Raw genomic sequence first — 43,308 nt, 5'->3', positions numbered from 1 at the left:
GAACCTGACGGTTCCGGGGGCTTTTTTTGGGCTTTCGAACGCTTCGCGGCGCCAAGCATCAGGCAATGCGCCGCGTCACTGGACGACCAATTCCACGCGGCGATTCCTGGCGCGGCCCGCTTCGGCGTCATTGGCCGCCACCGGCGCCAGCGAGGCCACGCCGCGCGGCGACAGGCGCGCGGCGGCAATCTTGTAGTCGGTTTCGAGCGCCTTGACCACGGCATCGGCGCGCTTTTGCGACAGCTCCAGGTTGCGCGCCAGGGTGCCCTGATTGTCGGTATGGCCCACCACGTAGACCTTCAGGTTGGCGTTGGCCTTGAGCAGCTTGCCCATCTCGTCCAGCGCCGCCCTGGATTCGGGCTTGACCTCGGCCTTGTCGGTATCGAAGTACACGCCGTAGACGGCCACGCGGCCCGATTCCGCCAGCGATTTCTGCATGGCGGCCATGTCCAGCACCTGGACCTGCCCGGTCTGCATGGGCTGGGTCTCGAGCACCTGCACGTAGACCGGCGTGATCTGGTTGGACGCGTCTTCCATCACGTCCAGGAACACATAGATGTCACCCGAGGGCGCTTCCTTTTTGGCCAGCACCACGTAGTACTTGCCGCCGAACGCGGCATCGCCCTGCCCGGTGGGGCGGACCTTGCCGCCGTTGTTGACGAACGCCTGGAAGTCGCGGCCGCACTGATCGTCGCCCTTGCATTCGAACACGGTCTTGAAGCCGCCCGACTGCAAGGCGCCCTGGTAGTTGCGATACACCTCGAGCGCCGACTTGTCGCCGCCGATGCGATACGAAATGCGGGTGACCTTGCCTTCGAGTTCCAGGACCTTGGCCGTCGCTTCCTCGGCAATCGGCTGGTTGGGCATGAAGGCTTCGTCGTAGTCCTTGCGTTCGTAGGCGCGGATCTCGGCACCCTTGAAACGCGTCAGCGCGGGATGGTCGCTCGACCCCGGCACGTCTTCGGCCCAGGCGGGCTGCGCGGCACCCAGGCACAGGGCGGCGATGGCCAGACTTGCGGATGCCACGATAGGCGCTTTCACGATCTTTATCTCCCCCGCCGGCAGCGCCGGCATGCGTCCAACACAAGGAAACGCCCGCGAAGGCGGGCGGCAGCCATTATGCATAGCCGCTCTGCCGTTTCCAACCCGCGGGGCGTAACAAGGCGTAGAGGCGCCGAGCCGCTGCGCCACTCGGCGGCTGGGCGCACGCCAGGCCCTAGTCGAACGCGTAGGCGTCCATCGCCAGCGCGCCATACGAAATTTCGTCGGTCAGCCGCGTGGCCTGGTCACCGCCCGCCCCCAATGCAACGTACAGCGGCATCAGGTGATCGTCGTGCGGATGCGCCTGTGCCGCGCCCGGCGCCTGCGCCTGCCAATCCAGCAGCGCCGGCACGTCATGGGCAGCCAGGTGGCGCGCGTACCAATCCTGGAATGCCGGTACATAAGGCACGGGCGGCGCGTCCTGCGGCATGCGCACGTCGCGCAGGTTGTGCGTCAGCGAGCCCGACCCGATGATCAGGATGTCCTCGTCGCGCAGCGGCGCCAGGGCGCGGCCCAGTTCGAACTGGGCCGCCGCGTCGCGGCCCATGTCCAGCGACAGCTGCACCACCGGCACGTCCACGTCGGGGTACAGGTAGCGCAGCGGCACCCAGGCGCCGTGGTCCAGCGGCCGGCGCGGATCGCGATCGGCGGCAATGCCCGATTCGGCCAGCAGACGCTGGACCCGCGCGGCCAGTTCGGGCGAACCGGGCGCGGCGTACTGCAGCGTATAGAGCTCGGGCGGAAAGCCGCCGAAGTCGTGCCACGCCACCTGCTGGTCGCGGGTGGACAGGGCCAGGCCATGGCCCATCCAGTGGGGCGAAACCACCAGGATGCCGCGGGGCTTGCGCCCCTGGGCCTGGCTCCAGGCGGCCAGCGCGGGGCCGGTCAAGCCGGGCTCCACGGCAAGCATGGGAGAACCATGGGAAACGAACAGCGTAGGCCAACGCATGGCGGTGACTCCAGAAAATCATGTCGATGCAAACATTGTCGGTCGATTGAGTTCGGCAATAAACCCCCGCCAAAGGGATAATCTGTTGCCCGATCAGCATCAATGCGGCTGGGAGATGCCCGCCTGCGGCGGCGGGACGCGCATCGCCACCGCGCCCGCCTCGCCCGCTGCCGGCCTTGCCACGCGTTGCGGCTGCCCGCGACCGTGGCGGGCGTTAAACTACGTCGTTACACACTTACTGGACGCCCCCGAAGTTATGGCCCGATCCCGCAGCCAATCCACTCCCCGCATGAACCGCGATGCCACCCGCCTGGTCACCCTTGCCCAGTCGCTCAACCGTTCGGGCAGCCGCGTTGAAGACGTGTTCTGGGAGAACCAGCTTGGCGAAGCGATTCCGAAGCTGCTCAAGGCAGGCCAGGACGCCCCGTTGGAGGCCGCCCTGGACCACCTCGCCCAAAGCGACGTGGGCGCCTACGAAGTCCTGATCGAACAGGCCGAAACCCTGTCCGAATCGATGAAGCTCGAAAAAAACGGCGTGCGCTACGACGTCCTGCTGATCGTCGCCCCCATCGTGGCCTGGACCCGCTACGCCATTCCCACCGGCGCCGTGTCCGCCAGCGCCCAGCAGGCGCTGCTGGCCCAGTTGCACGGCCACGTGCTGTCCAGCCAGGCCCGCACGGCGCTGATGCCCTGGCTGGTCAGCGTCGACCAGATGCCGCGCACCTTCTCCGAGACCTGGCAGTGGCTGCAACGCCTGGGCGCGCAGGCGCTGGGCGCGGAAACCACCAAACCCACGCTGAACACCGAAGTCGAAACCGCCAACATGCTGGCCGACACGCGCTACATCGTGGCCGCGGTGGCCGTGCCGGAATTCGCGCCCGTCTTCCGTTGGCAGGAACAGATCGGCGAGGCCGACGCCAGCCGCGACGCCTGCCAGGAACAATGGGCCGCCCAGGCCCAGCCCACGCTGGCCAGCCTGTTGCCCGGCTGCGGCTTCGAATCGCTGCTGCCCGACGCCTACTACGTCAGCAACCGCGAAGCCGACCGCCGCGTGCGGCCGCTGTCGTTGCGTGCCGCCATCAGCTGGCTCGAAGGCGCCGTCAGCCTCGAAGCCTCGCAACTGCGTGCGGTGGTGGCCGGCTGCGGCGAAAGCCGCATCGACGAATACCGCATCAGCTTCACGGCGCGCAACAGCAATGACGTCTACTACGGCTGCGTCTGGCCCCTGTACGGCCGCGAAGAAGACCTGCCCGGCGACGAAGGCCAGCCCGACGTGGTCGACGACATCGCGGCACTGCTCAAGGAATACGGCGTGAACGACGTACGCCGCATTCCCGGCGTGCTGCCGCCGGAATACTGCGAGGACTGCGGCGCGCCCTACTTCCCCAATCCCCTGGGCGAACTGGTGCACGCCGAACTGCCCGAGGACGCCGAGGCCGCCCCCGCCAAGTTCCACTGAGGGGCGCCGATGCAAGCAGACATCTTCTGCCGGGTCGTCGACAACTACGGCGACATCGGCGTCTGCTGGCGCCTGGCGCGCCGCCTGGCGCACGGTTGCGGCTGGGATGTCCGCCTGTGGGTCGACGACCTGGCCAGCTTTGCCCGCATCCAACCCGGCATCGCCGCGGGCCTGGCGCGCCAGGCCTGCCAGGGCATCGACATCGTGCAATGGTCCGACACACCCGACCCGGCGCTGGCGGCCCGCGACGTCGTGATCGAGGCCTTTGCCTGCGATCCCCCGGCCGGGTTCCTGGACAGCATGCGGCGCACCCACCCGGTCTGGATCAACCTGGAATACCTCAGCGCCGAAGCCTGGGTCGAAAGCTGCCATGGCCTGCCGTCGCAGCGCCCCGACGGGCTGGTGAAGCATTTCTTCTTTCCCGGATTCACGCCGGCCACCGGCGGTCTGCTGCGCGAGCCCGCCCTGTCGGCCGAACGCAACGCTTTCCAGGCCGATCCCGGCGCGCAGGACGCCTTTCTGCGCGGCTTGGGCGTACCGGAAACACTGCTCTCGCAACGGCGCATGGGCGCGCGCACGGTGTCCCTGTTTTGCTACCCCAGCGCCCCCATCGACGGCCTGGTCCAGGCCCTGGCCGACGACCCGCAAGCCACCGTGCTGCTGGCGCCCCAAGGCGTGGCACCAGGCCTGGAAGCCGCCTGCGCGCGGCCCGGCGGCCCGGCCGTGGCGCGGCTGCCCTTCGTGGCCCAGCCCGACTACGACCGCGTGCTCTGGTGCGCCGACCTGAATTTCGTGCGCGGCGAAGACTCGTTCGTGCGCGCCGCCTGGGCCGCCCGCCCGCTGGTCTGGCAGATCTATCCCCAGGAAGAGAACATCCACCTGGAAAAGCTCGAGGCCTGGCTGGCCCGCTATCCGGCCCCGGATACCGCCGCGGCCCTGATCCGCGCCTGGAACCAGCCCGGCGACGCGGCCTGCGCCGCCCACGCCCTGGCCGGCGCCCTGGCTCCCGCCGCCTGGCAGGCCTGGATGCAACGTGCCCGCGACTGGGACGCCGCACAGGCCCTGCAGCCGGATCTGGCGGAAATTCTGGCTGGATTTTGCGCAGAGTTGGCCAAGAAACGTTAGAATAGAGAGTTTTCTGAGTCGCCCAGGAATTACCGGGCCTCAACTATGTCGCCTCCCGGGGTGTGCATGAAGCCGAGAACGCTGGCCTATTTGTGCGGCTGTCGCCGTCGACACGTCAACCAACGTGATGGACACGCGGGCCCTGCAAAGGGGCGTTGCGGCTTTTTGCTAGCACGGCGAGTGCACCCATCCCCCCGGAGTTTTATCGATGAAAACCGCTCAGGAATTGCGAGTCGGCAACGTGGTCATGGTCGGCAAGGACCCCCTCGTGGTCCAGAAGGCCGAATACAACAAGTCCGGCCGTAACGCCGCCGTCGTGAAGCTGAAGTTCAAGAACCTCTTGACCGCCTCGGCCAGCGAATCGGTCTACAAGGCCGACGAAAAGTTCGAAGTCGTCCAACTGGATCGCAAGGAGTGCACCTACTCCTACTTCGGCGACCCGATGTACGTCTTCATGGACGAAGAGTACAACCAGTACGAAATCGAAGCCGAAAGCATGGGCGATGCCCTGAACTACCTGGAAGAAGCGATGCCCGTGGAAGTGGTCTTCTACGACGGCCGCGCCATCTCGGTGGAACTGCCCACGACCATCGTCCGCGAAATCACCTACACCGAACCGGCCGTCCGCGGCGACACGTCGGGCAAGGTGACCAAGCCGGCCAAGATCAACACCGGCTACGAACTGAACGTGCCGCTGTTCTGCGCCATCGGCGACAAGATCGAAATCGACACCCGCACGAACGAATACCGCAGCCGCGTCAACAACTAAGCCGACAGCAGGTGCAAAAAAGCGCCAGCCCTAACGGGTCTGGCGCTTTTTTATGCCCGGCCGCCCGAAGGCCGGGCAGGCCCCACGGGGGGCAGCAAGCGCGCAGCGCGCGGCGTGGGGGCCCACATTTATTGCAGTCGATCGTCGTCCAGGAAATCCGGCACGGCCATGACGTCGATGCCGTCTTGGGCCAGCGCCTCGCGCTCTTCGGGCGTGGCGGTGCCGCGGATGGGGCGCTCGTCGGCATCGCCCTCGTGGATGCGGCGGGCTTCCTCGGCAAAGCGCGGACCGACGTTTTCGGTGTTGCGCAGCAACGCCCTGACCTGCCGCATGACCACCGCCTGCAAGGCCGACATCTTTTCGGCTTCCGATGCGCCCGCCGACGGCGCCGGCGGCGTGGCCGGCGCATGCAGGTGCGCCACGTTCAGTCGCGGCGCGGACAGGCGCTTGGTAATGTTGGCGGATGCACAGACGGGGCACGACACCAGGCCTCGCGCCTGCTGCGCGTCATAGTCTTCGTGCGAACCGAACCAGCCTTCGAAAATGTGGCCGTGCTCGCACTGGAGGTCGAAAACTTTGAGAGCCATGACTGGAATATGGGGGTTAGCCGCCAGAATACAAGAAAGCCCTGGCGCCGGCCTCACGGCCATGCCGCCGACGGGGTTTTGGCCGATTCAAAGAAAAAGCGGGCCCGCGGGCCCGCTTTCGCCTGCGCCAAGGCGCTGACCTGTCCTGGCCTACTTGCCGCGCCTGGGGGCCGCGGCGGGTTGGCCGATCTGCGCCTGCTGGGCTTGCAGGGCGTCGATCTGGCGTTGCAGGTCACGCAGTTGCTGGCGGACGTCCTTTTGCTGGTCAGCCAAGGCCGTGGCTTCCTGGCGCGACTGTTCCTGGCGGGCGGCGACCTGTTCTTCCTGCTGCATGCGCAGCGTACGGTCGGCCTGCAGCGTGCTCAGTTCGGCGTTGCGGCTGGCCAGGAGCTTTTCAGCGTGGGTGTATTCAGCCTGCAGCTTGATGCGCTTGATGTCCACTTCGGCCAGGTCGGCCGACTGGGCGACAAAGGCCCGGTACGTGGCTTCGGCCTGCTTGTCCGACTTGGTCTTGAGCACGCGCCAGAAATCCTTCTGCTGGAACAGGGCCACGTAGTAGGTCAGATCGTCCGGCTTGAACAGCAGGCTGGCGCCGTACGTGCCGTTATAGCTCGTACGCAGCTCGGAAACCTGGCGGTTCTGGATCAACCCCTGCAGCTCGGCCACCGTCGACGACGGGCGCGCGGCAGGCGCCGGCGCGGGCGGGGTCACCGGCGTGGAAGCGGCCTGCTTGTCCTCGACCTGCTGGACCGTGGGCCGCGGGGGTTCGGATTGCGCGCTGGCGCATGCGGCCAGGCCGGACAGGGCCGTGCCCAGCAGCGCCATGCGCGCAGCGGCACGGATAAAGTGGACGTTCATGCCTTCCCCAAAAAAATCGTTGCGGAACTATAGCAATTTATTTCGCTTGCGGCAGACGCACTTACATAGCACGCCCGGATAATGTCGTGCGCTAAGGGGGATTCCCTATTGCGCGTTATAGGGCGGCCCGAAAACCGCCGTGGAAAAACCCTTGCATACTGCGCCCCATACTGTCGTCAGGACGCTTCGATAATGCCGTCGGCAGTTTCACCCTGACCGCCGCCCAAATGCAATTTGCGCATTTTTTCCCATAACACCTTGCGGCTGATGCCCAGGGTATTGGCGGTATCCTGCCGCCGCCAGCCATTCACATCCAGCGCAGCCAGGATGCGGGCGCGCTCGGCGCGCTCGGCGTCGGTGAATACCGGCGGCTCGCACTGGGTATTGGCGCCCGCGCCGCCCAGCGCGCCCGAGGCCCGCAGCGGCTCGGCCAACTGATCGAAAATACGTTCGATACGCGGCTGGTCCCAGGCCTTGAACTGGCGCCGTACGATCGCCACGCGCTCGGCGACGTTGGACAGTTCGCGCACATTGCCCGCATACCGCGTGCGCGCCACGCGCTCGATCAGCCAGGGTGGCGGCTCGCCTTCACACCCCATGCGTTCGAGCAGGCCGCGGAAAATCGCCGCTTTTTCCTCGGGGCCGCGCTGCTCCAGGTTGGGAATGCGCAACTCAATGACGGCCAGCCGGTAATACAGGTCGGCGCGGAACTCGTCCTGCCCCACCAGCACCCGCAGGTCCTTGTTGGTGGCGGCCACCAGGCGGAAATCGACCGGAATCTCCACCGTCGAACCCAGACGGGTCACGGCGCTCTGCTCCAGTACGCGCAGCAGCTTGACCTGCTGGTACAGCGGCAAGTCACCGATTTCGTCCAGGAACAGCGTGCCCCCGTTGGCCTGCTCGAAATACCCTTTGTGTGCCCCCACCGCGCCGGTGAACGCGCCCTTGGCATGGCCGAAGAAATGCGCCTCGAACAGGCCTTCGGGAATGGCGCCGCAATTGACCGCCACGAACGGCCCGTCGGACCAGGCCGCATGGTCGTGCAAGAGCCGCGCGATGCGTTCCTTGCCCACGCCGGTCTCGCCATGGATCAGGGCATTGCTGCGGCAGTCGGCAAACATGTCGGCTTCGGCCAGCAGCGCCCGCATCGGTTCGGACACCGCGATCAGCGGCTGCTCGCGCCGCGGCGCAGACCGGTTGACCTGGTCCAGGGTGCCCAGCAGTTCGAACAGCAGCTTGCGCAGGTCGGTGGTGGTGAAGGCCAGCGGCAACGTGTAAGAGTATTCGGGCGGGTAATAGCGGGGATCGCGGCCGCGGGCCTCGGACGCCACCCAGATGACCGGCATCGCCTGCACCGACAGCCAGTCGTAGCCGCTGAAGCGGTTATCGCCCATGACCGACACCGACACCAGCGCAACAGCCGGCCGGGTCGGATCCCGCGGCGGCGGAAAGGCCGTGCCGGCGTCCGCACGCACCAGCGACACGTCCATGCCCGCCAGGCAGCGCTCGGCGCGGCTGGCGATATCGGACGTGCCCTCCCAGACATACACGTCGAATTCTTCGCGCGAGAATTTCTGGGTCATGGCGACCACCGCGCCGGCCAGGGTTGGGCAGGGTTCAAGAGCTTCATCATCAATACACCAGACGGGGCTTGCCGCAGTCCACGGACAGCAGCGATACATCGGTTTGGCCGACGCTCAGGCCAAGCATGTCAAGCAATTGCTGCAGCAGGGTCGACAGCATGCCCAGCAGCGGCTGCAGCAACGCCACCACGATCGACAGCACGCCGCCGACCTGGTTGCCGCCGCTGAGCGCCAGCGACGACACCGCGTTGACGCGGCATTGGCGGATGGCGTCGGGCACGATCGCCAGCGAGCAGGTCAGGTCGCTCAAGGGCGCCAGCAGCAGCGAATTCAGGATATTGCCCACCAGTTGCAAGGTCCCGCCCAGCACACCGGTCAGGCCGCCGGTGGACAGGCGCTGTCCCAGCTGGTTCAGGGCGGTGGTCGACCATTGCATGTCGTTGACCACCTGCGAGATCGATTTGCCGGGGTTGTTGCCGCCGCCGCCCACCAGATCGGTGGCCAGGCCCGTGCGCTGCTCGGGCGTCAACGGCGTGCCGGTGCCCACCAGGTCGCCCAGGATGCCGCCGATCAGGGCATCGGACAGGTTCGACGCCAGCGCGCCCAGGTTGATGGACGTGGCGTTGACGGTGGCGGTGGAATTGGGCGAAGGCGGCTGGGTCAGCGTCACCGACACCGGCGCGGTCGAATTGAAGACCGGCAACGTCACCTTGGCGGTCAGCGGCAAAATGCCCAGCACGTTGAGCACCTGGTAGCGCTGGATGGCGGCGAAGGAACTGGGTTGGCAGCTGTTGGTGATGGACAGGAAATTGGCCTGCACGTTGTCGACGGCGGACGACATGCCCGGGAACTTGCCCAGGCAGATGTTGGCCACCGACGAGGTGACATCGATGGTGGCCTGCTGCTGCGTCAGCGGGGCCTGGCACAGCTTGGACACGGTGCCGGTCGATTGCGCCACGTCGATGATGACGGGCAGGTCGACCTTGGTGCCCAGCGTATTGGCCAATAGCGGCCCCAACAGGGGGATGTTGCTGGTGTTGGCGCGCAGGTACACGCGGATGCCGGCGCTGGTGGCCTGCGTGCCCACCCCGCCCACGCCGATGGTCGGCGGCTCGACGATGCGCACTTGCGACTGCACGCCCAGCAACGGCACGTTCAGGCCGAGGTTGACCAGGTTCTGGCCGTTGGCGATGACCAGCGCGGTCTCCAGCACGTTGAGCGCGTTGATGTTGGCCTGCAAGGCCGAGTTGATGTCGCCGCCCACCACGTTCAGGTCCAGCACGCCGCCGTCGCCGAACAGCTTGACGGGCAGGTTCACCGGCATCACGTTCAGCACCACGTTGATGGCGTTGCTCAGCAGGCCCAGGCTGGCGCCGGCGGTGTTGCCGGCCTTGTTCATGACGGTCAGCGTCGCCTGCAGCAACTGGCCCAGCGTCAGGTTGTTCAGGGCCGCCAGCTGTGCGGGCGTGCCCACGCCGGTGGCCACCGACACCGGCAGGCCCAGCGCTTCCAGCAGGCCGGACGGGGTGATGTTGACGGTGGCAAGACCCGCCGCATCCAGGATGTCCAGCTGCGCAGGCGAAGCCCCCACGGTCGACAGCAGTTGCGACAGCAGGCCGCCCTTCTGCAACCGCAAAAGGCGCGAGCCCACGGTGAAGACCGCCACCGGCTGCGTGCTGGCCGCCACCGACACCACCTGCACCGCCGTGCCGCCCGACGTGCTGCCGGAAAAGCCGGGAATGAGGCTGGTCAGGGTCTTGCTGATGGTGATGCGCAGCGCGTTGGGCACCTGCCCGCTGGCCGGATCGAACACATACATGCCGGTGGGATCGGCGCGGGTGTTGTCCCACACCTTGCATTCCACCGTCACGTCGCCCGCGGCAAACGTGTCCAGGATATTCGGTACGTTGGCCAGCACGGCGGTGCGCCCGGCCGCCTGCGCCCGCGTGCAATCGGCGGGCGCGCCCATGCCCAGCACCTGCACCGCCGACAAGGCGGCCAGGTCCGAGGCCTTCTGCATTTCCCGCTTCATGTAATAGGCATAGCCCAGCTGGGCGACGCCCAGCAGCACCAGGCCGACGATGACCGCGAACACGATGGCCACCGTCATGCTGCCACGCTGCCGCAGGGGAGACGCAGGACACGAAGAAGGGGCTGGCATGATCGCGACTCCGGGACGGAAGAACGCTAGTTGGTGTTGTTGGTCTGCACGCGCTTGGTGAACCACTCGGGGATCGGCCGGGTGAAGCTGTCCACGTAGCGGTTCCAGGCGGCGGTCGACACCGGGCCCAGCACGGGCAATGCCGCACCCGCGCGGCGGCCGTCGGCCTGGGCGGCCAGCAGGCCGCGCGTGATGTCGCCGAAGGCTTCCGGCGCCTCGGCGGCTTGCGGGGCGGCCTGGGGCGCGGGCTGCGGCATCGGCGTCTGCACCTGCTGCACCACCGGGCGCGACGGCATCTGGCCGGCAGGCGCAGCGGCCGCCGGGGCCGCGGGCACCGGCGTGGCCTGGGCCGCGCCGCCCCCGGTCATGCTGCCGGTCAGGGGCGCGTTCGACTGCGCATGGCCGGCCGCGGGCGCAAGCGCCGTCAGGACCAGCGCCAGCGAAAACGGAGCAAAAGCTAGGGTTCGAGACATGGCTAGGGTTCCTGGAGTCGGTTAACGCATGATGGGCCCGTTGCCCAGTCTGTCCATCAAGGGGCTCATGACCGGCAGCACGATGCCTTCGCCACGGGACACCCGGGTCGCCTGCGTATCGGCGCCCGCCGCCGCCCCGGCCGTGGGCGCGGCGGCCAGCGGCGCCGCCGTCTGGCTGCGGATCTCGGAAGCCAGGCGCAGCACCTGGCTGCGCGCCTCGTCACTGAGCTGGGCGCGGTCCATCACGTTCCTGGCGCGCACCGGTTCGCCTTCCACCAGCAGCAGCAAGGCCAGGTTGGCCAGCACTTTGCTGCTCTCGGGCGCCAGTTCGGCCGCCTGCCCCAAGGGCACGCGGGCGCCGGCGGGATCCCCGGCGCGCAGACGCGCAAAGCCCAGGTCGCCCAGGATGCGCGGGTCCATCGGCGACAGCTTGGCGGCGCGCGCGAAATCGTCGGCCGCCTGTTCGAACTGGCCGCGCGAACCGGCGATCAGCCCCAGGCCATGCCAGCCGTCGGCGGCCTGGGCGGTGCCCAGCAATGCGCGGTAGGCCTGTTCGCTGGACGCCGTCTGCCCGGTCTGTCGCAACGCTTCGGCCCGCATGACCGCCACGCGCGGATCGTTGCCGAACTTCTGCTGGAACGCCTCGATATAGGCCAGCGAGGCGAAATAGCGTTCCTGGCGCTGCGACTCGGCGATCATCGACAGCATCATCTCCGGCTCGGCGGGCTTGCGCCGGTTCTCGGCCTCGTCCTCGCGCTGGCGCATCAGGGCCTGTTCCTGCTGCTGTTGCTGGATCAGTTGCCAGGCGGTTTCCGCGTTGTTGCTCTGGCATCCGGCCAGGCTTCCTGCGCCCACGACGACGGCCGCCGCCAGGGTCCAACGCCATGCGCGTCCCGCGCTTTCCATACCGCCTGCCATCACATGCCCCCCATGCGCGACAAACCGCGCAATACCGCAACAAACCCCGCCCCGCCCGTCACGATCAACAGCGCCGGCAACAAGGTCACGATCATGACCGCCGTCATCTTGACGGTGGTCTTGCCCACTTTTTCCTTCAATTCCAGCCGCCGCTTCTCGCGCAGCCGTTCACCGAAACGATTCAGCGGCTCCTGCACCGCGCCGCCGTGCTGGTCCACCTGGGCGATCAGGCGGCAGATGGCCGACAGGTCGTCGTTGTCAAAGCCGCCCGCCAGCCGCGCCAGCGATTGCTCGCGGGTACGTCCGCGCACATACAGTTCGGACGCCAGCCGCAGTTCGTAGGCCAGCACCGGCATCACCTGGTCGAACTCCTTGATCAGCACTTGCAGGCTCTGGTCGATCGACAGTCCCACCCCTTGCAACAGCCGCAACAGGTCGATCAAGAGCGGCAGCTCATTGGCCGCCTGCTTGCGACGCCGCGACAGGCGCCGGCGCACGAACCACTTGGGCAGCATGTAGCCGATGGCAAAGCCGAAGAAGGCCGCCACGAACAGGCCCAGCGACGAATCGCTGATCTTGCGGCCCAGGTCCAGCGCCACCGCTGCCGCCGGCAACAGCAGCGCCAGCGTGAAGCGCGCCACGATGAAACGCAGTCGGGCCGTGGCCGGGTTCTCGTAACCCGCCATGTCCACCAGCTTGCGGTCCTCGCCGGCCAGCAGGGCTTCGGCGAAGCGGCCTTCGCTCAGGCGCTTGCCGAACGAGTCGGCCGCACGCGTGGCCGCGGCCAGCCTGCCCTGCCCGCCCTCGGGCGCCATGGCGGCGGCCTTGGCGCGGCCCTCGCGCGTGGCCAGCGCCTGGTCCACCACCTGCCGGCTGCGGTCCTGCCCGCGCAGGCGGCGCGTCATGCTCAGGCCCAGGATCAGCATGGCGGCAGCCACCAGCATCAGCGCCACCGCCAGCACGGTCGAGACATTCCAGGATTGAAGGGCTTGCATCCTCGGCGTCCTCAAATGGCCTTGGCCATGCGATACAGGATGTACGAGCCGGCCAATTGCAGGCCCACCGCGGTCATCAGCATCTTGAAGCCCAGGGGATCGACCCACAGGCCCATGAACAGGTCGTTGTTGGCCACCATGATGAAGCCGGCGATGCCCAAGGGCAGCAACGCCAGGATCCAGGCCGACAGGCGGATTTCGGCCGAACTGGCCGTCAATTCGGCGCGGGCCTGGCCGATGTCGCGCATGAACGCGGCCATGCGTTCCAGCACCTGGTCGCTGCGGCCGCCAAAGCGCAGCGCGACCGACACCACCGCCGCCACCATGTACAGTTCTTTCATGTCGTACTGGCGCGATACCTGCACCAGCGCCGCGTCCAGCTCCTTGGCCGAACGGCTCAGCGCCGCCGCGGTCTCGACCACTTCGCGCAGCGGCTCGTCGGTGGTGGCGGCCGCCGTCTGGAAGGCCGACGCCATGCTGTTGCCGATGGTGACCAGGCGCACGATGTTGTCCAGGAAGGCGGGCAGTTGCGACACCCGGCGCCGCTGCCGCCGGTCCGCACGCAGCCACAGCAGGAAGTACGCGAACACCGACAGCAGCACCAGCGCCACCACGCCCGACAGCCATCCCAGAAACAACCACGCCAAGAGCGCCCCCACCAAGATGGGCAGGATCAGCTTGGCGTAAAAGGCCGGGCTCTGGCGCACGCCGCCTTGCAACAGCAGCATGTCCCAGCGCGAAAAACCGCTGCGCAGGGCGCGCGCGCCTTGCGCGAACGGCAACTTGCCCGTGACCGGCGCGCCGCGGCTGCGCCGCAGTTGATCTTCCAGGAAGGCCGAGCTGGCCGCGCGGCGCGCGCCGCTATTGGCGTGACGCCACAGCAATACCGCCGCCACCGCGAACAGCAGCGCCAAGCCTCCGAAGACGGCCGCTTGCAGCATCAGCGCCTCCTGCTCCAGAAGCCCCCGCCCCCGCCATCCGGTTCGCCCGGCGTCGGTTCGGCGGGGCGCTGCTCATTGCGCATCTTCGCAAGCTTGGGAGTGTGCGGATGGATGCCCAGCCAATTCCAGCGGTCCTTCTCCTCGCCTTCCGGCGTGGCGAAGGTTTCGTGGCGATACAGTTCCTGGGTCGAGATCACGCTGTCGCCCATGCCGGTGACTTCGGTCACCGACAGCACCCGGCGCTTGCCGTTGGACAGGCGTCCGATCTGCACGATGAAATCCAACGCACTGGCGATCTGGCGCCGCAGGCTGTCCTCGCTGCCCTGAAAGCCCGCAAAGCCGGCCAGCATCTCGATCCGGTACAGGCATTCGCGCGGCGAGTTGGCGTGGATGGTGGCCATCGACCCTTCATGGCCAGTGTTCATGGCCTGCAGCATGTCCATGACCTCGGCGCCGCGCACTTCGCCCACCACCACGCGGTCCGGCCGCATGCGCAGGCTGTTGCGGATCAGTTCACGGATGCTGACGGCGCCACTGCCGTCAAAACCGCCCTGGCGCGATTCCAGGCGCACCACGTGCGGGTGGTTCAGCGACAGTTCCGCCGTGTCTTCCACCGTCACCACGCGTTCGGTCTCGGGGATGAAGAACGCCATCGCGTTCAGCAGCGAGGTCTTGCCCGAGCTGGTGCCGCCCGACACCAGGATGTTGCAGCGGTTCTTGACCGCCTCGTGCAGCAGGCGGTAGATCTCTTCGTCGAAGGTGCCCAGCGTCAGGAGATCGGCCGGCTTGAGGGGGTCCTGGCGGAATTTGCGGATCGAGACCATCGGCCCGTCCACGGCCAGCGGCTCGATCACCACGTTCAGGCGGCCGCCGTCGGGCAGCCGCGCATCCACCATGGGGCTGGATTCATCCAGCCGGCGGCCGATCGGCGCCAGGATGCGCCGCACGATGCGCAGCACGTGCTGGTTGTCGGTAAAGCGCAGCGTCTCGCGCGCCAGCACGCCGCGGCGGGACACGAACACGTTGTCGTAGCCGTTGATCAGGATGTCTTCGACGGCCGGATCGGCCAGCAGGTCCTCCAGCGGCCCCAGCCCGGCCAGTTCCTTGGTCAGGGCCTCGGCGATCTGCCGCATTTCGCCTTCATTGATGGGCACCCGGCGCAAGCGCACGAAGCTTGCCACCTCGATATCCACGAACTCCTGGATGGCCGAGCGCGCCCACCTGCCGAATTCCGCGCCCAGCTCTTCGATGCGGGAAAGCAGGTGCTCGTAGGCCGCCGTCTTGACTTCCTGGAAGCGGTTGGAGGACGCAAAGCCCTTGTCGCCATCGCCGCCGAACTCTATGGTCGCTGTCATGATCATGTCGGATTCCGCCGCCGTCCGTTACTCGACCACCATGCGGCGGTGCACGCCAGGCAGCCACGTGGCCAGCCAGCTTGCCCGGCCGCCCGGTGTGTTTTCTTCCGCGCTCAGCTTCTCGGCCAGCGCCTGGACCGCGCGGACGTAGACGTCGCGCTCGGCTTCCTCGTGCAGCAAATGGCCCTGGTTGGTGCACACCATCAGCGCCAGCGTGCGGTCCGGCAAGGTGCCGACCAAATCAAGCTGGAAGCGTTCGGCGATCTGCTGCGCCGTCATGCCGTAGCGCTCGTCGTAGCGGTTCACGATCAGGCCCAGGCTGCGGCGGTCCACGTGCAGTTGTTCCAGTTCCTGCAGCAGACCGGCCAGCGATACCAGCGCGCCCACGCTCTGGTCGGTGACGATCCAGTTCTGCTGCGAGGCGCGCGCCAGGCCCGCGACGAATTCAGGATTCGTAAAGCCGCCCGAGTCCGCCACCACCACGCCGAAATGCTGGCGCATGCGTTCGAACACCAACAGCGAATCGGACTGCGACACGTCGCGCATCTGGCTCAGGTCGCGCGGCAGCGCCAGCACGCTCAGGCCGTTGGTGGTGTGCGCCATGGCCGAACTGAGCAGGGTGGAATCCAGGCGGCGAAGATTGCGCGCGGCCTCGGCGAAGTCGAAATCGCTGCCGATGTTCAGGTACAGCTGGCAGTCGCCGACGGGCCAGCCCAGGTCCATCAGCGCCACCCGGCTGCTCAGCGGCAGGTGGCTGCCGGTGTCGGCCGCCGGTTTGGCGGCCTTGGCGCCGGAGGCCGACGCCCGCACGCCGTGCATGTGCTTGAGGCGATCCTGCACCATGCCGGCCAGGTGCACGGCCAAGGTGCTGGTGCCCACGCCCGGACGCGCCCCCAGCAGCAGCACGCTGCGACGCGAGCCATCCATCCGCGCCCCGCCCGCCGGCACGTCCAGCAGGCGCTGCACCACGTCCTTGACCTCTTGCGGGGCCACGGTGGGATCGACAAAATCGCTGACGCCCGCCCGCAAGGCCGCGATGGCGCCCTCGGGCTGGCTCAGCAGCCCCACGGCCACGCGCGGAATCGTCGGCGCAATGCGCGCCAGCAAACGCGCCAATTCGGCCGACTTGAACAGCTTGCCCGGCTCGTCCTCGCTCAATGTGAAATCCAGGAACACCACCTGCGGCTCGATCTCGGTCAGGCGGCGGCCCAGCTCTTCGACGCCGGGCACTTCCTGGGTCAACATGCCCATGTCGCCCAGCGCCTGCCCGAGCTGCGCGGCCACGCCGTCGCCCTTTGAACAAAACAGAAACCGGTTGCCGTTTTGCAAACCCACCCACTCCCTGGCATGTGTCTTCATATTGCTCACCGTGAAAAGCCCGGCATTTGCTGACCGCCCATGGGACCCATCAGGTAGTAGCCCCAAGCGTTGAACGCAGTGTCGGTCGCTTCCTGCCTGGCCCCGGGCAGCGGCAATGTCACGCCGCGTGCAATGGGCCGCACCAGACGCGGCGTCACCACGATGACCAGCTCGGTGTCCTCCTGGGTGTAGTCCACGCTGCGGAAGAACGACCCGATGATGGGCAGGTCGCCCAGCATCGGCACTTTAGTGACCAGCGCCCTGGTCTGGCGCGAGACCAGGCCGCTGATCACGAAGCTCTCGCCATCGCCCAGTTCGACCGTGGTGTCGGCGCGGCGGGTGCGCAGCGCCGGGATTCTCGTGCCGAAGCCGTCACCGCTTCCGTTCGGAATGATGACGGCATTGGCGTAGTCCAGCTCGCTGGCCTCGGGCGCCACCTTCAGTGCGATCCGGTCGCGCGACAGCACGGTCGGCGTCACTGTCAGGCCGATACCGAAGGGCTTGAACGTCACCGTGGTCGTGCCCAGGCCGCCGGCCTCGGGAATCGGCAGCTCGCCGCCCGCCAGGAAGCTGGCGCTTTGCCCGGTCAGCGCCACCAGCGTGGGCTCGGCCAGCACCCGCGCCATGCCGTTGTTCTGCAAGAGGCGCAGGCGGGCGCTGAAATTATTGGAGTCGTAGAACAGCGAAAACCCCGAGTCCAGCGCGGCGGTCCTGAAACCGAGCTCCCCGCCAAGCGATTGGGGCGAGGTGGAACTGATGCCGCCCCAGGGGCCGGTGCGGCCGGCAAAGCTGATGCCGGCCTGCTTCATGACCGAGCGCGACACCTCGACCACCTTGACTTCCACCTGCACCACGCCGCCGGTGCCGGCGGTGGAGACATCGACGACGTTCTTGTCGCCCACGGCGGCGCCCGCGGCGGCCACCGACGCCTGATGCGACAACGGCGACTCCGCCTGGCCCGACACCACGGCCCGGTCGCCCGCCACGTCGATATTGGCGCCGCCGGCCGCCCCGCGTCCGGCCAGCACCTGCTGCACCGTGCCGGCCACGCGCACAGTCCAGAGCTGCGGCGCGGCATTCGCGCCCGTCCAGATCTGCAACGTGGTGGTGCCTGCCTTCTTGCCGTACAACAGCAGCGACGCCTGGCGCTTGCCCGAGGCGGGCAGCACCTTCACGTCGGCCACCTCGGGGTCGCCGATGGCGATGCGGGCGGGCGCCCCATCCAGCATGAGCGTCTGCTGGCCTTTGACGGCCACCGCGATGTCGCGGGCGGGCGCATTCAGGCTGGACGCGTTGGGCACGGCGTTCTGCGCCAGGCTCATCGCGCCGTAGGTCATCGCCGCTGCGGCCGACAGGACGCAGATCAAAGGGGTGCGCTGGATTCTCTTCATTGTGCTGGATCTAGTTGACAGGTCGGGTCCAGCCACGGGCGGCATCTGGCCACGCGCAGCCGCGTTTCAATAGCGCACGCGCTCGGATTTGTCTCCTCGCAAGATTTCGACGGAACGACCGCCCCCGCCGCCGGACGCACGGACCGGCGCGGGTTTCGCGGCGGGCGACGTGCCTTCCAGCTGCGCCAGGCTTTCGCCGGCATAGGCGCGGTTCGGTCCGGTCTGCAGCAGTGCGCGCTGTTCGGGTGTCAGGTCGGTGCGCGCCGGCAATACCGCGCTGCGCTGCGCGAACAGCTGCGTGTCGGGCACGGCGTCGTCGCCCACCGGCCGCAGGGCCAGTTGCAGGCGGCCGGTGCGGCTGGCCAGCATCAATTCACTGACCTGTTCGACCGGTACGGCCAGCACCGCCGTCCTGGCCGGCTGCCCGGGTGGTCCGGGCAGCGTGGTCTTTTCTTCCGGACCGTCCACCGACGCGGCGCCGTAGGCCAGCACGCGGACCTGCGACTGCAGCAGCCGGGCCTGGCCGCCCTGGACCTCGACGCCCTTCTCCAGCATGAAGAACACGTCCACGAGATCTCCCGGCGCAATGCGATTGCCGCCCCCCACGACTTCATCCACCGCGATCGCCACGGCGCGCTCGCCCGGCTTGAGCTGGCGGCCCAGGCCTTGCGCCAGCATGCTGGGCAGCAGCGGATCGCCGGCCGCGATGTCGATGCGCGCATAGGCGCCTTCCAGCGGCGTCGGCGAGCTGTAGCTGCCCGACAAGGCCACCTGCCATTCATCCACCTTGAGCATCTTGCTGCCGTCGATGCGCGTGCCGGCCGGGATCGGCGTCGCCGCGACTACCACCGGATAGCGCTTGGCCGGCGGCGCTGACGGCGCGGGCGTCGTCGTGGCCACGGGCCCGGCGGGTGTCTGCGCAGGCGCCGACGGTTCGGAAGCCAGGCGCCAGGCCACGAACGCCAGCACCAGGCCCGCCGCCAGCAATACACCCGCGATGATTTTGCTCAGACTGCTCATGGTGTCCCTTGGGAGATTTGCACGATGGCTTTCGACGACAGCCGGGTCGGAATCCAGTTCTTGTCCGTCCCGGGCAACATCGCGATGAAGGCCTGGAAGGTCGACAGCACCGGCCAGGCCTGCACGTTGAAAGTCATGGCGACGGTGGCGCATTGCGCCGTCTGGCCACCCGAGCCGCTCCAGGTGCAGGGTGCGCTGGTGGTGGCGCACGCCACCGCCGACCCGCTGCCGAACACGCTCATGGCCGCCGTGCATGCCGAACCGGGCACATCCGCCTGGCCCGCGAAGCGCGCGTACACCGCCGCCCGTGCGCCTTCGGAAGCGGCCGAGGCCAGCTGCTGCTGCATCCAGAACAGCACGCCATAGCCCACGACGGCGCAGACGAACATCAGCAGCATCGTCACCATCAGCGAGAACTCCAGCGTGGCGATGCCTTGCTGCGCGGTCTTGCGGCCGCGCGGGACATCCGGGTCGGCGTGCGCAGCCATGTCAGGGGCTCCCGTCCAGCGAATTACCCAGGTGGACCGTGGCGCGCGCGGTCAGCACGCTGGAAGGCGGCATCAGGGCCTGCGCCAGGAACGGGAAATTCGGAATCAGGGGATTGGCGCCGTAGGGATAGCTGACGGTCACCTCGATCTGGTCGGCCGTGAGCGGCAAGCCACTGCAGCTGCCCCCGCCCGTGCTGCTGAGCGTGCCCGACGGCCCGCACACGGCGACAGCCACGGCCGCCGAGGACATCGTGGTGATCCAGCCGGACCGGTCCAGCGCAATATCGCGCCCGGCATTGGCACGGGTCGTCAGCGAGGTGGCGCCGGGCTGCCACTGCAGCACCTTGCGCGCGCCATCCTGGGCGGCCAGGGTCACGGAATGCTGCGCGGTAAAGACCAGGGCGTAGGTCAGGATCGCGTAGAACACCAGGAAAAACACCACGAATACCAGTCCGAATTCAAGGGAATAAACACCACGCTGAGCGCGGCGGCGCCGAGGTAGGTGCCGTACGGAATCTGGCGAGCCCGAAGCGGCAATGCCCAGCTTCGGGAAAAAAACAGGTACAGCAAGGCGTGCAGCCCGGCCAGCAGGCTGGCAAACACCAGCGTCAGCACCAGCGGTGCAAAGCCCGTCAACAGGCCCAGCACGGCAATGGCCTTGACGTCGCCCGCGCCCATCAGGCGCCGGGTCCATAAAGGGAAAAAGGGCAAGGCCAGGGCAAATCCGGCCAAGGCCATGGGCCAGCCGGCCCAGCGTGGCGGATAGCCCCAAGCCGGAGCCAGCCAGGCGGCCAGCAGCCACAGCGCCTGCCCCGCGAATCCCGCGACGATGAGCGTGTTGGGTACGCGGCGATAGCGCAGATCGGTGTAGATCAACACCAGATTCCAGCATGCGAACAACAGCCACCACAGCACTTCCCCTGGATACAAGGCAGGACCTTCTGACGGTTTCGGTTCGAACTACCGGGTGCCCGCCCAGTGGGACACCGTCTCCTTCAGCTCCGTATCAAACGGGGCAGCAGGCCCGGCCAGCCGGGGCCGCCTGGCCATAGCCAGGCACGCCGAGGCGGCCGGGGCCTTCGGTCTCACTTGGACGCGTTGGCGAGCTTGGCTTGCAGCGACGTGAACAGGCCGCTTAGCGCGCCCGTGAATGTCGCCAAAGCCGCCACCAGCGCCACCGCGATGGTGCCCGCGATCAGCCCGTATTCCAGGGCGGTAATGCCTTCTTCGTCGTTCCAGAACTGCGCAAGTTTCGCTTTCATGTCGAGCTCCTGAGGTCTCGCTGGATAATTGAGCCTCGCCGCAGTCGCGGCACAGGCCCCCTAAACCCGGTACTTCGGTGCGCTGGCGTGTTCGTCACCCGCGCGCCTCCGGGGACTGCTAACCGGGGCCCAATGTGGAACCCGGTGTCCTGCCCGGCTCCACCGAGGGAGCCGATTCGATGATCGAATCGATGCGCTGCGCCAGGCGCGCCCGAAAGCGTCGCGAGGCGCGCTGCAGATGCCACCGCATGGCGATCAGCATGACGGCGGACAGCACGAACGCGATATACGGCAACATCACCCCGCCGATCTGCATGCTGGAAAAATCCCGCGGCGTGGTGCAGACGACAGTGCCTGCTGCCGCGCCGGTGTAATGCATGCCGCACACGGCCACTGCCATCAAAACGGCCGCTCCGGCGCGCTGAAACTCATTCTGCGTATTGAAAGCCAGCCACAATGCGGCTGACGCGGCAATTACCGCGATGAATACCGACAAAACAACCATCGGCAGATTCCACATGAATACGGCCGGCATGCGCATGGCGCTGATGCCCACATAATGCATGGCGGCAACGCCCAGGCCCGCGGCCAGGCCGCCCACCAGACAACGCATAAATGTGAAACGGTCGCGGCCCACATACCAGAAAGCCCAACCGGAAAAACCGGCGGCCACCAGGAAACTGAGTGCGGTCAATCCGACCTGGTAACCCACGTCGAACGGCAAGTCCTGTGCCTGCATGCCGATGAAGTGCATGCTCCAGATACCCACGCCGCCCATGGCCAGCGCACCGATGAGGATGTAACCGATGCGAATTTCACCGTCCTGCATTTCGGCACGGATGCCGACGGCGGCCAGCAGCGCCACGTAGGAACCGAGCACCGCAATCAGGAACGACAGCGCGACGAGGCCGCCATTGAAAGAAAGCGGAACGATATCGCCCGGGTTCATGGATGGCCCCTGTGAATCTGCGGATCGAGGCCGTCTGCGGCGGGTCTGCTTGCGACGATTGTCTTGCGGTCATCCTGGTTCATCTACGGACTCCCGATAGCCTGTAAACCCGATGTGTTTTGAAACGTTTATATAGTCTTATCTATTAACAATTAATACACATCAGGGTTTATACCAGTATTCGCAACACTGCGACAGCTTACTTGTAACGAATACTCGGAAATTCGCAGGCGTCATTTTTTCGCATACCGGTAAACCCTGAATTTTCGCATTCCGGAATTGCCTTCTATTTCACTATGTTGTTATATCCACGTTTCCGAGCAGTCACAATGAAATAATTTGTCATTGCCCTGCCGCGCTGGCAACATACCGCCTGAACGGCACGCGACGGTCATTACTTATATAGCGTCCCCGTATATTGACGGCCTTAATCCGGGCATTTATCGAATGCTGTTTAACGGCACCTGCGGCAAATGAGAGACAACAAGGCATGAGACGTACGCTTCCCGCAAGTCCGCTTTACCTCGCCCTGATCTGCACCCTTGCCGCTGTCGGCACGGCACGGGCCGATGGCCCGCTGCGGGGCAACCCCGTCGACGCCATGCCGCAGATAGAACGCCCTCCCAGCGCGACGCAGCCGCCCCCTGTGGTGCAGACCGCCACCCCGGAGCAATTGGCGCTGCAGGCGCGGCTGGCGCAACGCATCGTGCCCCGGCACTTTGACGTGACCGGCGTGCATGAAATGCCGTTCGAAGAGGTGTCGGCCCTGCTCGAACCCCTGTCCGGCAAGGAAATCAGCCTGGGCGAGCTGGTGCAGCAGGTGGACAAGATCACCCAGCTTTACCGTGACCGCGGCTATCCGCTGTCGTTCGCGCTGGTGCAGAACCAGACCTTTGCCAACGGCCTGGTGGTGGTGACGGTGGTGGAAGGCTATATCGGCACGGTGCGCATCGAAGGCGACATCGGCAATGCGCAGGACCGCCTGGAATCCCTGGCCGAGCCGCTGAAAGCCGAAAAGCCCCTGAAACAGGCCACGCTGGAACGGGTGCTGAACCTGATGCGCACGGTGCCGGGCGTGAAATTCACGCCGGCGCTGGACCTGCCGCGGCGCGCCGACGGCGCCACGGAACTGGTGCTGACGGCTTCGCGCCAGCCGGTCAGCCTGACCGCCGGCGTGGCGGACCTGGGCACCGGCATGCAGCCCCTGGTGAATGCCGCCACCAACAGCCTGACGCCGCTGGGTGAGCAGGTCAAATTGACGGCAGCCGTCCCGTTCAACACCGACGACGTGAAGTACGTGTCGGGCGAGATCCGCGTGCCGATCGGCAACGACGGCCTGGCGGTCAAGGTGGATGGCTATCACTACGATGCCAAGCCCAAGGACGACGCGATCGAATACCTGGGCTTCCAGCGGCGCGTCAAGAACGACCGCATCGGCATCGGCGTGAGCTACCCCTTCCTGCTGAACAACACGCGCTCGCTGACGGGTACGCTGGGGGTCTATGCCGCCAACTCCAAGGACCGCTACGAGGCCAAGAACTCCGACCGCTGGCTGCAGCAGGATGCGCAGGTGCGCGCCGCCAACCTGGAAATGCGCTATATCCAGGTGTCCGAGGCCGCGACTTCCGACGTGACCCTGGCGGTGGCCAAGGGCTTCAATTCGGCCGGCGCCAAGAAAGAGATCAACACCAACTACGGCTATTCGGCCGTGCCGATCCTGGACCTGGACTTCACCCGCTACAACCTGAATGCCAAGCAGACCTTCGCCCTGCCAGCGCAGTTCGGCCTGACGCTTTCCGGCGCCGCCCAGTATTCGAGCAATATATTGCCGTCGTCCGAACAGGTGTCGTTCGGCAGCTGGCGCTTCGCAATGGGTTATCCGCAAGGCGAACAAAGCGGCGACAAGGGCGTGGGCGTATCAGCCGAAGTGAACCGCCGTTTCGGCACAGGTTGGGAATACCTGTCGAACGTGCAGCCGTACGCGCTGATCGACTTTGCCCGCACCTATTACAACAACAAGGGCCTGCAGCAACTGAATCAACGGCACCTGTCATCCGTGGCGCTGGGCCTGCGCTTCACCGATGACAAGTACTACCTGTTTGATTTCAACGTGGCCAAGCCGATAGGTTCGGCCACGGTGAACAACGACCGCGACGTGCGTTTCAACGCGAACTATTCGCTGTATTACGACGCGTTCTGATCTGGCGGCGGCAATCCATGGATTGCCGTCGGAAAACCCAGGCGCCCGTTCCGACGGGCGCTTTTTTTTGCCTGTTCCACACACCGCGTTACGTAACGTGGGCCGTAACGTAACGGGCGATTGACGGTCAGACGTAACATTCGCAGGCTCCGCGTGATCGTAAAAATGGGGGATTCCCAATATTGGTATAAACCCTTTTAACACCACTCAAGCCATTGATTTTATTGACGTTTTAGAAACCTAAAAACGCGCTGAACGTAAACTGGCACGGCATTCGAAAAATATTGGCACGGTTTATGCATGTAGAGACGTATCGGGCAGTTTCGACGCCTGACACTTCCCCCACAGGAGCTCGCCATGAATGCCAAGATTGAAACGCAGCGCGTACAACGTATTTTGACTTCCACCGTTCTGGCGGCCGCTCTGATGAGCACGCTGGCTGCCTGCGGCGGCGGAGGCGGTGGCCACAAGAGCGGTCCTTCGGCTGGTTTGCCGGGCACCGATCTTCCGACCAATCCGGGTGGCCCGAACAATCCGGGCAATCCGAATAACCCCGGCGGTCCGAATAACCCGGGCAACCCGAACGAACCGAATCCCCCGGTCAATCCGGTGACCACCGGTTTGCTGCAAACCACCCTGGGTAATACCGGTGCGGCCGTCGACAATACCCTGCCGCTGAATCTGGGCACGACCCTGGGCGGCGTCGGCAAGGCGCTGGACCCCACCGTCAAGCCGGTTGTCGATACGGTTGTCGGCCTGACTCAGCAAGTGGGCGCCACCACCGGCCTGGGCCAACCCGTTGACGGCACGGTCAAGCAAGTCGGCGGCCTGGTCGAAGGCCTGGGCACCACGGTCAAGGGCACCGGCCTGCCCGGCGGCCTGAGCGCCGGCGTCGGCGGTCTGGTCGAAGGCTTGGGCAAGACGGTCGCCAGCACCGGCGGCCTGCTCAATGCCGACCCGAAGAATCCGCAACCGCTGACTACCATTCTCGGCAACGCCACCAACGCGGTGGGCGCCCTGACCGGTGGACTGTCCGGCAATGGCGGCCTGCTGAACCCCGTGACCCAACTGGTGGGCGGCGTGACCGGCGGCGTGCTCAACGGCCCGTCCAAGCCCTTGCTGGAACCGGCACTGGGCAACGTCGGCAAGACGGTCGACAACGTGCTGCCGCTGGGCCTGCAGCCCACGCTGGGCGGCATTGGCGCGGCGCTGGATCCGACGGCCAGCCCCCTGGCGGGCACCGTGGTCGGCCTGACGCAGCAAGTCGGCGCCACCACCAAGCTGGGCGCGCCGGTGGGCGGCATCCTCAACAGCCTGGGCGGCACGGTCAGCAACCTGGGCACGCAACTGCCCGGCGGCAATGTGGCGGGCCTGAATGGCGTGCTGCAAGGCCTGGGCGGCGCGGTCAGCAGCGCCGGCGGCCTGCTCAACGCCACCCCGGGCAACCCCAACCCGCTCGGCGCCACCTTGGCCAACGCCACCGGCGCCGTCGCCTCCCTGACCGGCGGCCTGGGCCTGGGCGGTGCGACGGGCGGCAATAACGGCGGCCTGCTCAGCCCGATCACCGGCATCCTGGGCGGCGTCACCGGCGGCACCACGGGCGCCAATGGCGGCCTGCTGGCGCCGGTGACCGGTCTGCTTGCCGGCGTGACCGGCACCGTGGGCGGCGCCACGGGCGGCACCGCGGCCAACGGCGGTCTCCTGGGCGGCCTGCTCGGCGGCGTGACCGGTGCGACCGGCGGCGCTGCGGGCGGCACGGCCGGCGCCAATGGCGGCTTGCTGGGTGGCCTGCTCGGTGGCGTGACCGGCACGGCCGGCGGGACGGCGGGCGGCGCGGCAGGTGCCAATGGCGGCTTGCTCGGCGGCTTGCTCGGAGGGGTGACCGGCGGCGCGACCGTCAGCGCAGGAGCGGGAGCCGCCGGTGCGGGTGCCGGGGCCAGCGCCGGTGCCGGCGCCTCGGGCACGGCCAACAATGGCGGCCTGTTGGGCGGCTTGCTGGGTGGCGTGACGGCCGCGGTGGGCGGCGGCACCACCACCAACGGTGCCAACAACGGCGGTTTGCTGGGCGGCCTGCTCGGCGGCCTGTCGGGCCAGAAGTAAACCACCGGATCCGTGAGGGAGCGAACCATGCTGCAACAAGAAACCATCGTTCACCACGAGCATGTGACCGTGATGCCTGAATCTCGCAACAACGATCTGCGGCCCGGAATGCTTGACGATATCGCCCTGATGCTGGGTCGGCAGTTCGCCGTGTACAACGCGGCATGCCAGTCGGCCCTGGCGGAGAAACTGGGTATCCCCCTGGCGGATCTGAAAGCGCTGGAACTGGTGATGGAGTTCGATGCCCTGCCCACGGGTCAACTGGCCCAACTGATGGGCATCAGCTCCGGCGGCGCCACCGCCTTGATCAATCGCCTGGAAGCGGCCGGGTATGTGCAGCGGGGCCGCCACCCGCTGGATCGCAGGATGATCGTGATCCGGCCGGTCGAGGAAGCCTGCCAGCAACTGGCCCAGGAACGCCAGTGGGTGGCCGAAGCGGTGGTGCTGATGGCGCGCCGCTACGACGCCGCCGAGCTGGAGGTGGTGCATGCCTTCCTGGCGCAATGTGTACGCGCCCTGCGGCACGACACCCTGGTGTGGCTGGAAACGCGCAGCGCGCACGAGTGACGTCTGGCCGCGCAAGCGGCCCCCGCACCGCCCCCCGATCCGCAAGGACCGGGGGGCGGTTTTCCTTTGGGGCCCTGTCCTGGCCGCGTGGGGGCCTGTGTGCGTCCGCGCCGGGTGGCGTCAGTGCGCGGCGAACAGGTCCACCACGCTGGCCGGCGCGAGCGGGCCGAAGAAGCGCTCGTGGTTGCGAGCCGTCTGCGCGGCGGCCGAGGCGCTGCGGGCAAACAAGGCCTGTTCGTACTCGGCCAAGGCGGTCTCGATCGCGGTGGGGCGCGCGCACAGCGCGTGGGCCAACGCGGCGCCGTCGTACAGGGCGAGGTTGGCGCCTTCGCCGGCAAACGGAGACATCAGGTGCGCCGCATCCCCCAGCAAGGTCACGCCGGGCACCCGTTCCCAGCGATGCGCGACCGGCAAGGCGTGCAGCGGCCTGGCGATAGGGTCGGCCTCGCCTTCGGTCACCAGCGCGCGCAGCGCCGGCGCCCAGCCGTCGAATTCCAGGGCGAGCCGCGCCAGGGCGGCCGACCGGCAGGTGAAGTCGATGGCGCTGAACCAGGCCTGCGGCCGGTTCAAGGCGACGTACGCGTGCAGGGTGCCGTCGGCGTAACGATGGCCCAGGATGCCCTTGCCGGGCGCCACGGCCATCAGGGTGCCGCGGCCGATCAGCTGCGCGCTGGCGGGGTGGCGGCGGTCGCCATCGGACAGGCGCGTTTCGATGAAGGTGGTGCCGACGTACGCAGGCAGGGCCGCCGACAGTAGCGGCCGGATGCGGGACCAGGCGCCGTCGGCGCCGACCACCAGATCGGCGGTGAACGAGGCGCCCTGGGCGAACGCCAGGCGATGCCGGCCATCGCCCAGGGCGTCGGCAGCGGTGAGCTTGTGGCCCCATCGGATCGTGCCGTCAGGCAAGGACGCGGCCAGCAGGCGGCGCAACGCGCCCCGGTCGATTTCGGGCCGGGCGGGTTGGGCCTGGCCAGGACGATCGAACAGGATGCGGCCATGGCGGTCGACGACCCGCTTGCCGTCCTCGCCGGGCAGCGCCAGGGCCAGGAAGGCCTCGTGCAGGCCGGCGGCCCTGAGGGCGATCTGGCCGTTGTGTGCGTGGATGTCCAGCAAGCCGCCCTGGCCGCGCGCATCGGGCGAGGCGTCGGCTTCGAACACGGTGGCGGGGATGCCGTGCAGGTGCAGGACGCGTGCGAGCGTCAGGCCGCCCAGTCCGGCGCCGACGATGGCGATACGGGCACGGGACAGGGAGTTTGCTGCGGGGATAGCGAGGTTCATGGCGCGTTCCGGTGGTACGGGCAAGGCGCGCTGCGCGCGCAGTTGCTCGTGACGGTCCGACGGGATGTCGGGGGAATCGCTGGCCGACCTGACGCCAAGGCGGGGTGACGTGTGCGCGACGTTCCGGGCGGCGCGGGGCCGGCGGTATCGGAACGTCGTTTTTCGCGGATTTCGAATCGACAGTATCGCACGACACCGCCGCCCCCTCGCCCGCCGCGGCGCGAAAGGGGCGGGTTTCAGTCGGCGGACAGGGGCCCGAATTGCAGGCGTGGCACGGCGTCGAGCAGCCGCCGGGTCATGTCCTGGCGCGGCGCGTGCAGCACGGCGTCGGCCTCGCCCAGCTCGACGATGCGCCCGCCTTCCATGACGGCGATGCGGTCCGCCAGGTACTCGACCACGCCGAAATTGTGCGTGATGAAGAGATAGGCGATGCCCAGTTCTGCCTGCAATTCGCGCAGCAGGTCCAGGATCTGCGCCTGCACCGACACGTCCAGCGCCGAGGTCGGCTCGTCGCAGATCAGCACCTTGGGCTCGACCGCCAGGGCCCGCGCGATGGCGATGCGCTGGCGCTGGCCGCCCGAGAATTCATGCGGATAGCGCGCCAGCGTGTTGGCCGGCAGGCCGACCCGTTCGATCAGCCGGGCAGCATGGGCCGCGCGATCCTGCGCGCTCATGCCGCGGCGCAGGGATTCCAGGCCTTCGTCCAGGATGTCGCCCACCCGCATGCGTGGATCCAGCGAGGCATAGGGGTCCTGGAACACGATCTGGATGTCCTGGCGCAGACGCTGCAAGCGGCTGCGGTCGGCCGAGAGCAGGTCCTGCCCTTGCAGCATGGCGCGGCCGGAGATGTTCGCGCCGTCGATCAGGCGCAGCAGCGCCTTGCCGGTAGTGGTCTTGCCGCAGCCCGATTCGCCCAGCAACGCCAGCGTTTCACCGGCGCGCAGCGTGAAGGTGACGCCATCGACCGCCTTGACCCACGACACCACGCGGCGCAGCGGCCCCTTGCGCACGGGGTAATGCACCTTCAGGTCCTGCACGTCCAGCACGACACCGGGGTCGCGCACCCGGCGGCGGGCGGCGGCCGGGTCCAGCGCCTGTGCGTCGCGGCCAGGCTGGCTGAGCGGCACGCCGCGCTTTTCGAAGGTCGGAATGGCGTCGAACAGCTGGCGCGCATAAGGGTGCTTGGGCGCGCGGAAGAATTCCTCCGCGCTGGCGCTTTCGACGATTTCGCCGCCGCGCATCAGCGCCACGTGATGGGCGACGTTCTTGACCACGGCCAGGTCGTGCGTGATGAGCAGCACGGCCATGCCCATTTCCTGCTGGATGTCGGCCAGCAGATCAAGCACCTGCGCCTGCACGGTGACGTCCAGCGCGGTGGTGGGTTCGTCGGCGATCAGCAGCAGCGGTTCGGCTGCCAGGGCAATCGCGATCATGACGCGCTGCTTCTGGCCGCCGGAGAACTGGAACGGGTAGTCGTCCACGCGCCGTTCCGGCTCGGGGATGCCGACGCGCCGCAGCCAGTCGATGGCCCGCGCCCGTGCCGCAGCGCCGCGCAGCGGCGTGTGCGTCACCAGGGTTTCGATGATCTGGTCGCCCACCCGCATGACGGGGTTCAGGCTGGTGGAGGGCTCCTGGAAGATGATGCCGATGCGCCCGCCGCGCACGCCGCGCATGGCGCTTTCGGGCAGGCGGTTCAGGTCTTCACCGTCCAGTTCGATCTGGCCGCCGACGATGCGCCCGGCATCGGGCAGCAGGCGCAGCAACGCCAGCGCCGTCATGCTCTTGCCGCAGCCCGATTCGCCGACCAGGGCAAAGGTCTGGCGCTGCGAGATGGCCAGCTGCAGGCGCTTGACCGCATGCGTCATGCCGCTTTCGCCGGCGATGTCGACGTCCAGGCCCTGCACGGCCAGCAAGGGGGTGTCGTGCGTCACGGGGCGTCTCCGGGCTTGGATGAGCGGGCGTCGGCAGCCAGCACGGCGTCGGGGCGGCGGCCGAACAGGCCCAGGCCCGGCAGGCGGCTCGGCTTGTAGCGGCGGGTGCGCGGATCGAAGGCGTCGCGCACCGCATCGGCGAACAGGTTGGCCGCCAGCACCAGGGCCAGCATGAAAAGGAAAGCGGTCAGGAGATTCCACCAGATCATGGGATCGCGCGACATCTCGAGGCGCGCGCCATCGATCATGGAGCCAAAGGAATTCATGCTGGGGTCCACGCCGATGCCCAGGTAGGACAGCACGGCCTCGTACAGCACCAGCCCCGAGAATTCGAGCACCACGGTGATCAGCACGAGGTGGGCCACGTTGGGCAGCAGGTGGCGCGTCATGATGCGCCAGTGCGACACGCCGAAGGCCCGCGCCGCCTGCACGTATTCCAGCTCGCGCAGCTTGAGCGTCTCGGCGCGCAGCAGCCGGCACAAGCCGGCCCAGCCGGTCAGGCCCAGGATCATGCAGAGCAGGAACAGGCGCAGGTCGGCGCGCGCGGCCGAGGTATCGAACAGGTCGGCGTGGTTGTCGATGTAGACCTGCATCATCAGCGCGCAGGCCGCCACCAGCAGTACCCCGGGAATCGAGGTGATGGTGGTGTAGAGGTATTGGATGGCGTCGTCGACCTTGCCCTTGAAATAGCCGGCCGCGATGCCGAACACGATGGCCGGCGGCAGCATCGCCAGGGTGGTCAGGCTGCCGATGACCAGCGCGGTGCGAATGCTTTTGAGGGCCTGCCACAGCACGTCGTTGCCGATGCGGTCGGTGCCCAGCGCGTGGTAGCCGGTGGACAGCCCCGCCAGCGCGCCGCCCGCCAGGCACAGCAGCGTGAAGGTGATGGCCATGGCGCGCCAGGGCACATCCGAATCGCCGCCGAATAGCGCCTGCGCCGCGGCAGAAGCGCCCGCGCGCCGGGCCAGCCCGGCGAACAGCAGGCCTGTGCCCGCCAGCGCCACGGCCAGGCCCGCCGCCAGCCCCAGGCCCAACCGTCGGGACAGGTCGCCGGCATGATCGCGATCAGGGTCGGCCAGGTGCGTGCCCGCGGCACGCAGGCGCGGAAAATCGCGTACCGGCTTGTCGTCGACCAGCAGGGTTTCCTTGGTGAACTGGCGCACGGCCAGCGGACTGGAATAGGTTTTTTCCGGCCGCGTCAGCACCGAGCCGCTCAACAGGCCGTCCAGCGCCGACTTGACGGCGGGCGCGTAGACCGGCGGCGCGTCCGCGGCCGCGCCGGGAGCGGGCGGCAGCAAGGGGCGGTAATGCACGGAATCCAGCAAGCCGACCACCGCAAACGCCGCCAGCACCACCGCGGAACACATGGCCGGCGTGTCGCGCGCCACGCGCGCCCAGGTGGAACGCAGGTTCGGGCTGCGGCGCACCCGCCAGGCGTAGGCCAGCGCACCCAGCACCATCAGCCACAGCGCAATATCGGTCCAGAGGAATACGAATTGGGGCATGGCGGCTACTCGAATCGGACGCGGGGGTCAGCCAGCGTGTAGGAAATATCGGCCAGGATCAGCCCCACGATGTACAGCGACGCCCCCAGGAAGACCATGGCGCGCACGATGGAGAAGTCCTGCGCGTTGATGGCGTCGATGGTGTAGCTGCCCAGTCCGGGGATGCCGAAGAAGGATTCGGCGATCAGGCTGCCCATGAACAGCAGCGGCAAGGCGGCCACGGTACTGGTCAGGATGGGCAGCATGGCGTTGCGCAGCACGTGGCGGAACAGCACCACGCGTTCGGCCAGCCCCTTGGCGCGGGCGGTGCGCACGTAGTCCTTGCCGATTTCTTCCAGGAACAGGGTGCGGTAGAAGCGCGCTTCGGGACCCAGCCGCGACACGATCGCCACCAGCACCGGCAGCGCCAGGAACTTGACCATGTCCAGCCCGCCCTCGAAGCCCGAGAACGGCACCAGCCGCAGCACCTTGGCGAACAGCCACTGCCCCGCGATGATGTAGAACAGGCTGGAGATGGACAGCAGTATCACGCAGACCACCACGCCCCAGAAGTCCAGCCGGGTGGCGCGAAAATACACCAAGGTCAGCGAGAACACGATGCTGGCGAACAGCCCCAGAAAGAAGGTGGGCACCGCCAGCGCCAGGCTGGGGCCCATGCGGGTCTGGATTTCGCGGCCGATGTCGCGGCCGCCGTCGGAGCGGCCGAAGTCCATCACCAGGAGCGGCACCGAACGCTGGTAGAACACGGTGTCGGTCAATTGGGCGGAACCGCTGGCCTTTGTGTTGTAGAACAGCGGCTTGTCGTAGCCGTGCTCGACCTTCCATTTCTCGACCGCGTCCTGGCTGATGCGCTGGCCGCCGATGGCCAGGCGCGCCATGTCGTCGGGCGTGTTCACCGCGAAGAACAGGATGAAGGTGAACAGGTTCACGCCGATCAGGATCAGCACGCCATACAGCAGCCGGCGGATGATGTAGCCGATCATGATTGATGCTCCTTGCGCGGACCGTGGCCAAACGCGGTCTGTCGTTCACGCCGCTTGAGCGCGAGGTACGACGGCCAGATCGCCAGCGCGATCAGCAGCGCGAACAGGCCCACCGGCCACCAGATGGGGGAATTCCATTCGTCGATCTTGCGCTCGCGCAGGGCCGGGTCGATCTTCATGTACTGCAGCGTGTTGCGCACCATCTGGGTGGGCTTGGCGTTGCCGACCCACTGCTGGTAGGCGCCGCCCGACATCGGGAAGTAGCCGAACATCCAGGGCGCGTCGCGCTGCACGATGGCGACCATGCGGGCGATCAGGGCTTCCTTTGCGGGGCCGTCATCCAGGAACTTCATCTGCTCGAACAGGCGGTTGAATTCGGGGCTGTCGTAGTTGGCGGCGTTTTCGCCGCCATCCTTGGCCTTGGCGTTGGGGCCGTAGAGCAGGAACAGGAAGTTCTCGGCGTCGGGGTAGTCGGCGTTCCAGCCCCACAGGAAGATCTGCGCCGAACCGCGCCGCATCTTGTCCTGGAAGCGGTTGTAGTCGGTGGCGCGCACGTCCATCTGCACGCCGATCTTGGCCATCTGGCGGCGCATCCAGTCGAACGCGGGATTCGAGCCGCCCCCTTGCATCGAGTCGTAGTACAGCACCAGGGGCGCACCGGTCACGGCGTTGCGGCCATCGGGGTAGCCGGCTTCGGCCAGCAGGCGCCTGGCCACGTCGACCGACTTGCGCACCGGCTTGCCGTCGACCAGGTCGTAGACCACCGGGTTCACGCCTTCGGGCGGCTCGCGGTAGCCCAGCACGCCGGGCGGCACCGGGCCGTAGGCCACCGACGCCTGGCTGTTCTCGAACACCGCCACGTATTCTTCCCAGTCGAACGCGATGCTGATGGCCTGGCGCAGCTTGCGGTTCTTTTCGGCCTGCTCGGGCGTGTCGCCCTTGCCCACCACCGGATCGAGCCAGTTGAAGCCCATGTACCAGTTGGCGGTTTCGACCGTGGTGGGCAGGCGGATGCCGTGTTCCTGGTATTTGCGCGCCTTGTCCTGGCTGTCGCCCGCGGCCACCAGCATGGCCACGCCGTACTCGCCGCGCTCGATCTGCGGCACGTCGTAGTAGCCCTGCATGAACTTGCCGGTCAGCGGAATGGCCTCTTTTTCGACGCTGAACACGGCGCGGTCGATGAAGGGCGTGGGCTTGCCGCAGTCGGCCAGCAGGCCGGCCGCCTTGTCGCCGGGCTCGCCTTCGCAGGGATAGGGTTCGCCGTGGAAGTTGGGGTTGCGCGCCAGCACGTGGCGGCGGTTCTGCAGCGATTCGGCCAGCATGTAGGGGCCGGTGCCGACGGGCCAGGTGTTCAGCGACAGGTCGTGCTCGGCCATGCCGGGCTGGTTGTAGAAGCGGTCGGCTTCCCAGGGCACCGGCGCCGTGAAGGTCATGGCCAGCCAGTACTTGAATTGCGGGTACTTGCCGTTGACGCGGATGCGCAGCGTGTGGGGGTCCAGCGCCTGTACGCCCGTGAAGCCGTCGGGCTCGCGCAGGTCCAGCCAGGAAGCGCCCGCGCCGCCGGGCAGGTCGCGGCGCAGCGCCTGGTCGCGCTGGCGCAGGCGGTCGCCATAGTCCTTCAGGCCGCTGACGTATTCGGCCATCAGCGAATAGATGGGCGACACCACCCGTGGGCTGGCCAGGCGGCGAAAGGCGTAGACGTAGTCGTCGGCGACCAGCTCGCGCGTGCCGGTGCGGGGAAAGTCGGGAATGGCGTATTTGTCTTCGAGGTCTTCCGGCGACAGCGGGAAGTAGTCGTAGCTGCCGTCGGTCTTGCGGGCAAAGGCCGGGTGCGGCGCGAAGCGCACGCCGGGCTTGATCTTGATGTCGTAGACGCTTTCGGCGATCTGCTCGCCCGGCGCGTCGGCCGGCAGGACCTTGCCCTGCGCATCCAGGTAGACCGGCGGGTCAATGGACGCCGCGGCCCGGGGAATCAGTTCGTAGGGCCGCTTGAGGTAGTGGTACCCGTAGAGCGTCTCATAGATGCTGTAGGTATAAGGGGTTTCGTCGCCGGAATAAGAGCTGGCCGGGTCCAGGTACTTGGGCGAACGCTTGACGAAGGCGGAATACAGGGTGTTCTGGCCTTCGGCGCCGGACGGGTACGGGCTGTTGATGGGGCTGCTTTCCTGGGAGCAGCCCGCCAACGCCAGCAACAGCAGCATGGCCGCCGCCCAAAGCCGCTTCAAAGCAAGCATGGAAACCTTTCCTTCTATTCAGTGCGACAGAGAATAGCAAAGGTGCCCCTGCCCCAGTACCCAGGCATCCCCTTAGGGTTCTGCCGGGGGGTCAGCCGCACTGGCGCTGGCGCCAACAGTCGTAGCGCCACTTCCAGGGTTGCACGGGGTCCTTGCCCGCCCACAGGCCGCGGCCGGCGGCCTTGGCCTGGCGTTGCAGGCCGGGCATGGCCTGGTCGTGCAGATAGGCGCCCTGGCGGGCCGTGTAGGCCCAGGCGTAGCCGGCTTCGACCTGCAGGCGGTTGGCCGAGCGGCCATCTTCCAGGATCAGGGCGCACACTTCGCGGCCGTACTGGTCTTTTTCGTAGCACTGCGCGGTCAGGGTCTTGCCGGCCACCAGGTCGGCCAGGTTCTTGCGGGCGGCCTCGGCATAGGGCTGGCCGGGCTGGTCGGCGCCATGGCCCTCTTCGGGCGCATCGATGCTGTCCAGGCGGATGCGGCGTTGGCCGTCGGGCACGCGCAGCGTGACGGTATCGCCGTCGGCCACGTTGACGATCATGCCGGTCAAGGTATAGCTGCCGCTCGGCACGCCGCCTGCGGGGGCTGCCCCGGGTGTGCGTTGGGAGGCCGGCGCACTGGCGCCGGGCCGCTGGCCGCCCTGCCCCGACGGCTGCAGCCAGTTGACGATAGCGCCGGCCGCGGCCAGGACCAGGGCGACGATCAGGGCGGTCAGCTTGCTGGCGCCGCCAAAAGGAGATTTGCCGCGCACGGGCCGGGCTCCGGATAAAGAAACGAGAGGCAGTGTGCCACAAGCCCGGGCGGCGCAGGCAAGGCGCGGCTCACCCGGCGCCGGCGCCCTGCCGGCCTGGCAGGTCTAGAGCCAGCCCGACTTGCGGAAACGCCAGTACAGGAAGGAACAGACCGACGCGATCACCCCCAGGGTGACGGGATAGCCATACGGGGATTCCAGCTCGGGCATGAACTTGAAGTTCATGCCGTAGATGCCGGCGATGGCCGTAGGCACGGCCAGGATGGCGGCCCAGGACGCCAGCTTGCGCGTGGTGTCGTTCTGCGCGGCCTGGCCGATCATCAGGCTGGCTTCAAACGCGAAGGCCAGCGATTCGCGCAGCGCGTTGAACAGTTCATCGACGCGCGACACGCGGTCGGCCACTTCGCCGAAATACGGCCGGGCGTGTTCGTCCACGGCCGACATCTCGACGCGCGCCAGGCGGCGGCTGATCTCGACCAGCGGCGACACCACGGTGTGGATGCGCAACAGGTCGCGGCGCTGGCGATAGAGCTTGCGGATATCGGAATCTTTCGCGCCGCGGATCAGCAGCTTCTGCTCGGCGCCCTCGACCACCGATTCGATCTTGCCGGCGGCGGCCACGTAGCGGTCCACCAGCCAGTCCAGCAGTTCGGAGGCCACGTAGTCGCTGCCGCGCTTGAGCAGGTCGGGCGAGGCTTCCAGGCGTTCGCGCAAGGGGCTGTGGCCGGCGGTGGCGCCGCGCCGCACCGTGACCAGGAAGCCTTCGCCGATCAGGAATTGGGTTTCGCCGAAGATAGGGCGTTCGGCTTCGACCTCGACCGTGATGGCCACGATGAGCACCATGTTGCCGTAGTCGATGATCTTGGGCCGGCGGTGCGGCTCCAGCATTTCTTCCTGGTTCTTGTCGCAGGCGCCCAGCTCGCGGGCCACCTGGCCCAGCAGTTCGGGGCCGGGATTGCGCAGGCCCACCCACAGCATGCTGCGGTCCTGGTTGACGTACTGGCCCACTTCTTCGATGGGCACCTCGCGCTCGCGCCGGCCGTTCACATAGGCAATGGACGCCACGACCTCGCCTTTATGCGGATCGGTGGCGACGATTTCTTCGGTAGACATAGGCATCCTCCGGCTATGCGAGCCCTTGCGGAAACAGCGTATCGGTATGGGGCGATGATAGCCCAGCGCCGCTGTTCAGCCCTGGCCGAGGCCCCCCCCTGCTAGGCGAACAGGCTGCGCACCCGCTTGGCCACGTCCACCTGCGGCGCCTGCGGCTGCCGGGGTTCGCGCGGCCCGCCCGGCAGGTCGGGCAGCTTGGGCAGGTGGTCGAACAGCGGCAGCATGGCGTTGGTGATGTAGCGGGTGCGCGACCCGTACACATGGCGGTCGCCCATGCCGGTCTGCTGGTGCACATAGAAGCGCTGCGGCACGATCAGTTGCAGGCGTTCCTTGGCGCGCGTCATGGCCACGTACAGCAGGCGGCGCTCTTCTTCGATTTCCTCGGCCGTGCCGGTGCTCATGTCGGACGGTATGCAGCCATCGACCACGTTCAGCACGTACACGGCCTTCCATTCCTGGCCCTTGGCCGAATGGATGGTGGACAGGATCATGTAGTCTTCGTCGCGCGACGGGGCGCCGGATTCGTCGCTGGTGGCATCGGGCGGGTCCAGCGTCAGTTCGGTCAGGAAACGCTCGCGCGACGGATAGCCGGCGGCAATGCGCACCAGCTGGTCCAGGTCGGTCTTGCGCACCCGGGCGTCGTCGTACAGGCGTTCGAGCTGGCCGGCGTACCAGCGCAGCGCCAGGTCGACGTCGGCCGGCCAGCGCAGGCCCGGGTCGGCGAGCGCGGCATACGTATCGGCAAACGCGCCCCACTCGGCCTGGGCCGCCGCACCCGGCTTGAATTCGCGCAGCGCACGCAGCGGCTCGGCCGACTGCGCCATGGCGTCCATCAGCTTGCCGGCGGTGGCCGGCCCGATGCCGGGCAACAACTGCGCCACGCGAAAACCCGCCATGCGGCCGCGCGGGTTTTCGGCCCAGCGCAACAGCGACAGCAGGTCCTTGACGTGGGCCGCTTCCAGGAAGCGCAGCCCGCCGAATTTGACGAACGGGATATTGCGGCGGGTCAGTTCCAGTTCAAGCGCTGCACTGTGACTGGACGTGCGAAACAGCGCGGCCTGCGACTTCAGCGTGGCCCCGCCCTCGCGCTGGGCCAGCACCTGATCGGCCACCCAGCGGGCCTGCCCGCCTTCGTCGCTGACGGTGACCAGTTCGGGCAGTTGCGACGACGTGCGGTCGGTCCAGAGGTCTTTGGCGTAGCGCTCGGTCGCCAGGCCGATGACCGCGTTGGACGCGGTGAGAATGGGCTGGGTCGAGCGGTAATTGCGGTCCAGCGTGATGACCCGCGCCGGCTTGGGAAACTGCGTGGGGAAATCCAGGATATTGCGCACCGTGGCGGCGCGAAACGAATAGATGGACTGGGCGTCATCGCCCACCACCGTCAGGCCGCGGCCGTCGGGCTTCATGGCCAGCAGAATGGCCGATTGCAGGCGGTTGGTGTCCTGGTATTCGTCCACCAGCACATGGTCGAAGCGCCCGCCGACGTCGGCGGCAATGGCCGCATCGCCCATCATTTCGGCCCAGTACAACAGCAGGTCGTCGTAATCGAGCACCTGCTGGTCCTGCTTGGCCGCCACGTAGCCGCGAAACAGGCTCTTGAGCTCGTCTTCCCACTGCGCGCACCACGGGAACACGCTGTGCAGCACGTCGGCCACCGGCGTCTGGCTGTTGACCACCCGCGAATAGATCGCCAGGCAGGTGCCCTTGAGCGGAAAGCGCGACTTGGTGGACGACAGCCCAAGCTCGTGGCGAACCATGCCCATCAGGTCTTCGGCATCGCCCCGGTCATGGATGGTAAAGGCGTCGGACAGGCCGATGCGCTGGGCGCAATCGCGCAAAAGGCGCGCTCCGATGGCGTGGAACGTACCCGCCCATGGCAGCGACGGCGCCTGCTGGGTGCCGCGCAGGTTCATGACCCGTTGCAGCACCGACCCCACGCGGCGCTCCATTTCCTGGGCGGCGCGGCGCGAGAACGTCAACAGCAGCATGCGCTGCGGGTCGGCGCCGTTCAGGATCAGGTGAGCGACCCGGTGCGCCAAGGTGTTGGTCTTGCCTGACCCCGCCCCGGCGATGACCAGCAGGGGACCGTCGTCGCCCGTGCCGGCCACGCCGAATTCGGCGGCCTCGCGCTGGGCCGGATTCAGGTCGGCCAAGGGGTCGGGACGGCTGTTGGAAGGCGGAAGGGTCGGGTCGGACATGGCGCGCGGGGCTGGCAGCCAGGCGCGGAAAGGTCGGCCTGACAACTGGTTATATATCCAGGCATCATACCAGCCGCGGGCAATGTCCCGGCGGGAGTCTGGCGGGGACGGGGGAAGAAACGAGGACGGGTAGCGCGACGGTCGCTCGGCGCCCGGACGACTCAAGGTTTGGGTTGGGTCTTTTCGATGAACTGCTTCAATTCCGCCTCGGTCGCCTCGCCGGGTGGAGGCAGTCCCGGCAAAAAGCCCACAGCGCCAGGCCCAGACGCTGAAGGCTGTACACGCACTTCACCCCCAGGCAAGAAAATCGCCCAAACATAGCCGCTATAGGAAATGTCGTAAGGCAAGACCGGCGCGTCTCGTACCGTCAACGCATCCTGCCCGCGCTCGAACATGGAATCGGAGTTCCATTCGATCCGCATCGTCATGCCCGGCACCCACTCCCTTGGCAGGGAAACACAGCAAGTGCTGGATGTGTAAGCCTGCGCACGAGCGGTGCCTGCCCACGCTTGATTGATGAAAACCGGGCTCAAGCCCTCATCCAGATAATTGACGATACCCAATCGAACAGCAAGCGCCTCGGGGGTCGGCACGGGCTGTGTCGAAGCCAGACCAGCGATCAGGCTTGAAGCGCCCAGGAACATTGCCAACATAGATCGGCGAATCAGACGGGCACTGCCGTGTAGCGACTGACCGCGTGCACGTGAACGAAGAATCCGTATGCTCGGGCGCATGCCTACTGCTTGGGTTGGGTCTTTTCGATGAACTGCTTCAATTCCGCCTCGGTCGCCTCGCCGGGTGGAGGCAACCCCAACAAAAAGCCTTCCGCGCCAGGACGAGAGCGTGATGGTTGCAGCCGCACCTCTCCACCAGGCAGAAAAATGGCCCAGACATAACCATCGTGAAACGGCTCGTATGGCATGACCGGAACATCGCGAACCAATAGATCATTCTCGCCACGATAAAACATCGAATCAGAATTCCACTCCACCCTCATTGTCATTCCCGGCTTCCACTCGGTCGCAATGGCAACGCAGCAAGTGCTGGATGTGTAAGCCTGCGCACGAGCACTTCCCGCCCATGCACGATTGATGAAGACGGGACTCAAACCTTCGTCAAGGTAATTGATGATGCCTAACCGCACGCCAAGCGTTGCGGGAATAGGCATGGACTGCGTCCAACCAGCCACAGGCTGCCCTATCAACGCCATGCAAAAGGCTAAAGAGCATCCCCAACGAAGCGAGCGAAGTCGAGTGAACAGGCTGATCAGAAAATTGATTTTCTGCATACTCAGAATCGCGGAATGGCGTTGAAGTTTATTGGCATATTCTGCAGAGCACGCTGCGTATTCTCCCGGTCCTGCTGCGCCTCCCGTTGCGCCCGAACCTGAGGATTGGCGTAGACAGAGCGCCAGCGCAAATAGCCCCATTGAGAGTAAAACTCCCGTCCACCGGCCTGCAATGGCACGGCATTGGGATTTGCTCGATAGGCAACCAACTCTGCCCGCTCTTCCTTGCTGGGCATCAGTGGCCAGGCCAGGTCAGCCCGACCGGTCGATACATATTGTTCGGCCAGCTTTTCACGCTGGTCCAGTTGCTTGAGACGATCACGCTGGATGCTCATCCACACGTCGTCATCCTTGCCCAGAGGCTTGAACCAGGCCCTTGAATCGTGCACATAATTGTCCAGAAGATCAATCACCGCGGCGACGGGCCTGCCAGGAAGGTTCCAGACGGTGCGCATCTGATCCAGCCACATCTTCTCTTTGTTGCCTCGCAATGCCAACATGACACTGTCATAGAGCCGAGCGCCTTCCGCACCCGGCATCACATTCGGGGTTGAGCTGCGTTCAAGCGCATTGTTCGCAGTCAACGTTCGAACCTCCAGCAGCAACTCGTCGTTGGCTTGCACCAGATCCTCGTAGTCCTGAGGATTGTTCGCCTTGGCCCGCAGCGCACTGGGAATGCCGCCCAGCCACTCAGGCCCGCGATCAACACGAAAGCGTCGCCAGCGCACATACTGAACGTAGTGGTTGTACATGATTCGGCGGGTCGATGATTGCCCATTGGATATGTCGCGAGTGTTCTCGACGTAAGCATTGAATGCATTGCGCAGGTTGGCCGACACTTCAAACCGGGCCTTGTCGCGAGCAGGCGCCGTGTGCAACCTCAAGGGTACGCCGGCCGTCACGGCTTCCCGATACATATCGCACAGAGGAATTTGCGACAGCTTATCGTTATCCGCCATCCCTCGGCCTTGCTCTGCAGGCTTGTAGCCGCCTCCCACGTCTGAATGCACCCCCGGATAGACGATCTCTTCAAAGCCACGACCATCAATCAAGTCCAGCGGAAATGATCCTCGCACTTCGTGCGCCCCGACCATATGGACGCAGCGAGTGACCATACTTGGAACTTCCATGTCTTCCTTGCTTGCCCACGCGCCGTGGCCGTCCCACAATTCGCCAGGCGCCGACTGTGCAATGCCGGCCGAGGCCACGGTGTCGTACAAGCCCATGAAATCGATGACCACAGGAATGCCCCCAAGGCGCAAGACGCCGTCTCCGCGAGGGGTGTAAAAAGACATTCCTTCGGGAACATCGCAGGCGTCCTTGAGCCAATTGGCAAACACCCGTGCCTCGGCCGCGCCACGAGAGAAACCAAAGATAGAGACGCGAATGCGCTCGACTTTTGGATTTGTGGACAGGTAGCCGGACAGCATCTGCCGCATCTCACGGTTACGACGCGACAACACGGAATAGCGTGCCATATTGTTCGGTCTGGCTTTATGAACGCTCAGAACTCTCCAAACTGATGCAGCCAGACCTTGGGCGCGTCGAATCGCCACGTCCGCCGCGTCACCAGGCGTTGGTCCAAAAGGAAGGGTGGCGCCCTTTGCCAGCTCTTCTATCTGCAAACCAGACATCGACATATCCGTGCTCATTTCCCGAACCAGCGCTCGCGTGTCCTGCCTTAGCGCATCTGTCAAAGTGCTATTCGGTACGAAATGCGAATACAGATGGTTCTGGAATTCCAGCAGAGCCCAATTGATGCGACCTTCTCCCCCCCATCCCGCTGCGGCTCCCGCCTGCGCATGCACGCCAGTTCCCGGATCACCCACCTTATCTACGCAAGGAGTACCCACGCCTTCGACATAGGTACGAAATCGGTGTTGGCGCGCGCTGTAACTAGGGTCTTTCTTATCGTCAAATACGTTATGCAACCTCGCCACATTCGTCTGCGTGTTGTCTCGCGCTTTGTCCGACACATACATGTTGTTGCGCGTGCCATCGAAGAAGAATCCGAAGAACAACTCGATCGAGCAGTCCGTGCCGGCCTTTTCGCCCATTTTCTGGCAGGCCTTGCGTTGCTCCTGGAAATCCAGGTCCGTGGGAATCTCGCGGCATGGGCCGGCGAAGCGGAACTTGAACGTCATGATTGCGGCTCCAGGCTGGAGACAACAGGCGTGGGTGAGGAATGGGCGGGGGCCAGCAGGCCGTGGCGGCGCAGCAGCGTCAAGGCATGGCGATAGGCCAGCGCGTCGTGATCCACGCCGCGGCGAGCCAGGCGCTGCACGCCTTCGTCGATCAGGCGATGCGCCGCGGCCGGGCGGCAGGCCAGCTCGCCGAACAGGCCGGCGCGCAATTGCACGAAGCGCAGGATGGCGTCCGGCAGGGCCCATTGCTGCAGTTGGCGCTGTTGATCCGCGTCGATCTGATAAGGCGTCGGCTCGATGGCGGGCGCGGCTGGCGGGCCGCCTTCGATCGATTGCAGTTCACCCGCGCGGTCTACGTAGGACCAGCGCGCGATGCCAGCCAGCAGGCGCTGGCGTTGCGCGGGCGTCAACACGTCGAGCAGCGCGGCCAGCGCGCGCGTGTCCGCCAGACGCAGCAGATAGGCGCGGCCATCAGCGCCGACGGCCTCGATCTGCGCGCGCAGGTGGTCGGCCAGCGGCTCCAGCGTGGCCTCACTGAACAGCAGGCTGAGCATGGGTCTACCCCGCGTCAGATCCATCAGTTTGTCGCACAGCGGCTGGCGCAGCGCGGGCACCCAGGGCAGGCGCAGCAGGTAGGGCGCAACCTCGTCCAGGCCTTCGCCTTCGTAGCGTCCGGCATAGAGCGAGCAGTAGTCTTCGGGCTCCAGCCAGCGCGCCAGCCGCGCGGGCAGCCCTGGCGCAAAGGCGGCGTCGAGCAGCACGTAGCGCTCCATGGGCTGCGGCTGGTTCCACGCGGCGTCGTACAGCGCCCGGCCCACGGCGGGGCCGGCCGGATCGATCCAGGTATCGCGGTCCTCAAGCATTCTTCACCGTCATGGCCTGGCCGCCCGCCGCGGCTTCCACGGCGCAGCTGACGCAGACGCTCTCGGGCATCTGGGGAAACGGATAGGGCAATCGGTCGGGGCCGGCAAAGCGCTTGTCGCCCGTCTTGACGTCGATGCGCCCCGGCGCGGTGACGGTGATGTTGCCGCCTTCGAGCACGATGCTGGCGCCGGCCGCCGTCGCAATGCGGATGCGCTTGGGCGCGGCGTATTGCACCGCGGTCTGTGCGCTGCCGATGGTGATGTCCTGCTGCGCCTGCACCCGCAAAATGTCGTGCTGCGCCTGCACGTCGACGTTGCCCTTGGCCGAGATCAGGTCCAGCCCCGCGTCCGCCCCGCCCTGCTGCAGGCCGGCGACGATGCCCAGGCCCTGGCCGGTGTGCAGCCGCAGCGCGCCCATCACCGCCAGGTTCTGGTCCTTGCCGGCCGACCAGTGCACGGCCTCCCCGGCCGTC

Annotated in this window: 38 protein-coding genes; 6 read left to right on the top strand and 32 right to left on the bottom strand. The window is 66.7% G+C overall.

Annotated features, from left to right (window positions below; genetic code table 11):
* Positions 1-75: 75 nt before the first annotated feature.
* Positions 76-1,074: an OmpA family protein gene (locus AC6LJ2_RS22945; RefSeq protein ID WP_445657056.1), complete on the bottom strand. Its 999-nt coding sequence runs from the start codon at positions 1,072-1,074 to the stop codon at positions 76-78.
* A gap of 142 nt (positions 1,075-1,216) precedes the next feature.
* Positions 1,217-1,990, bottom strand: coding sequence for a DODA-type extradiol aromatic ring-opening family dioxygenase (locus tag AC6LJ2_RS22940; RefSeq protein ID WP_263913541.1), 774 nt, complete (start codon positions 1,988-1,990; stop codon positions 1,217-1,219).
* A 256-nt stretch (positions 1,991-2,246) separates the two neighbouring features.
* Here AC6LJ2_RS22940 and AC6LJ2_RS22935 point away from each other — a divergent pair, with 256 nt between their 5' ends.
* From AC6LJ2_RS22935 to efp, 3 genes are all read left to right on the top strand, one after another.
* Complete coding sequence (locus AC6LJ2_RS22935; RefSeq protein WP_263913540.1) at positions 2,247-3,449, top strand: DUF2863 family protein; 1,203 nt, start codon at positions 2,247-2,249, stop codon at positions 3,447-3,449.
* A gap of 9 nt (positions 3,450-3,458) precedes the next feature.
* A complete protein-coding gene (gene earP, locus AC6LJ2_RS22930) occupies positions 3,459-4,574 on the top strand; it encodes an elongation factor P maturation arginine rhamnosyltransferase EarP (RefSeq protein ID WP_263913539.1) in 1,116 nt (371 codons plus the stop codon).
* 208 nt (positions 4,575-4,782) lie between these two features.
* Positions 4,783-5,343 carry an elongation factor P gene (gene efp / locus AC6LJ2_RS22925; RefSeq protein ID WP_006220534.1) on the top strand — a complete coding sequence of 187 codons (561 nt, stop codon included), beginning with the start codon at positions 4,783-4,785 and terminating at the stop codon, positions 5,341-5,343.
* Positions 5,344-5,471: 128 nt separating this feature from the next.
* Here the strand turns inward: efp and AC6LJ2_RS22920 are convergent, their stop codons facing one another.
* The 17 genes from AC6LJ2_RS22920 to AC6LJ2_RS22840 form a co-directional block, all read right to left on the bottom strand.
* Positions 5,472-5,930, bottom strand: a complete 459-nt coding sequence (locus AC6LJ2_RS22920; RefSeq protein WP_263913538.1) for a DUF1178 family protein — start codon at positions 5,928-5,930, stop codon at positions 5,472-5,474.
* A gap of 150 nt (positions 5,931-6,080) precedes the next feature.
* Positions 6,081-6,788 (bottom strand): DUF2968 domain-containing protein, encoded by a 708-nt coding sequence (locus AC6LJ2_RS22915; RefSeq protein WP_263913537.1) that lies wholly within the window; start codon positions 6,786-6,788, stop codon positions 6,081-6,083.
* A 176-nt stretch (positions 6,789-6,964) separates the two neighbouring features.
* The gene (locus AC6LJ2_RS22910; protein ID WP_263913536.1) at positions 6,965-8,371 is read right to left on the bottom strand and encodes a sigma 54-interacting transcriptional regulator; all 1,407 of its coding nucleotides are present in this window, start codon (positions 8,369-8,371) and stop codon (positions 6,965-6,967) included.
* Between the two features lie 49 nt (positions 8,372-8,420).
* A complete protein-coding gene (locus AC6LJ2_RS22905; protein ID WP_498152251.1) occupies positions 8,421-10,532 on the bottom strand; it encodes a pilus assembly protein TadG-related protein in 2,112 nt (703 codons plus the stop codon).
* Between the two features lie 26 nt (positions 10,533-10,558).
* Positions 10,559-11,005, bottom strand: coding sequence for a DUF3613 domain-containing protein (locus tag AC6LJ2_RS22900; RefSeq protein ID WP_263913534.1), 447 nt, complete (start codon positions 11,003-11,005; stop codon positions 10,559-10,561).
* 21 nt (positions 11,006-11,026) lie between these two features.
* On the bottom strand, positions 11,027-11,911 hold the full coding sequence (locus AC6LJ2_RS22895) for a tetratricopeptide repeat protein (RefSeq protein WP_498152250.1): 885 nt from the start codon (positions 11,909-11,911) through the stop codon (positions 11,027-11,029).
* Positions 11,912-11,922: 11 nt separating this feature from the next.
* Positions 11,923-12,918, bottom strand: a complete 996-nt coding sequence (locus AC6LJ2_RS22890) for a type II secretion system F family protein (RefSeq protein ID WP_263913532.1) — start codon at positions 12,916-12,918, stop codon at positions 11,923-11,925.
* An 11-nt stretch (positions 12,919-12,929) separates the two neighbouring features.
* On the bottom strand, positions 12,930-13,859 hold the full coding sequence (locus AC6LJ2_RS22885) for a type II secretion system F family protein (RefSeq protein WP_263913531.1): 930 nt from the start codon (positions 13,857-13,859) through the stop codon (positions 12,930-12,932).
* Entirely contained in the window at positions 13,859-15,220 is a 1,362-nt protein-coding gene (locus AC6LJ2_RS22880) for a TadA family conjugal transfer-associated ATPase (RefSeq protein ID WP_263913530.1), read from the bottom strand. The genes AC6LJ2_RS22885 and AC6LJ2_RS22880 overlap by 1 nt, the downstream gene beginning before the upstream one ends.
* Positions 15,221-15,241: 21 nt before the next feature.
* Entirely contained in the window at positions 15,242-16,582 is a 1,341-nt protein-coding gene (locus AC6LJ2_RS22875; RefSeq protein WP_263913529.1) for a pilus assembly protein CpaE, read from the bottom strand.
* The gene (locus tag AC6LJ2_RS22870) at positions 16,579-17,964 is read right to left on the bottom strand and encodes a type II and III secretion system protein family protein (protein WP_498152249.1); all 1,386 of its coding nucleotides are present in this window, start codon (positions 17,962-17,964) and stop codon (positions 16,579-16,581) included. The genes AC6LJ2_RS22875 and AC6LJ2_RS22870 overlap by 4 nt, the downstream gene beginning before the upstream one ends.
* A 66-nt stretch (positions 17,965-18,030) precedes the next feature.
* Positions 18,031-18,984, bottom strand: coding sequence for a Flp pilus assembly protein CpaB (gene cpaB / locus AC6LJ2_RS22865; RefSeq protein ID WP_498152248.1), 954 nt, complete (start codon positions 18,982-18,984; stop codon positions 18,031-18,033).
* Entirely contained in the window at positions 18,981-19,472 is a 492-nt protein-coding gene (locus AC6LJ2_RS22860) for a TadE/TadG family type IV pilus assembly protein (RefSeq protein ID WP_263913527.1), read from the bottom strand. The genes cpaB and AC6LJ2_RS22860 overlap by 4 nt, the downstream gene beginning before the upstream one ends.
* Position 19,473: 1 nt before the next feature.
* Positions 19,474-19,914 (bottom strand): TadE family protein, encoded by a 441-nt coding sequence (locus tag AC6LJ2_RS22855; RefSeq protein ID WP_263913526.1) that lies wholly within the window; start codon positions 19,912-19,914, stop codon positions 19,474-19,476.
* Positions 19,881-20,402, bottom strand: coding sequence for an A24 family peptidase (locus tag AC6LJ2_RS22850; RefSeq protein WP_263913525.1), 522 nt, complete (start codon positions 20,400-20,402; stop codon positions 19,881-19,883). The genes AC6LJ2_RS22855 and AC6LJ2_RS22850 overlap by 34 nt, the downstream gene beginning before the upstream one ends.
* 155 nt (positions 20,403-20,557) lie before the next feature.
* Positions 20,558-20,734 carry a Flp family type IVb pilin gene (locus AC6LJ2_RS22845; protein ID WP_006390266.1) on the bottom strand — a complete coding sequence of 59 codons (177 nt, stop codon included), beginning with the start codon at positions 20,732-20,734 and terminating at the stop codon, positions 20,558-20,560.
* 118 nt (positions 20,735-20,852) lie between these two features.
* The gene (locus AC6LJ2_RS22840) at positions 20,853-21,683 is read right to left on the bottom strand and encodes an MHYT domain-containing protein (protein ID WP_263913524.1); all 831 of its coding nucleotides are present in this window, start codon (positions 21,681-21,683) and stop codon (positions 20,853-20,855) included.
* Positions 21,684-22,284: 601 nt separating this feature from the next.
* On the opposite strand from AC6LJ2_RS22840, the gene AC6LJ2_RS22835 reads away from it, so the two are divergent.
* The 3 genes from AC6LJ2_RS22835 (at position 22,285) to AC6LJ2_RS22825 (ending at position 26,550) form a co-directional block, all read left to right on the top strand.
* Positions 22,285-23,883: a ShlB/FhaC/HecB family hemolysin secretion/activation protein gene (locus AC6LJ2_RS22835; protein WP_445659196.1), complete on the top strand. Its 1,599-nt coding sequence runs from the start codon at positions 22,285-22,287 to the stop codon at positions 23,881-23,883.
* Between the two features lie 357 nt (positions 23,884-24,240).
* Positions 24,241-25,983 (top strand): collagen-like triple helix repeat-containing protein, encoded by a 1,743-nt coding sequence (locus tag AC6LJ2_RS22830; RefSeq protein ID WP_498152247.1) that lies wholly within the window; start codon positions 24,241-24,243, stop codon positions 25,981-25,983.
* A gap of 27 nt (positions 25,984-26,010) precedes the next feature.
* Positions 26,011-26,550 (top strand): MarR family winged helix-turn-helix transcriptional regulator, encoded by a 540-nt coding sequence (locus AC6LJ2_RS22825; RefSeq protein WP_025140514.1) that lies wholly within the window; start codon positions 26,011-26,013, stop codon positions 26,548-26,550.
* A 120-nt stretch (positions 26,551-26,670) separates the two neighbouring features.
* On the opposite strand, the gene AC6LJ2_RS22820 is transcribed toward AC6LJ2_RS22825, so the two are convergent.
* The 13 genes from AC6LJ2_RS22820 to AC6LJ2_RS22760 all read right to left on the bottom strand — a co-directional run.
* Positions 26,671-27,828 (bottom strand): FAD-dependent oxidoreductase, encoded by a 1,158-nt coding sequence (locus AC6LJ2_RS22820; RefSeq protein WP_498152246.1) that lies wholly within the window; start codon positions 27,826-27,828, stop codon positions 26,671-26,673.
* A 236-nt stretch (positions 27,829-28,064) separates the two neighbouring features.
* Positions 28,065-29,759: an ABC transporter ATP-binding protein gene (locus AC6LJ2_RS22815; protein WP_445657065.1), complete on the bottom strand. Its 1,695-nt coding sequence runs from the start codon at positions 29,757-29,759 to the stop codon at positions 28,065-28,067.
* The gene (locus AC6LJ2_RS22810; RefSeq protein ID WP_263913519.1) at positions 29,756-31,264 is read right to left on the bottom strand and encodes an ABC transporter permease subunit; all 1,509 of its coding nucleotides are present in this window, start codon (positions 31,262-31,264) and stop codon (positions 29,756-29,758) included. The genes AC6LJ2_RS22815 and AC6LJ2_RS22810 overlap by 4 nt, the downstream gene beginning before the upstream one ends.
* 5 nt (positions 31,265-31,269) lie before the next feature.
* Entirely contained in the window at positions 31,270-32,247 is a 978-nt protein-coding gene (locus AC6LJ2_RS22805; RefSeq protein WP_263913518.1) for an ABC transporter permease, read from the bottom strand.
* Positions 32,244-34,481 (bottom strand): ABC transporter substrate-binding protein, encoded by a 2,238-nt coding sequence (locus tag AC6LJ2_RS22800; RefSeq protein WP_498152245.1) that lies wholly within the window; start codon positions 34,479-34,481, stop codon positions 32,244-32,246. Before AC6LJ2_RS22800 ends, AC6LJ2_RS22805 begins: the two co-directional genes overlap by 4 nt.
* Before the next feature lie 91 nt (positions 34,482-34,572).
* Positions 34,573-35,229 (bottom strand): thermonuclease family protein, encoded by a 657-nt coding sequence (locus AC6LJ2_RS22795; protein ID WP_498152244.1) that lies wholly within the window; start codon positions 35,227-35,229, stop codon positions 34,573-34,575.
* Between the two features lie 105 nt (positions 35,230-35,334).
* A complete protein-coding gene (locus tag AC6LJ2_RS22790) occupies positions 35,335-36,342 on the bottom strand; it encodes a magnesium and cobalt transport protein CorA (protein WP_263913515.1) in 1,008 nt (335 codons plus the stop codon).
* Between the two features lie 101 nt (positions 36,343-36,443).
* Positions 36,444-38,540 carry an ATP-dependent helicase gene (locus AC6LJ2_RS22785; protein ID WP_498152243.1) on the bottom strand — a complete coding sequence of 699 codons (2,097 nt, stop codon included), beginning with the start codon at positions 38,538-38,540 and terminating at the stop codon, positions 36,444-36,446.
* Between the two features lie 161 nt (positions 38,541-38,701).
* Entirely contained in the window at positions 38,702-39,193 is a 492-nt protein-coding gene (locus AC6LJ2_RS22780; protein ID WP_263913513.1) for a DUF3304 domain-containing protein, read from the bottom strand.
* An 83-nt stretch (positions 39,194-39,276) separates the two neighbouring features.
* A complete protein-coding gene (locus AC6LJ2_RS22775; RefSeq protein ID WP_263913512.1) occupies positions 39,277-39,828 on the bottom strand; it encodes a DUF3304 domain-containing protein in 552 nt (183 codons plus the stop codon).
* A gap of 2 nt (positions 39,829-39,830) precedes the next feature.
* Positions 39,831-41,972, bottom strand: a complete 2,142-nt coding sequence (locus AC6LJ2_RS22770) for a phospholipase effector Tle1 domain-containing protein (protein ID WP_263913511.1) — start codon at positions 41,970-41,972, stop codon at positions 39,831-39,833.
* The gene (locus AC6LJ2_RS22765) at positions 41,969-42,835 is read right to left on the bottom strand and encodes a DUF4123 domain-containing protein (RefSeq protein WP_263913510.1); all 867 of its coding nucleotides are present in this window, start codon (positions 42,833-42,835) and stop codon (positions 41,969-41,971) included. Before AC6LJ2_RS22765 ends, AC6LJ2_RS22770 begins: the two co-directional genes overlap by 4 nt.
* Positions 42,828-43,308: DUF2345 domain-containing protein (locus AC6LJ2_RS22760; protein ID WP_498152242.1), on the bottom strand; the 481-nt coding region annotated here is incomplete at its 5' end. The genes AC6LJ2_RS22765 and AC6LJ2_RS22760, both read right to left, overlap by 8 nt.

This window comes from Achromobacter sp. 1014246743, assembly GCF_059760725.1.
Note: the sequence above shows the minus strand (reverse complement) of the source record. Positions and strands in the feature narration are given on the sequence as shown.

What these genes read in the sequence shown, in the direction of transcription:
- AC6LJ2_RS22775 (WP_263913512.1), bottom strand. Translation starts at nt 39,828, where the DNA reads ATGCAGAAAATCAATTTTCTGATCAGCCTGTTCACTCGACTTCGCTCG.
- AC6LJ2_RS22835 (WP_445659196.1), top strand. Translation starts at nt 22,285, where the DNA reads ATGCCGCAGATAGAACGCCCTCCCAGCGCGACGCAGCCGCCCCCTGTG.
- AC6LJ2_RS22805 (WP_263913518.1), bottom strand. Translation starts at nt 32,247, where the DNA reads ATGATCGGCTACATCATCCGCCGGCTGCTGTATGGCGTGCTGATCCTG.
- AC6LJ2_RS22765 (WP_263913510.1), bottom strand. Translation starts at nt 42,835, where the DNA reads ATGCTTGAGGACCGCGATACCTGGATCGATCCGGCCGGCCCCGCCGTG.
- AC6LJ2_RS22785 (WP_498152243.1), bottom strand. Translation starts at nt 38,540, where the DNA reads ATGTCCGACCCGACCCTTCCGCCTTCCAACAGCCGTCCCGACCCCTTG.
- AC6LJ2_RS22800 (WP_498152245.1), bottom strand. Translation starts at nt 34,481, where the DNA reads ATGCTTGCTTTGAAGCGGCTTTGGGCGGCGGCCATGCTGCTGTTGCTG.
- AC6LJ2_RS22810 (WP_263913519.1), bottom strand. Translation starts at nt 31,264, where the DNA reads ATGCCCCAATTCGTATTCCTCTGGACCGATATTGCGCTGTGGCTGATG.
- AC6LJ2_RS22880 (WP_263913530.1), bottom strand. Translation starts at nt 15,220, where the DNA reads ATGATCATGACAGCGACCATAGAGTTCGGCGGCGATGGCGACAAGGGC.
- AC6LJ2_RS22940 (WP_263913541.1), bottom strand. Translation starts at nt 1,990, where the DNA reads ATGCGTTGGCCTACGCTGTTCGTTTCCCATGGTTCTCCCATGCTTGCC.
- AC6LJ2_RS22790 (WP_263913515.1), bottom strand. Translation starts at nt 36,342, where the DNA reads ATGTCTACCGAAGAAATCGTCGCCACCGATCCGCATAAAGGCGAGGTC.
- AC6LJ2_RS22825 (WP_025140514.1), top strand. Translation starts at nt 26,011, where the DNA reads ATGCTGCAACAAGAAACCATCGTTCACCACGAGCATGTGACCGTGATG.
- AC6LJ2_RS22935 (WP_263913540.1), top strand. Translation starts at nt 2,247, where the DNA reads ATGGCCCGATCCCGCAGCCAATCCACTCCCCGCATGAACCGCGATGCC.
- AC6LJ2_RS22780 (WP_263913513.1), bottom strand. Translation starts at nt 39,193, where the DNA reads ATGTTGGCAATGTTCCTGGGCGCTTCAAGCCTGATCGCTGGTCTGGCT.
- AC6LJ2_RS22910 (WP_263913536.1), bottom strand. Translation starts at nt 8,371, where the DNA reads ATGACCCAGAAATTCTCGCGCGAAGAATTCGACGTGTATGTCTGGGAG.
- AC6LJ2_RS22895 (WP_498152250.1), bottom strand. Translation starts at nt 11,911, where the DNA reads ATGGAAAGCGCGGGACGCGCATGGCGTTGGACCCTGGCGGCGGCCGTC.
- AC6LJ2_RS22845 (WP_006390266.1), bottom strand. Translation starts at nt 20,734, where the DNA reads ATGAAAGCGAAACTTGCGCAGTTCTGGAACGACGAAGAAGGCATTACC.
- AC6LJ2_RS22905 (WP_498152251.1), bottom strand. Translation starts at nt 10,532, where the DNA reads ATGCCAGCCCCTTCTTCGTGTCCTGCGTCTCCCCTGCGGCAGCGTGGC.
- AC6LJ2_RS22870 (WP_498152249.1), bottom strand. Translation starts at nt 17,964, where the DNA reads ATGAAGAGAATCCAGCGCACCCCTTTGATCTGCGTCCTGTCGGCCGCA.
- AC6LJ2_RS22830 (WP_498152247.1), top strand. Translation starts at nt 24,241, where the DNA reads ATGAATGCCAAGATTGAAACGCAGCGCGTACAACGTATTTTGACTTCC.
- AC6LJ2_RS22920 (WP_263913538.1), bottom strand. Translation starts at nt 5,930, where the DNA reads ATGGCTCTCAAAGTTTTCGACCTCCAGTGCGAGCACGGCCACATTTTC.
- AC6LJ2_RS22890 (WP_263913532.1), bottom strand. Translation starts at nt 12,918, where the DNA reads ATGCAAGCCCTTCAATCCTGGAATGTCTCGACCGTGCTGGCGGTGGCG.
- efp (WP_006220534.1), top strand. Translation starts at nt 4,783, where the DNA reads ATGAAAACCGCTCAGGAATTGCGAGTCGGCAACGTGGTCATGGTCGGC.
- AC6LJ2_RS22945 (WP_445657056.1), bottom strand. Translation starts at nt 1,074, where the DNA reads ATGCCGGCGCTGCCGGCGGGGGAGATAAAGATCGTGAAAGCGCCTATC.
- AC6LJ2_RS22915 (WP_263913537.1), bottom strand. Translation starts at nt 6,788, where the DNA reads ATGAACGTCCACTTTATCCGTGCCGCTGCGCGCATGGCGCTGCTGGGC.
- AC6LJ2_RS22860 (WP_263913527.1), bottom strand. Translation starts at nt 19,472, where the DNA reads ATGGCTGCGCACGCCGACCCGGATGTCCCGCGCGGCCGCAAGACCGCG.
- AC6LJ2_RS22900 (WP_263913534.1), bottom strand. Translation starts at nt 11,005, where the DNA reads ATGTCTCGAACCCTAGCTTTTGCTCCGTTTTCGCTGGCGCTGGTCCTG.
- cpaB (WP_498152248.1), bottom strand. Translation starts at nt 18,984, where the DNA reads ATGAGCAGTCTGAGCAAAATCATCGCGGGTGTATTGCTGGCGGCGGGC.
- AC6LJ2_RS22840 (WP_263913524.1), bottom strand. Translation starts at nt 21,683, where the DNA reads ATGAACCCGGGCGATATCGTTCCGCTTTCTTTCAATGGCGGCCTCGTC.
- AC6LJ2_RS22820 (WP_498152246.1), bottom strand. Translation starts at nt 27,828, where the DNA reads ATGAACCTCGCTATCCCCGCAGCAAACTCCCTGTCCCGTGCCCGTATC.
- AC6LJ2_RS22770 (WP_263913511.1), bottom strand. Translation starts at nt 41,972, where the DNA reads ATGACGTTCAAGTTCCGCTTCGCCGGCCCATGCCGCGAGATTCCCACG.
- AC6LJ2_RS22885 (WP_263913531.1), bottom strand. Translation starts at nt 13,859, where the DNA reads ATGCTGCAAGCGGCCGTCTTCGGAGGCTTGGCGCTGCTGTTCGCGGTG.
- earP (WP_263913539.1), top strand. Translation starts at nt 3,459, where the DNA reads ATGCAAGCAGACATCTTCTGCCGGGTCGTCGACAACTACGGCGACATC.